This window comes from Burkholderia sp. LK4 (assembly GCF_001043615.1).
Lineage (GTDB): Bacteria > Pseudomonadota > Gammaproteobacteria > Burkholderiales > Burkholderiaceae > Burkholderia > Burkholderia cepacia.
On sequence record NZ_LDUL01000059.1, the window covers coordinates 1 to 56210 of the forward strand.

Consider the following 56210-nt stretch of genomic DNA (forward strand, 5'->3'; position numbering starts at 1 on the left):
GATCGAGCTGTTGGCCGACGACAGGCCGGTCGAGGTCGAGGTCGACAGCGAGGTGATCGAGCTGTTGGCCGAGGACAGACCGGTCGAGGTCGAGGTCGACAACGAGGTGATCGAGCTGTTCGCCGAGGACAGACCGGTCGAGGTCGAGGTCGACAACGACGTGATCGAGCTGTTCGCCGAGGACAGACCGGTCGAGGTCGAGGTCGACAGCGACGTGATCGAGCTGTTCGCCGAGGACAGACCGGTCGAGGTCGAGGTCGACAACGAATCGATCGAGCTGTTAGCCGACGACAGGCCGGTCGACGTCGAAGTCGAGAGCGACGTGATCGAGCTGTTAGCCGACGACAAACCGGTCGACGTCGAAGTCGACAGCGAGGTGACCGAGCTGTTGGTCGACGAGAGGCCGGTCGACAGCGAGCCGATCGAGCTGGTGGCCGACGACAAGCCAGTCGAGGTCGAAGTCGACAGGGACGTGATCGAGCTGTTGGCCGACGAGAGACCGGTCGAGGTCGAGGTCGACAACGAATCGATCGAGCTGTTGGCCGACGAGAGGCCGGTCGACGTCGAGGTCGACAGCGACGTGATCGAGCTGTTGGCCGACGACAGGCCCGTCGAGGTTGAAGTCGACAGCGAATCGATCGAGCTGTTCGCCGAGGACAGACCCGTCGAGGTTGAAGTCGACAGCGAAGTGATCGAGCTGTTGGCCGACGAGAGACCCGTCGAGGTCGAGGTCGACAGCGAAGTGATCGAGCTGTTGGCCGACGAGAGGCCGGTCGACGTCGAGGTCGACAGGGACGTGATCGAGCTGTTCGCCGAGGACAGGCCCGTCGAGGTCGACGTCGACAGCGAATCGATCGAGCTGTTAGCCGAGGACAGACCCGTTGAGGTTGAAGTCGACAGCGAAGTGATCGAGCTGTTAGCCGACGAGAGGCCTGTCGAGGTCGAGGTCGACAGCGAGATGATCGAGCTGTTCGCCGACGAGAGACCCGTCGACGTCGAGGTCGACAGCGAATCGATCGAGCTGTTAGCCGACGACAGACCGGTCGACGTCGACGTCGACAGCGAGGTAATCGAGCTATTCGCCGACGACAGACCCGTCGAGGTCGAAGTCGACAGCGAATCGATCGAGCTGTTAGCCGACGACAGACCCGTCGAGGTCGAGGTCGACAGCGAAGTGATCGAGCTGTTGGCCGACGAGAGGCCTGTCGAGGTCGAGGTCGACAGCGAGGTGATCGAGCTGTTCGCCGAGGACAGACCGGTCGAGGTCGAAGTCGAGAGCGAAGTGATCGAGCTGTTGGCCGACGAGAGACCCGTCGAGGTCGAAGTCGACAGCGAGTCGATCGAGCTGTTCGCCGAGGACAGGCCCGTCGAGGTCGAAGTCGAGAGCGAAGTGATCGAGCTGTTAGCCGACGAGAGGCCCGTCGAGGTCGACGTCGACAGCGAATCGATCGAGCTGTTCGCCGAGGACAGGCCCGTCGAGGTCGAGGTCGACAGCGAAGTGATCGAGCTGTTGGCCGACGAGAGACCCGTCGAGGTCGAAGTCGACAACGAGTCGATCGAGCTATTCGCGGACGACAAGCCCGTCGAGGTCGAGGTCGACAGGGACGTGATCGAGCTGTTGGCCGAGGACAGACCCGTCGAGGTCGAAGTCGACAGGGACGTGATCGAGCTATTCGCCGAGGACAGGCCCGTCGAGGTCGACGTCGACAGCGAATCGATCGAGCTGTTAGCCGACGACAGACCCGTCGAGGTCGAGGTCGACAGCGAAGTGATCGAGCTATTGGCCGACGAGAGGCCGGTCGACGTGGAGGTCGACAGCGAGGTGATCGAGCTGTTCGCCGACGACAGACCGGTCGACGTCGAGGTCGACAACGAATCGATCGAGCTGTTGGCCGACGAGAGGCCGGTCGAGGTCGAGGTCGACAGCGAGGTGATCGAGCTGTTCGCCGAGGACAGGCCCGTCGAGGTCGACGTCGACAGCGAATCGATCGAGCTGTTAGCCGACGACAGACCCGTCGAGGTCGAGGTCGACAGGGAGGTGATCGAGCTATTGGCCGACGAGAGGCCGGTCGACGTGGAAGTCGACAGCGACGTGATCGAGCTATTGGCCGACGACAGGCCCGTCGAGGTGGAAGTCGACAGGGAATCGATCGAGCTGTTAGCCGAGGACAGACCCGTCGAGGTCGAGGTCGACAGCGAGGTGATCGAACTGTTGGCCGACGACAGGCCGGTCGAGGTCGAAGTCGACAACGACGTGATCGAGCTGTTAGCCGACGACAGCCCCGTCGAGGTCGAAGTCGACAGCGACGAAATGGCACTGGTCGCGGTACCGACCTGTTGGGCGACCGAATAAAGCTGGCTACCGTTGATCGCGTCGGTACTGGTCGACGTTACCTGGCCGGCGGCGACATTGGTGATTTGCCGCTCGTTGTTGGCGCTGCCGACGCTAACGGTGCCAACCGGCGTGGTGCCTGCGAATCCGCCGAACGTTACGCCGCCGACGGTTGCGCTGCTCGTGCCGACGGGCGCGGCGTCGGCCTTCGAGCCGGCGCCCAGCGCGACGGAATTGTTCGTGCTGGCGATGGCGCCGCTGCCGATGGCGACGGCGTCGGTGCCCGTCGCGGTGCTGTCGGCGCCGGTCGAGTTCGCGTGGAAGTACTTGATGCCCTGGCTGTTGATGCTGTCGATTGCCGAGCCGACGCTGTTGGCGGTCGACGTCGTGCCGTTCGAGTTGTACGTGGTGTACGACGGGGCCGAGACCTTGCCGGTTGTCGGGTCATACGTCGAGCCACCGCCAAGTGCCGAGGCCGTGCTGCTACCGAGGTTGTCTGTCTTCGTCGAGACCGTGCTCAAGCCGGTGGACAGCGAACCGATCGAGCTGGTGGCAGACGACAGGCCGGTCGACGTGGAGGTCGACAGCGAGATGACCGAGCTATTGGTCGACGAGAGGCCGGTCGAGAGCGAGCCGATCGAGCTGTTGGCCGACGAGAGGCCGGTCGACGTGGAGGACGACAGCGAAGTGACCGAGCTGTTCGTCGACGAGAGGCCGGTCGACAGCGAGCCGATCGAGCTGGTGGCTGACGACAGGCCAGTCGACGTGGAGGACGACAGCGAAGTGACCGAGCTGTTGGTCGACGAGAGGCCGGTCGAGAGCGAACCGATCGAGCTGGTGGCCGACGACAAGCCAGTCGAGGTCGAAGTCGACAGCGAGGTGATCGAGCTATTAGCCGACGACAGGCCAGTCGACGTGGAGGACGACAGCGACGTGACCGAGCTGTTCGTCGACGAGAGGCCGGTCGAGAGCGAACCGATCGAACTGGTGGCCGACGAGAGGCCAGTCGAGGTCGACGTCGACAGGGACGTGATCGAGCTATTAGCCGACGACAGGCCAGTCGACGTGGAGGACGACAACGACGTGACCGAGCTGTTGGTCGACGAGAGGCCGGTCGAGAGCGAGCCGATCGAGCTGGTGGCCGACGACAGGCCGGTCGACGTGGAGGACGACAGCGAAGTGACCGAGCTATTCGTCGACGAGAGGCCGGTCGAGAGCGAGCCGATCGAGCTGGTGGCCGACGACAAGCCGGTCGAGGTCGAAGTCGACAGCGAGGTGATCGAGCTATTGGCCGACGACAGGCCAGTCGACGTGGAGGACGACAGCGACGTGACCGAGCTGTTCGTCGACGAGAGACCGGTCGAGAGCGAACCGATCGAGCTGGTGACCGACGACAGACCGGTCGACGTAGAGGACGACAGCGAGGTGACCGAGCTATTGGTCGACGAGAGGCCGGTCGAGAGCGAACCGATCGAGCTGGTGGCCGACGACAGACCGGTCGAGGTCGAAGTCGACAGGGACGTGATCGAGCTATTCGCCGACGACAGGCCGGTCGACGTGGAGGACGACAGCGAAGTGACCGAGCTGTTCGTCGACGACAGACCCGTCGACGTGGAAGACGACAGCGAAGTGACCGAGCTGTTGGCCGACGAGAGGCCGGTCGACAGCGAGCCGATCGAGCTGGTGGCCGACGACAGACCCGTCGACGTGGAGGACGACAGCGAAGTGATCGAACTTTTCGTCGACGAGAGACCGGTCGACAGCGAGCCGATCGAGCTGGTGGCCGACGACAGACCCGTCGACGTGGAGGTCGACAGCGACGTGATCGAGCTATTCGCCGACGACAAGCCGGTCGAAGCCGACGTCGACAGGCTCGTGATGCTCGACGTCGTCGTGCTCGCGACCGAGTAGAGCTGGCTGCCGTTGATGGCGTCGGTGCTGGTTGCGCTGACGAGGCCAGCGGCAACGTTCTGGACGCGGCGTTCAAAGCCGGCCTGCCCGACGCTGACGACACCGCCAGCCGCTCCGGAGCCCGCGAAGTTGCCGAACGTTTGACCGCCGATCGTGGCACTGCTGACGGTCGTGGTGCCGCCGGACGTCGACGTCGACAGGCTGCTCGTCACGGCGTTGTAGCCGAGGGCGACCGAGTTCGCGACGCTTGCGGTCGAATTCGAACCGAGCGCCGTCCCGTAGGTACCCGACGCCACGGCTGCCGCACCGACAGCGACCGCACCGGCGGTGCCGCTGGCCGTCGAGCCGTTGCCGAGCGCCAGCGCATCGGTGCCGCTGGCAAGCGACTTTGCGGCGAAACTGCCGACGTTGCCGAGCGAGATCGCGCCGGTGCCCGTCGCGGTCGAGGAATTGCCGATGGCGATCGAGCCGTTCGTGCCCGTGGCGCTGGCCGAGCTGCCAAGCGCAACCGAGCTGTTGGTTGCGGTGGCTGTGTTGCCGATGGCGACCGAACCCGTGCCCGATGCGGAGTTGCCGTTGCCGATCCCGACGGCGCCGTCGCCGCTCACGCTCTGAGCGCGGCCGATTGCCACCGCGCCGCCGTTCGCGCTACCACTGTTGGCCGTCGTACCCGACGAACCGATTGCGACGTTCTGGCCGGTTGCGCCGGAAATGGTGCCATCGCCCTGTGCAATGCCGTATGCGCCGTTGGTCGTCGCACCGCGGCCGATCGCGATGCCGGACGTTGCGCTGGAGGTGACCGACGATTGGCCGCCGATCGAAATCGAATCCTGTGCGGCCGCCTGTGCGCCTGCGGTGGCGTTGCTGCCGATTGCGGTCGAGCCGACGCCGGATGCCTGCGTCTGGATGCCGTTGACCGCGCTGGTGCTGCCCAGGGCGGTTGCGTAGTTGGCGGTTGCTTTCGTGCCGCTGCCGACGGCGGTCGCGAAATTACCGGTTGCCGACGTACCTTGACCGAACGCAGATGCCGCAGTCGCGGTGGCCGAGGAGCCGGTACCGAATGCCGTTGCATTCGATGCGGTGGCGACCGTATTGGTCGGCGAGTTCGCGCCAATGGCGACCGCGCCGGCGGCGGAGGCGGTCGGGCTCTGGCCGGGAACGGTGAATCCGCTGGAGCCGGCGCCGATGGCAATCGAGGTTGCATTGGTCGCGTTCCCGCCCCCGGCGCTGTACTGCGCATGCGCAACGTTGCCGACGCCTGCCCCCGCGACGAGCACGGCGGCTGCGACGGCCTTCACGACAGCCGACTTGTTCGGCTTGCCCCGTGCCGAATCGTGTTCAGACGCAGCGACCCAGGCGCCGAGGGCTTCGTTCCAGATCGAGCGGTATGTGCGGTTCATGTCCTGCTACCTCCAAATGTGCACGCCACACACCGGTCTCTTTTGTTAGAGGAATGCTCCGTGCGCTCGCGCGAATCTCAAAATTGATGGGCGGAGTTTATTGGAGGAGGATTTTTTAGATTGCTAAAAAGTGATAAATGTCGTGTTTGAAAAGTTAAAGGATGGTTAATGGGCGGTGTTTTGATGCATCAATGAAGAATGAATTTGTAAGATGTAAGAATGAAAAATGTAGGATCGTAGCCTCTCGATGGGCATTACATATTTTCCATATAAATCAATGAGTTATTTGTGTTTTGTACGGTGGATTACAGATGTGATTGGGGCGAAAGAAAGGAAATTGAAATAGCAAACGTTTGCGAGCGAAGCCTTCCTTTCTTGTTTGTAATGTGAAGGGGCACGTTGCGGGATAATGAGATATCCATCTCGTTAATTTGTTAATTCGTGATTTGCTTGCCGATTTCTGATTGATTTATTGGATTGTCTGTAAATCAATTTAATTCAAAATGAAGAATGCCTGGCTGTGCTGATATGCGCATTTCGTTCGCTGCGATGGCCCGTGTGACGGGCGTTCCGGGCGGGATGGCTCGTCGAATTTGTAAAAAAGTGCTACAGGGCGATGGACCGGCCGGTCGTCATTCGTATTTCGAATTTGTCCTATTGACTATTTCGTTGATGTTGACATTCGTGTGGGGTTTGGCGACGAGGCGAACCCGTCCGGGAGGCATTACCCGCTCCCGTTTTGCGCGTGCTGGCGGCCGGGTGTTAAAGCCGCTGGCGGACGCCCGCTGAATTGTTAAATCCTGGGTGTGACAATTTGTCCGCACGCCCCGAAGCGCCGAAGAAAAAAGGGCGTGAGTGAATGTGTCGGGTGCGCCACATCTGGCAGGTGGATGCAGGCCGGTGAGGTTTCACACCGCATGCGATGTGGCGATGTGGCGACGTCGAGCGGGCGGTGGGCCGGGTAGCCCGACCGATGCCGCTCGCCATGCAAAGCGTGACGAACGCGCATCGAGGTATTAACGGGACGCGGGGCGTGGAGTACAGAGCAGAACGGATGCGTCGACCACGACGTATCGTTGCGCATTGCGCTGCTGCGCGCCCGGATGCGGACGATGCGATTGCCACCTGTCGGCTCCGGCCGGCATTCAGCCGGCCCGGACGTGATGATGGCCGAGGCCCGGTTGCCAGGATGCTCGACCGGGCAACCGGGCAACCGGGCAACCGGGCCCTTGCCCGGAGCGGTTGCCTTACTTCTTGAGAAACCGCAGCGCGAGCCGTGCCATACGCGGCACGAACAACGGACGCAGCAGGCGCTTGTCGTAACCGGCCATCCGCCGATCGTTCTCGGTGAGACACAGTTCGATCAGCTCGCGTGGCTTGAGCGCTTCGCCGATGTCGGCGGTGTTCGTCGCCGGGAAGTTCGCGTCGCGCGCGACGCCGTCGGCGTCGATCCCGCGCGCGATGCCGATGCGCTCGCGGATCAAATGCACCCACACGGCCGCGACCCGCGCGAAGAACCAGGGCCGGCGCCACCACGTCAAGCTGCGCCAGTACCACGCGTACCAGTTCACGAAGAACAGGATGTGGCGGCCTTCTTCCTGGATCACGGGCTCGAACGTGTCGACGAGTTCGGGCGGGAAATAACCGGAGCGCTGCGCGGAACGGAACAGGCCGAACGCGAAGAAGCTGTCGATGCATTCGCTGAAGCCCGTGACCATCCACGACCACTCGGGATCCTTCGGCGCCGGGTAGGGGGGCTCGGGGGCGAGCCGGATGCCGTATGCCTCGACGAGCTTCGACAGCACGACCTTGTGGCGCGCTTCCTCGCCGCCGTCCATCTCGAGCGCGCGGCGCAGCAGCGGATTGCCGACCGTCGCCGCATAGGTTGCGACGCGGATCGATGCACGACCTTCGGTTTGCACCGCGATGTCCCAGATCGGCAGCGACGTGAGCCGCTTGAGCTCGGCGGGCTTGAGCGCCGGCCAGTCGATGACCGCCGGCTTGTACGGGTTGTGTGTGTCGAGCAGCATGCGGCAGAACATCTGCATGTGCGCATCGGAACCGATCCGGACCGGACCTTGCCTCTCGAAGGTCCAGTTGCGCATTGCGTGATCTGCGGCTGCGTGCTGTTCCTGCAGCGTGTCACTCATGGCTATTGTTGTGCGATTACGGATCGAAAGATTCTTGCATAGCTTCCGTAATCGCGTATTTTCGAGCGGCCATGCGCACGCCGGCCAGGCGTGCGTCACGCGTGCGTGTCGACCCAGAGGCGGCCCCAGCGGGACGCGTAGGCAAGCGCGTGTTCTTCCTCGAAGAAGAAATCGATCGCGTCGAACGACACGGAGCGCGGCGACGGGCCGCTGCTTGCCTTCGCGATCGTCAGGTTGGCGGCGAACAGCCCGTTCGGCAACCGGGCGGCAGCGGGGGCGACTTCGTAGCCCTTGTAGCGGATCGTACGGTTCATGGCGTGCGCGGAGAGAGTTCGGATGTTCAGCGTACGAAAACCCGCCGGCCGCGTGAACCAATCTTTCGGCCAATGCAAATCACGCGGCGGGCCGAATCGTTATCGGCGCGGGGTACGGGGAAAGGGCGACCGGGGAGCAGCGTCGGCGTGCACGGCGCGTGGCCGTTCGTCCGAATGTGCACCGTCCGCGCCGACGAACGGGGTCGTCCGGGCGCGGGCGGTGGAAGGCGGGGAAATTACTGGTTGGCGATCTTCAGCACAGGCGCGAGCGCATCGACCGATGCCGCATGCGAGGCCGCGCGATGCGACGCGAACGCAAGCGCGAACTCGGCCGCTTGCGTGCCGACCGTCTCGAGCTGGGCGACGACCTTTGGATCCGAGCAGCTGTCGGCGCTGTCGAAGCGCGTTTCGAGCGTGTTCACGGTCGCGCCGAACGGCGTCGGCCAGCCGCGCAGTGCATGCACGATCGAACGCAGCGACGTCAGCACGGTGCCTGCCGCCTGCCAGCCGTACGCGGTGACGATCAGGCCGACCGCGCGTCCGTCGAGATAGGGCCGATCGTCCGCACGCAGTTCCTCGAGCGTATCGAGCGCGTTCTTCACGAGGCCGGAGACGCCGCCGTGATAGCCGGGCGTCGCGATGATGATCGCGTCGGCCTGGCGCACGGCGTCGATCAGTTCGCGCTGCGCGTCGGTCAGCGTTTTGTGTTCGGGGGCGTAGTGCGGCAGCGTATGCAGGAACGGGCCGTCGAACAGGCGCGTGCGTGCGCCGGCTGCCTGCGCGCCGCGCAACGCGAACGACAGCGCGCGTTCGGTCGACGACGCTGCGCGGGTGGTACCGCCAATGCCGACGACGAACGGGCGGCGGTGTTGATCGAATGCAGTCAAGGGGCGCTCCTTGGGGATGGCTTGCCCGGCTAAGCACAGGCTTAAAAACCAGATGGTAACGACCCCGCCGCCACTCTGAAAACGACTTTTCGTTCTATCGATATGCCGGGAGGCACGGGCAATCGTGTGCGCGGCCGCACGGATCGATAGCAGAAATGCTTGGTTGGGCTGGCCGGCCGCGGTCGATAAGATGGGCCCGTCTCCTCCATGATGTCTCTACTGACATGGGTTGGCCCCGCCGCGCGGATGCAGGCGGGGCTTTTTTTCGTCCCGGTCAGGAAAAGGGGCGCGATGCGCCGGGCCGTGGCCCGTTATTCGAACACCGGCCGGAAGAAGCTGCGCTCGTAGCTGACGATGCAGCGCGTTTCCTCGGCATAGCGGAACGCGGCCTGGCAGGCCGGATCGTCCATCGAGCGTTCGCGGTAGCGCTCGTATTCGGCGAGGCTCGGGAACGAGAACATCGCGAGCGCAATGTTGTTTGCCCCTTCGGACGGCAGGAAGTAACCGTGATGCGTGCCGCCGAACTGCTCGACGAGCGGAATCCACATCTTGCCGTAGGTTTCGAACTGGTCGAGCTTGTACGGATCGATGACGTAGCGAAGGAAGCAGGTGATCATGGGCGCGCCGGGAGCGAAGAGAATCCGGCGAGTGTGGATGGCGCTGCAGCATGTGTCAACGGCGCGCGCCGGCGATCGACGCTGTCGCGCTCGATGCATTGCTTGCGTGCGCAACGATCGGTGTGCCGTCATGCGTTCGCAATGACGCACGCGACGCCGCGGCGTGCACCGTCGCAACCGTTTCTTCCGCACGCACGTCCCCAAACTTTTACGACATTTTTTCTTGCGGGGGCCATCGGCGCGCTCATAGACTTCGGGCATCCCAACCACGGAGCATGGCAATGTCGATACCCTGGAACGCGATCGCCGAACACACGCCTGCCGCGCCGCCTTCCGCGTGCGCCGACCGGGTGATCGTGCGGCGTTTCGATCCGGCCTTCGACAGCTATGCCCACCTCACGCCGATGCTGCATCGCGCGTTCGCGCGGCTCGGCGCGATGGGGCTCAACTGTACCTGTGTCGACCAGGACGAGGCCGTCACGCGCCGTCGCGCGGAAGCGGGCGAGTGCTACGTCGCCGTGTGCGGCGGGCGCGTGATCGGCACGGCCACGCTGTATGCGACCGATCCGTCGTCGGCCTGCCCGCTGTACCGGCGCGAAGGCGTCGCGAGCGTACGGCAGGTGGCGGTGGACCCCGATTGCCAGAGCCGCGGGATCGGCGCGTTGCTGCTGTCGTTCGCCGAGCGGTGGGCCGCGTTGCGCGGCTACACGCTGCTCGCGCTCGATACGCCGCATCCCGCTTCGCACCTGCTCGCGTTCTACGGCTCGCAGGGTTTCGACGTCGTCGACGTGATGCGCTTCGACGGCAAGCGTTACAACAGCGCGATCCTCTGCAAGCGGCCCGTCGCGCATGTCGCGCGCCGGGTGTTGTCGGCGTCGCCGGCGTCGCGCATGGCCGCGCGCATGGCGGCCGTGCGGCGTGTTGCTCATGCGTTGCCGTCGCGCGTGGCCGCGCTGGTTCGGCGCGATCGGTACGTGCGGCGTGGCGCTGGCTGCGCGGCGCGACGTGCGGCCGGTGCCGCGAGTTGCCGCTCGTCGCCGTGGCGCCCGCGTCAGCACGGGCGCTACACCTTCGGCTGAACGCCGGGCTCCAGTTCCTGCTCCTGTTTTGCCGCGTAAACGCCGAATGAGCGGAGTGTGGCGCTCCCGCTCGTGTACGGCCCTCGAGACACCCCCGCCGCGCCGCGGCGAAACGGACGTTTACGCGCTTTTTATGCCCTGGCGCGGCCTTTCATAAGATGGCCGCGGCGATCCGCACGTTGGTGGCCGGATCGGACAGGTTCTTCACCTGCGCGACGAGATCGCGTTCGGCGGCGGGCCGCACCTGCATCAACCCGCGTGCGCCGGCCACACTGATTGCGTGGCGATCGAAGCCCGACGCGGCCGCACCGCATCACTCGTCGCGGCCGCTCGATTCGCCGCCGCCTTTCGCGAGGCGCCACGCGATCGTGCCGAGCACGCCGACCGCGACGACCAGCGCGCCCCACAGCACGTAGCGGCGCGGGGCATCCGTGTCGGCGGCCGGCGCCGGCGTGACCGCCGATACCGGCAACGCCGCGCCGACGCGCGCGGGCCGCACTTCGGGCGCCATGCCGACCAGCAGCGCGTCGCGGCCGACGGCCGACGACACGAGCGACGCATCGCCGACGCCGAGCGTAAACGGCGGTGCGCCGCGCGCCACGAAAGTCAGCGCGGCCGGATGCCAGCCGATCACGACGGCCGGCTGGCCGCTGCCGAATCCGCCGTTGCGCATGTCGACGACGATTCGCCACGTGCGATCCGTATTCGCCGCGAACTCGAGCGGCGGATTGCGCTGCTCGCCGGCCTTGCCCTGCAGCCGGAACAGCACGGCGCCCGCGACGTCGCGCCACGGCGCCTGCGCGTCGGCGCGGCTCTGCAGCGTCGCACGCGCGACGGTATTCGGTTGCGGCAGGTCGATGCGCACGCGGTCGACCGGATACGCGCCGTCGGTGTCGAACAGGTACTCGCCAGGCGTGCCGCCGGCCCGCACGCGCACGGCGTTGCGCCATTGGCGCGGCAAGGACGCGGTGTCGGTTCCGCGCGCATCGCGCGGGTGCGTCTCGACGTCGATCGACGCGATCGCGGGCGCGCCGTCGAGCCAGTCGAGCCGCAGGTAGCGCGGTGCCGCGCCTTCGAGTGCGATGCGTTCCTGCACGAGCATGTCGTCGCCGCGGCCGACTTTCAGCAACTGCGTGCTGCCGAGCGAGCGCCAGCTGCGCAGGTCGTCGCTGGCTTCGACGGCGACACGCCCCTGGTAGCTGTCGTCGCCCACGTGTACGAGCAGCGCGTCGATGTCGCCGTCCGCATGCGACAGGTCGACGAGATCCGCGCCGTGCTTTGCGCGCGCCGGTGCGGCGACGCCCGCGCGCAGCGCGCCGTCCGGGCCGACCGTCACGCCGAGCGGCGCGCTGCCGTTGTCGGCGCGGGCGGGCGGCAGCGGGAACCAGTGCACCGGCGTGCGCGTCGGCGGTACGGCGGGCGCGGCAGCCGCGGGCGCGTCGAGCGAATACGGCACCGGCTCGCCCGCGCCGTTGAAGATGCGCACGTCGCCGAGATCGTCGCGCCGGCTCGCCGCATAAACAGGCTGCGGCACGGTGAGCTGGTAATACGCGGCAGTGCCGTCGAGGTCGAGCGAGAAGCGCTGCGCGGGCGGGCCGTCGGCCGCCGCGAACGACGCGAGCAGGCTCAGGCCGAGCAGCGCGGCGAGTCGTTTCATTGCAGGCCGTCCTGTTGCGCGGCGGCCTTCGGCGGCAGCGGCGAGAAATAGCCGATCAACAGCAGCAGCACGCCGATGCCGATGAACGACACGATCCGCTCGATGCCGGTCACGTGCGACAGGTCGAACAGGAACAGCTTGACGACCGTGAGCGCGAGCAATGCGGCGCCGACGAACCACAGCGGTCGCAGCCCGCGGCGCGTGGCCCAGATCGTGATCGCGAGCGCACAGAGCGTCCAGTACACGGACACCGACGCCTGCACGAGCGTCGATTCCGCCATCGCGCCGAGTTCGTACGGCACGCCGGCCCAGTGATGCAGCGTGCGCAGCAGGATCGCGTTCAGCCACAGGAACGCGGTCGCCCCGGCCGCGCTCAGCAGCTCGACGCGATGGTTGCCGAACGACCAGCCGAGCTTGCGTGCGCGCACGAACCACGACGCGGCGAGCGCATAGACGACCGCAAGCACGAGGTCGAGCGGGTTGAAGAGCGGCACGCGCGCCCAGCTGCCGCCGTCCTGCGTGAAGTTCGCGTAGAAGGTCCACACCCACATCACGACGATGAGCGGCAGCGACGCGAGCGCGCACACGCGGGCGATGCCGTCGCGGCGCGTCAGCCACATCCCGGCGAACGCGAACAGGCTCCAGCCGACCATGAACACCTGCTGGATGCCGAACGACGACAGCACCGTGTCGATGTCGTAGGTCATGTGGAAGCGGTGATGCAACGTGCGCAGCATCAGCGCGTTGAACCACAGGAACACGGTGGCGATCGCGGCGTAGTCGACGATGCGCGGATGCCATGCGATGCCGAGCGCGCGCAGGCGGCGCAGCCACACGGTGAACGCGACGAACACCAGGCACTGCGCGATGTCGAGCGGGTTGAGCAGCGGGAGCCAGAAGAGCGGCGCCGCGTTGCCGTCGCTGATCACGCTGGCGATGCTCCACAGCCACAGCAGCGCGGCGAGCGGTGCCGCGCCCCACACCTGGTAAGCACGCGGGAACGCCGCGACGGGCCAGCGCAGACGCGAGCCGGGGCCCGACACCAGCAGGAGCAGCACACCGAAACCGTAGGCCCATGCGCTCCAGCTCCATGCGCCTTCGGGCACGAACGTGCGCAGGCGCCAGAACCCTTCGAGCGACAGCAGTCCGCACAGGGTCCAGAACGTCAGCGTGTGCAGCGGCGCGATGATGCCTGCGGCGACGGCTTGCACGAGGCCGGGCGCGGTGCCGGGCGTCGTGCCATTTGCGGGATCTGCGCTTGCCGTGCCGCGCGCCTGGCGCCACAGCAGTGCGAGGCCGGCGCCGACGGCGACAGGCCACGCGAACGTACCCATCCCCGACAGCGGTGCTTCATGCGCATCGAACGCACGCAGCGCGAGCAGTGCCAGCACGGGCGTCAACGCGAGCGCGGGCCATTCGGCGAGCGGCCACGCCAGCCGGCGGCGCGCGACATGCGCAAGCCACGCGGTGCCGGCCGCGAACAGCGCGGTCGAATCGACGACGAAGCGGTCGGCATGCAGGTCGACGTGACGGCTCGCGTAGACGAGGATCTCGTGCAGCCCGCCGCTGACCCACCACAGCAGTCCCCACGCGGCTGCCGCGGCGCCGATCTCGGGCATCCATGCATGCCACGCGCGCGCTTCCGCGCGCCCGTGCAGCCACCAGCCGGTGAACAGGCCGGCGAGCGCGATCAGCAGCATCGCGATGTATGGGCTGTTGAGCACGGGCAGCGCGGTGGCGTCGGCCGGCCCGAGCAGGCTCGTGAAGAACGCGCCGGCCGCGGCGAGCTGCATCAGCAGCCCGAAGCCGAACCGCAGCATGCGCTTTTCGCGCACGCCGAGCCAGACGACGGCCGCGCCTTCGATCGCCCACGCGGCGCTGGTCGTCGGGCCGGAGAACGCGAGCGGCACGGCCAGCGTCGCGAAGATCACCGCGAGCGCGAGCGTGGATTCGAACAGCAGCGCGAGGCGGTCGCGGCGCCGCGCGAGCCATGCGGTGACGACGACGTAGAACGCCGACAGCGCGACGGCGCTCCATGCGAGTCCGAACGGCATGTCCTTCACGAGCGACGCCTGCAGCGCGGTCGCGACGATCGGCGTGCCGAACACGAGCGTGCCGTCGACGTAGTGCCGCAGCGCGAGCTCGCGCTTCACCGCATACAGCAATGCGATGCCGACATACATCAGGAAGAACAGGATCAGGAACGGCTCGGTGCTCGCGAACAGCGCGGGGCGATAGGCCGTCACGCCCCACGCGGAGCCGATCGTGAACGTGAACGCGAAGCCGAGCAGGTTCAGCGGGCGCCAGGCCTTGAACCACGCGATCGCGAAGATGCCCGCGTTCAGCAGTGCGTAGTAGCTGAACAGCGCGACGTGGTTGCCGTGCCCGGTCGACAGCAGCACCGGCGCGAGAAAGCCGCCCGCGGTGCCCATGAACGCGAGCGGCAGCGCGTTCTGCCGCACCGCGAGGAACGCGCTCAGCGCGCATACCGCGACCATCAGCGGAAACGCGGCGCCGACGGGCAGCAGCGCGTAAAGCTTGGTCGCGGCGAAGATCGTCAGGTACAGGATGCCGACGCCGCCGCCCTGCAGCACGAGCCCGTACGCCGCGCGGCGCGCACGCACGCGCCAGCCGGTCGCGAGCAGCGCGGCCGCGGCGAGCGCGGTGCCCGCGAGGCGGAATTCGATCGGCAGCATGTTGTTGTCGGCCGCGTACTTGAGCAGGAACGCGACCCCGAAGAACAGCACGACGATCCCGACGCGCACGACCGTGTTGCCGCCGAGCAGCCAGTCGCGCGCGGCGCGGAATGCACGCTCGACGATGTCGGGCTCGCGCGGTTTGGGCGGCGTGGGGGGAACCGACGGTGCGGGGGCCGCAGCGGCAGGTGTTTCAGTCGCGTGGAGCGCGGCCGGTACCGGCGCGGCGGTGCGAACCGGCGCCGGGGCTGGCGCAGGAGCCGGTGCCGATAGCGACGCCGGTGCGTCCGCGCGCGCGGCGGCCGGCTGGGCTGGCGGGCGCGGCGGCAGCGTGGCCGAAGGCGGGACGGGGGCGGATGAGATCGCGGACGGGGCAGCGGACACCGATGCGGTGCCTGCGGCCGTGTGCGACGTCGCCGCGGTCGAGATCGAGCCGGCCTTCGCGCCGGCCAGCTGGCCGCGCAGCGACGCGACTTCACGTGTCAGCGTCTCGACGGTGGCTTCGAGCCGCGCGACGCGATCGGCGAGCGGAACCGGCGGCTGGGCGGGCGGCGTCTGCATCGCGGACGTGTCGGGTGCCGCGCCTTTGCCCTTGCGCTTGCGCTGTTGCAGCGTGTGATCGAGACAGAACCCGATCGCGGCGCCGAGCACGGCGCCGTTGACGGCGGAGAAATCCCCGATCAATGCGGCAATCCCGCCCACGACGAAGCCGATTGCGGTAAAAGCCCAGTTCATCTCGCCTTGCTCCCTCTCTCGTATCGTTATCGGCCTGCGATCGGACGTATGCCGGTCGAGGCGGTGTCGGCATGGCCGGCAGGCGAACCGGCATGCACGGCTGAAGGCGGCCGCCGCATGGCGGCCTGCGGTGCAATCAGCCTGTTGGCGGGGAATGTATCACAGCGGCTGTCGGGGATTTTCCGGGTTGGCGCGGTATCGCGGCGTGCACCTGCAGGTGTCGTCGTGCGGCTTTTTGCACGGTCATGCTTTTTATCGGTGAATGCCGCGTGCGCATTTGTCAGGCCATATGGCCGCGGGATCGGACGTGGAATTGTCGTAAAGCGACGCGCGCCCGATGCGAATTCGCGCAAAAAGCGACGCGATATGCGCGACGCTGCTGCGCACAAGTCCGGCGCGCGATGCCCGCCGTTGCTGGCCGTGCGCGTATTGCACCGCCGCAATCGCGTGCCGCCGCGCGCCGCGGCCCGCCCGGCGGGGCTGGAGGCCGTGTCGTATTTGCGCAAGCGTTTGTCGTAATTCGTCGGCAGGTCGGGGTTTTTTCTGGCAACTATGTAGGCACGCTATGACATACGTGAGTCCCCGCTACACGAGGAGAAGGTTTCGATGGATGCCCCCAAGGTCGTGGTCGAAGGTCTGTGCAAGGTGTTTGGAAGTAACCCGCAGCAGGCGCTCGACATGCTTGCCGCCGGCGCGACGAAGGACGACGTGCTCAAGCGCACCGGCCAGGTCGTCGGCGTGCACAACGTCTCCTTCGATGTGCAGGAAGGCGAAATTTTCGTGCTGATGGGCCTGTCCGGCTCCGGCAAGTCCACGCTGATCCGCCTCGTGAACCGGCTGGTCGATCCGAGCGCCGGCAAGGTGATGATCGACGGGCTCGACGTCGCGTCGGCGCGCCGCTCGGCGCTGACCGCGCTGCGCCGCAAGGACATGAGCATGGTGTTCCAGTCGTTCGCGCTGATGCCGCATCGCTCCGTGGTGTCGAACGCCGCGTTCGGCCTGGAAGTCGCGGGCGTCGGCAAGAAGGAACGCGAGCGCCGCGCGATGGAAGTGCTCGAGCAGGTCGGCCTTGCGCCGTTCTCGCACAAGCTGCCGTCCGAGCTGTCGGGCGGCATGCAGCAGCGCGTGGGCCTCGCCCGTGCGCTGGCCGTGAACCCGTCGCTGATGATCATGGACGAGGCGTTCTCCGCGCTCGATCCGCTCAAGCGCCGCGAAATGCAGGATGTGCTGCTGCAACTGCAGAAGGAACAGCGCCGCACGATCATGTTCGTGTCGCACGATCTGGAAGAGGCGCTGCGCATCGGCAACCGCATCGCGATCATGGAAGGCGGCCGGCTCGTGCAGGTCGGCACGCCGCAGGACATCATCGCGAACCCGGCCGACGATTACGTGCGCGCATTCTTCGACGGCATCGACACCAGCCGCTACCTCACGGCCGGCGACCTGATGCAGACGGGCGCCGTGCCGATCGTGTCGAAGTGCGATGCCGCGAACGTCGCGGCCACGCTGAACGGCAGTGCCGACTATGCGTTCGTGCTTGACGCGCAACGCAAGATCCGCGGCTTCGTCACGCGCGATGCGATCGGTCAGGACACGCCGTCCGTGAGCCCGATCGAAAGCATCCGGCGCGATGCGTCGCTCGAACATGTCGTCGCGCGCGTGGTCGCGAGCCCGAATGCACTGCCTGTCGTCGACGACGACGGCTGCTACTGCGGCTCGGTCGATCGTGCGCTCATCCTGAAGGCCATCACGCGTTCGCGAGGCTCCCATGTCTGAAATGATTCCGCTCGGTACCTGGGTCGACCAGTCCGTTCACTACCTGCTCGACCATGACGCGAAGACGTTCGACGCGATCGGTCAAGCGATCGAGGGGCTCGCGGCCTTCGTCGAGCATGGCCTGCAGGCGATCCCGATGTGGCTGATGATGGCGATCTTCATCGGCGTCGGGCTGTGGCGGGTGGGCTGGCGCTTCGCGCTGTTCACCACCGCGTCGCTGTTGCTGATCTTCGCGACCGGCTTCTGGGACCAGACCGTCATCACGCTCGGCCTCACGCTGTCGTCGACGATCATCAGCCTCGTGCTCGGCATCCCGCTCGGCATCTGGGCCGCGAAGAGCAAGTGGGTCGCCGCGATCGTGCGCCCGATCCTCGACCTGATGCAGACGATGCCCGCGTTCGTCTACCTGATTCCGGCCGCGATGCTGTTCGGTCTCGGCCGCGTGCCGGGGATCCTGTCGACGGTGATCTTCGCGATGCCGCCGGCGGTGCGCCTGACGAGCCTCGGCATCCGCCACGTGAACCGCGAGATCGTCGAAGCCGGCCAGGCCTTCGGCTGCACGCCGTGGCAGCTGCTGTACAAGGTGCAGTTCCCGAATGCGCTGCCGTCGATCATGCAGGGCGTGAACCAGACGATCATGATGGCGCTGTCGATGGTGATCATCGCGTCGATGGTCGGCGCGGGCGGCCTCGGCAACGACGTGCTCGCCAGTATCCAGCGCCTCGACATCGGCCTCGGTTTCGAAAGCGGTCTGTCGGTCGTGCTGCTCGCGATCATTCTCGACCGCATCACCGAAAGCTTCGGCCGCGCGCCGGGCACCGTGAAGGCGCCGCTGTTCTCGGGCCTCAAGCAGCTGTTTCGTGTGAAGGCTTCACCCGCACAGGCCTGACCTCCGGCGGCCGGAAGCCCCGGCCGCTTACCTTGACGATAGAAAACGACTTCCGCGGCTTCGGCCGCGGGGGTGGCCCCCTGCAACCTTGTCGCCAGGAGACCGATGTGACGTCCGCCGTCGCTGTCGCGCCCGCCGCCTGCGTTTCACCGGTTTCGTCCCTCGCCCATTTCGGCTTCCTGACGCTGCCGAACTTCTCGATGATCGCGTTCTCGAGCGCTGTCGAAGTGCTTCGGATGGCGAACTACGTCGGGCGGGCCGATCACTACCAGTGGTCGATCTACTCGCTCGACGGCAGCCCGGTGCATGCCAGCAACGGCATCGCGGTACGGCCGACGCAGGCGCTCGACTACACGAAGCTGCCCGACGTGATGATCGTGTGCGGCGGCATCCGCATCCGCGACGTGGTCGACGAAGGAGCGCGCGATACGCTCGCGGCGCTTGCCGAACGCGGGCTGCCGCTCGGCGGCATCTGCACGGGCGCGTATGCGCTGATGTCGAGCGGGCTGCTCGACGGTTATCGCTGCACCGTGCACTGGGAGAACCTGTCGTCGCTGCATGCCGAGTTTCCGCAGGTCGGGTTCGCCGACGAACTGTTCGTCGTCGACCGCGACCGGCTGACCTGCACCGGCGGCACCGCGCCGCTCGACCTGATGCTGAACCTCGTCGGCATGCGGTTCGGCCAGCAGCTGGCCGCGCAGGTATCCGAGCAGTTCATCCTGGAGCGCATCCGCAGCTCGACCGATACGCAGCCGATTCCGGTCGATGCGCGCGTCGGCTTCTCGCGCGCGGAGCTGATCGAGGTCGTGCGGCTGATGGAGGCGAACATCGAGGAGCCGCTGTCGCTCGAGGAACTCGCGCGGCTCGTGCGGCTGTCGCAGCGGCACCTGCAGCGGATGTTCAAGGTGTATTTGAACGTGTCGCCGACCCACTATTACCTGACGCTGCGCCTGAAACGCGCGCGCGACCTGCTGCGCACGACCGATGCGTCGATCGCGCGCGTGACGACGGTCTGCGGGTTTCATTCGCCGTGCCATTTCAGCAAGGCCTATCGCGCGCAGTTCGGCCACGCGCCAAGTTACGAGCGCAGGCTGCCGGGGCGCTGACTGTCGAGAATCATCCAGTCCGCGACGTCGCCGGGATCGCGGCGCGCGGCTTCAATAAACGATCCCGCATTCAAGCAAACGACATCACTTTGAGGAGAAGCAAGATGAAGCGCCTATTGATCGCAGCGGTGTGCGGGATCGGGATAACCGCGCCGATGTCGGCCGTTTATGCGGCCGATCCGCCCGTGTGCAAGAACGTGCGCTTCGCGGATGTCGGCTGGTCCGACATCGCGGCAACCACGGGCCTCGCCACGACGATGCTGCAGGGGCTCGGCTACAACCCGACGAAGACGATCGCGTCGGTGCCGATCACGTTCGCGGGGATCAAGAGCAAGCAGATCGACGTGTTCCTCGGCTACTGGTCGCCGACGATGGACCCGATCATCCAGCCGTTCACGAAGGCCGGCACGATCAAGGTGCTCTCCACGCCCAACCTGACCGGCGCGAAATACACGCTCGCGGTGCCCGACTACGTCTATCAGGGCGGCCTGAAGTCGTTCGCGGACATCCAGAAATATGCGGACAAGCTGAACGGCAAGATCTACGGGATCGAGCCGGGCAACGACGGCAACCTGCTGATCAAGAAGATGATCGACGGCAACCAGTTCGGCCTCGGCAAGTTCAAGATGGTCGAGTCGAGCGAGGCCGGGATGCTGGTCGAGGTGAATCGCGCGATCCGCGACAAGCAGTGGATCGTGTTCCTCGGCTGGGAGCCGCATCCGATGAACGTGCAGATGAAGATCGACTACCTGAGCGGCGGCGACGACGTGTTCGGCCCGAACTACGGCGAAGCAAAGGTGCTGACGGCGACGCCGCCTGACTACGCGCAGCGCTGCCCGAACGTCGCGAAGTTCGTGTCGAACCTGCAGTTCACGACGACGATCGAGAACCACGTGATGGTGCCGATCATGAACAAGGTAGAGCCGAACAAGGCGGCCGCCGAGTGGCTGAAGGCGAACCCGCAGGCGCTCGACAAGTGGCTCGCGGGCGTGACGACGCTCGACGGCAAGCCGGGCCTGCCGGCGGTGAAGGCGTATCTCGGCGTGCATTGAGCGACGCGGCCGGGCGTTCGCCCGGCCCGCAAGCGGCTTGACGGATCGGCGCCCCCCGTCCCGGAAAGATTCCGGGAGCCGGGGGGCGCCGGCATGCCTGTCCGGCGTGAGCAGGCATCAGGCCACGACATGCATGAGCCACGCGTTGATGCGTCGAATCACGTCGCTCCAGTCGCCTTCGCGGGTTTGCCGCACGGCGGTCGCCTGCGCGATCCAGGGGCTCGCGGTACCCTCGACACCCCAGCGCCAGTCGCCGCAGACGTGGGTCGGTACGCAAGTCCGCATACCCATCATGGCCGCCAGGTTGGCGACGCCCGAATCGACCGCGACCACGGCGTCCAGTTGGGCCATGCATGCGGCCGTGTCGCCGAAGTCCCGAATCCCGGGCCGGTAGTGACCAACATTGCCGGCCGGCGTGCCCGCCAGCGCCGCGGCAGCGGGGTGATGCAGATTCACGAAATGCATGCTTTCCGCAATGGCCGGGTGTGCCACGATCGCGTCGATCGCATCGAGCGGCAGGCTGCGGCGGCTGGCCCAGCACCTGACGATGGCGCCTTTTTCTGGCCAATGTCGTTGGACGCAATCCCAGAACAGCCCGATCAGCTTCCTGCCCGGATGTTGCTCGCGCACTTGCGCGGCCCATTCGGCAGCGAGCCGCTGCTTGTGCGGCGGCGTCTTGATGTACGGCGCGAACCATCGTTCCGGCCGGCGTGTCCGCCGGGCTTTCAGCATCGGCAAATGAAGCAGCGTGGCATGCAGGTCCGGCGCGAACCTGTCGACGCGTGCTTGCAGTTCATCGGGCAACGGCGCATGAAACTGCCCCGGACTGGGGGCGGCGACGACCTCGCAACGCGGCAGCGACGCCTGCATGAGCGCGTGGCTCTGCGGATGGCAGGTGAGCATGACGCGCGCGCCTTCGTCCAGCCAGTCGGCCACGCAGGCCGAGAGGAGAAAGTTGTCGCCGAAGCCGTGTTCATGCGTGATCAGGACACGCTTGCCGCGCACATCCGATTCGCCGTCCCATGTCGGGAGGTCGACCGGGCGGTAATTGGCGGACAGGCGCGGAACGTCGTCACGCATTCGCCAATAGGCGAAGCCGCGCGGATCGCCCGCCTTGAGCATCGCTTCTCCCATCGCGAATCCGATCGATGCGCTCATCTCGGCAGGACCGGATGCCGCCATCCGGAAGGCTTCGTCGAGCAACGCGATGGCCTGCGCGAGATCGCCGGCCATCATCAGGCTCATGCCCAGTCGCAAGCGGTGGAGTTCGGGCCGGCTGTGCCGCGACGGATCGCGTTTCCAGGCTTCGGCGGCTTCGACGTAGCGGCCCAGCAGGTAGAGCGCATCGGCACGCCGTGTCATGGAGACGGCGTCGTGCGGGTCGAGCGCCAGCGCCAGGTCGGCCCAGGGGAGCATTTCCTCCTCTCGCCGGAGGGCAGTCAGCAGTTCGCAGATCCGGTGCAGGATCGCGAGATCACGTGAATCGCCCGCGTATTGCGTCTGCGCGGCACGCAGTTGCTGTTCGAGGTCGACCATGAATGCAGTTCCGGCGGGCGCGCTCACCGTGCGGGGCGGGCGCAACGGGATCCGGCGCGAGCAGGGGGCCGGCGGTGGACGTCACGATGCCGGCATCTCGCCGGCGCGTCGATGCCGGCCGTGTCGTCGCAGGGGCTACACACGGAATGAGCCGTCGAAGATGACGGTGTCGTCGAACAGGATCGTTCCGGACGAAAACACCAGATCCAGGTGATGGCTGCCGCGTTCACCGCCGCCGAGGCCAAGGTGCAACCCGGGATGGCGTTCTTCGAAACTTGCATTGCGTCCATGCAGCCTGACGTTCAGGTTCGTCCCGATCCCGAACTCCTCGACGATCCTGTTCCCCGCGCATTTGTCGAGATACAACCTGAAATCGTCCTCGAGCTGTCGATTTGCCGATTCGACGCTGACCACCTGGCTCCGCTCGATTCCGATCTTCAATATCGGGTCGATGACACCGTACTTGATGGCAAAGGGCACCGTGCTCAGGAAGGTGCCGCCGAACAACACGCTTCCGCTCAGGTCGAGTACGCGGGTCGCCACTTCGCCGGGCATCAGGTCGTAGTGGTTGCGGCCATCTAGGCTTTTCCATGTCTGATCCAGCGTTCCGTGCAGCGAACCGCCGAAGCCGTCGTGAAATTGCACACCTCGAGCGCGTTGTGCCGCCGCAATGATGCGTTCGTTGCGGGCGGCAATGTCGTCGATGCTCTCGGAAAAGGCCTCCTTGAAGAATTCGCCGTATTCCCGCAGCAATACCGACTTCTTCCAGTGCTCGGCCATTTTCGGCTTGAGGGGCGGGATGAATGACGGCCCATGCGGGTTGATGTCGGAACGGATGGACGAGTCGTACATGAAGATGAACATGTCACACCGGTCGATTTCCGTTATGACCCGTTCGTGATTTTCCGTATCAAGCTCGACGTAGGTGAACGAATATTCGAGTTTTTTCGGGCAATGCCGGATAATCGATTGCGCGGTATTTCTCTGGCTTTGATCCGAGCCGACCAGGATGTTGGCGCCGGCTGAATGTTTCTGCACCATGGCTGGATGTCCGCGGACACACGAAAAGAAATTTTCGACACTTTTTTCCATGATTATCTCCGGGGTAGCCAGCTTCTGGATCAAAAAATGGCGGGTCGTTGCGATCCGCCATCATTCGGGCTGCCTGCTTATGCCCACAGAGCCGTTGCGAATGGAATGACTGCGCTGTCCTTCATCATCTCGACCCAGTCTTCATGCTGATCTTCCTGCATCCATTCGATCAGCGGGAGATCCTGCTTTTCCTGATTTTCGTTCATGATGATTTCCTTGTTTAGGAATTGAACTGCGAACATCGCAAATCGCCCCCGAAAATTCGAGGGCGGATTTAGCGATTGAGTGAGCGCATGGAATTGCGCCGATTATATGGGGTGGGTATGAATGATCGATTTCTGTTAATGGTCAGACAACATTAGCATTCGAATTTGCGGAGGGACAATGTAACGTAAACCCTAGGGTCGTTTTGATTTTGTGAATGCTGGTGGTGGTATTGTTTGAATGTCGAAAAAATGAAACAGGGTGCGTTTTTAAATGGGAATAAACGCACCGATTGATGCCGATTTCGACTGCTTGATTGCCGGGCGCTCGTTTCATTCCCCCTTCGTCGCCGCGGGCACGTCGAACACGCGATCGAACGCCCACTGGAAGACGAACGCGTAACAGAAGAAGAACGCAAACAGCCCGATGTCGACGACGAACGCGTCGAACCACGAGATGTCGAGCCACCACGACACGACGGGCACCAGGATGAAGATGAGCCCGCCTTCGAATCCGGTGGCGTGCAGGATCCGCCGCCCGAGCGTGCGTGCCGGCTGCCGGCGCGATGCTTCCCAGCGCTCGAACAGCGCGTTGAAGATCATGTTCCACAGCATCGCGATCGCCGACATCGTCGCCGACAGTGCGCCCGAATAGACGAGGCCCTGCTTGAAGAGCGCCGCGATCACGGGCGAGATGCAGGAAATCGCGATCGCTTCGTAGAGCACCGCCTGCGTGATCTTGCGCGATAGGCCTTGCACGTTGTTTCTCCGGTTCGACGCTATTCGCCGCGGCACCCTGCCGTGACGTCCCGCAAGGCTATTCGCGTTGCACGCCTGCTTCAATTCACCTAATCTCACCCCGATTCAATCGAATTCAACCCGGCCCGATCCGGCCCGCGAGGCCCCGTGTTCTCGAAACTTCCCCTGACCGCATTGCGTGTATTCGAAGCGTCGGCGCGGCTCGGCGCGTTCAAGGCTGCCGCGGACGAACTGTCCGTGACGCCCGCCGCCGTGTCGCACCAGATCAAGTCGCTCGAAAGCCGGCTCGGCGTGCTGCTGTTCGAGCGCGGCGCGAGCGGCGTGCGGCTCACGGAGGAGGGCGAGCGACTGTTTCGCGCGAGTCACGATGCGTTGCTCGCGCTCAGTCGCGGGCTGGATGCGGTGCGGCCGGAAGTGACCGGCGAGCGTACGCTCGTGCTGACCACCACGCCCGCATTCGCCGCGATGTGGCTGATCCCGCGTCTCGGGCGGTTTCGTCGCATCGATCCGCAACTGCACATCAAGGTCGAAACCGGTAACGCACTCGTCGATCTCGAACGCGATGCGCGGATCGATCTTGCGATTCGCGCAACGTCGCGCACGTTTCCGGCGCTGCACGAGATTGCGCTGATCGACGAGTATTTCGGCGCCTATGCGGCCGCCGGGTTCGACGCGCACCGAACGGACGAGCCGCTCGACCTGATCGAGACCGTGTGGGATACGCCGTTGCCGGTGTCGGTCGACTGGGCGTCGTGGTGTCGTGCGGCCGGCCGCGAAGCGTGGCTCGAACGCGCGGTGTTTCGCCATTACGACGACGAGCATTACGCGTTGCAGGCCGTGCTGCACGGGCAGGGCATCGCGTTGTTGAGTTCGGTGCTGGCCGCCGAGCACGTCGAGCGCGATGCGCTGATGCCGATCGAGCCTTCGGTGCGAATCGAGGGCGCGCGTTTCGTCGCGCTGTGCCGGCCCGGGCGTGAGCGTGAGCCGCAAGTCAGGCGGTTTCTCGACTGGCTCGAAGCGGAAATCGCGCAGACGCGGGCGGCGGTGGCGGGGATGGCTGGACTGTGAAAGCTGGGCTCAATGCGTGGGTGGAGCGAAGCGCAGCGTTACATCCTGCGTGTTGATTTTTGTGAGCGGCATGTTATGAGCAAACGTCTGCTTGCCTACCGGCAACTCCAGGCATTCCCATGTACCGGGCCACGGGCAGAGTTCGCCGGAACGCTGTTTCCAGCCGGGCTCGTCCAGCCTGGACTGGAGATCGGCCTTGGATTGCAACGGCTGGAACCGACGTTCTTCCTCATCTTCGGGGATATGGCTGCTGCGTGAGCGAGAAGTGCGAAGGATTTCACCTGTCGCTCCGTTACGATGAATAAAGACGTAGAAGCGTTTTCCTTCCAGCAGGGTGTAGAAGGTGTAGTAGTCGACGGGTACCTTGGGCTTGTCGTCCCCAAAGTCCATGAATCCACTGGTGAGATAGACGATCTGTGGTCTGGGATCGAAACCGGAATCCAAGCCGAGTTCGTCGACCGAGGACGGAACCTTAGGAGGAAAGTCTGCCGGAAATATTTCACCTTTGAGGGCGCGGACTATCCTCATTTGCAGGATTTCAACTTGCTCGTCGGAAAATGGAGGTGGAGATGTCCGTCGCATCAAGGTGTCGTTATTTTTCGTCCCCACCGGATAGTAGACCTTGTCTTCATCTCTCAGAGGAATTTGCTGATACATTCCATTAGAGAACCACTGCGTGGCGTCAAACGGTGGATCATCCTCTAATATGCGCATCATGATTTTGTCATTCATGAAATTCCCTCTGTCCGCCGCCCAGCTCATAACAACGGTAGCCAGTACGATCGCCGCAATTAACACTGAGGTTCTTTTGTTCATGAACGTACTTTTGGCCTGAAAGTAAGAAGTCCCATGGGCAGCTCATCCGACGTGCTACCCGACCTGACTGGATTTGCTGCACTCAACGGGTCCAAGGGAGAAACTAATGTCTGCGTCACTTTCATATTGACGTCGCACAAGCAAATGCATTGTCGAGTCGAGTTCCCGGGCGGCGTCAGGGCCGACGTGCTGGTGGAACAAAGCGCCACGTTACAGCCTGCGCGTTGACCTTTGGGAACGGCATGTTATGAGCAAACGTCTGCTTGCCTACCGGAAACTCCAGGCATTCCCACGTACCGGGCCAAGGACAGAGTTCGCCGGAGCGCTGTTTCCAGCCGGGCTCGTCCAGCCTGGACTGGAGATCGGCTTTGGATTGCAACAACTGGAACCGACGCTCTTCGTCATCGTTGGGGATATGGCTGCTGCGTACGCGAGATGTACGAAAAATCTCTCCCGTCTCACCATTTCGCTGGATGTAAACGAAAAAGCGCTTACCCTCTAGCAAGGTGTAGAAGATGTAGTTATCGATCGGAACTTTAGACTCGTCGCCCATATAGTCGTTGAATCTACTGCTGATATATACGATTTGTGGCCTGGGATCGAAGCCGGAACCCAAACCGATGTCCTCGACCGATTGAGGGACTTTCGGAGGAAAGTCAGCGGGGAAAATTTCTCCTTTTAGGGCCATGACGATATTGATTTGGAGGCTCTCCACTTGCTCATCGGTGAATGGAGGTGGGGATATCCGTCGCATTAAGATGTCGTTATAATGTGCCCCCGCCGGATAGTAGGCCTTGTCTTCTTCCTTGAGAGGGATGCGTTGATACATTCCATTGGAAAACCACTGCGTGGCGTCAAATAGCGGATCATCCTCGGATACTCGCATCATGATATTTTCGTTCATTGCACTTCCTGTGCTTGCAGTCCAGTTTAAGGAAAAAGCAGCCAGCAATACCGCAGAAATCAACACTGCCGTTCTTTTGTTCATGTACGGGATTTTGGTCTGAAAGTACGAAGTCCCATGGGTAACCCTTCTGGCGTGCTACCCGACCTGACCGGATTTACGGCACCCAACGGGTCTAGGGGCAAGTCAATGTCCGAATCTTCTTCATATATTCGGCGCGCCCCCATATGCTTTGCCAACTGAAATTCCCGATCGGTGTAGGGTTTAACAGGTGCCTTGGGTGGCGGCTCCCCCGGAATTTCATTCATCGGTCCCTTTCCCAGTGCCAATGTCCGTTTCCGGTAGGCGGCCATCTGATGGTGGTAGGCCTCGACCTCGCGCCTATATTCGTCAATCTTCGGCTGCGTCTTCTTTGCCGCGATGAGTTCCTCCCGGGTCCCATAAGTTTCGTCATAGTTGGACCTTCGAGGGAAAGCCTGTACTTCGACATCACCCGCATCAGCCATGACCTGTGCGAGGCTCTCTTCATACCTAGGGTCCTCCCCGGGATCGAGTTTTGAACCGATGTCGTGTCCAAGCCCCGTACGGCACGCGTACGAGAATATGGTTGCATCATCATCGAACGCCAACGGCGCCAGCATGCGCGCCTGATTCAGGCCGTAGCGGATTTGCCATGACTCGCCGACGTCGTATCCGAATTCGATGCTGTGCACGAGGCCATGCGAGAAGATATCCAGTTGCTTGATCAGCCGTTTCTTGCTTCGACGTGCTGCAATGAATGTGACGAGATCGGCGACATCAGTCAGTTCTTGATAGCTGGCGCAATAGCCAACCTCTACAATTTTCTTAAGCTCGTCCAGAAGCTTGCGAGGATAATCCTTCGCGAAAATCAGAAAAACACGCTGAATCGCATAGTCCGGCGTCCCCTCCGGGTATTGGCGCAACTGCCGTATCCCTTGATTGATGAACATCATCCTGTTGCCCTTCCTGGCGCGCACATAGAAAGCCGGGTTAGAGCAACCAACTACTGTTACATAATCAAGATCGGCAATCGCCTCCACTTCGGTCGTCGGGTTATTCGGGCCGGTCCGACTTTGTTTTTGTTGTTCCATGACGGACCTCAGTAGCTGATGTTCAGTTTGCGCAAGTGCATCGCCGCTTCTCTTCCCCATCGCAACGCCGCGGCGTCAGGCCGGCCGGTATAGATGCGCGCCGTAAGCCCTTGCGAATCGGTACGCCCGACGAAGCGCTGACCTTCTGCCGTTTCCACGCAATACAGGACATCGGCCAACACCTCTCCAGTACGCGCGTGCTTGACGAGAAACTGCTCGCTGAACTTGGTTTCGGGGTTGTTGACAGTCCGTGACAACAGGTCGAGCAGGTTGCCTTTGCCGCCGGTCTGCTGCTGTATCGGCCCCTTGAAGCGAATGGCAACGGCGTCGAGCGTGATACCCGAACTGTCGATGACGATGCTGCCTCCCGGGCCTTGCAGAACCACACGCTCTGCCGCCTGCAACTGGTAGTGAAGGGTTCTCCGTTCGATGCGTTGCCCGGCTTCCAGGCGGTGGCTGCCGTGAACGAGGTGCTCCGCATGGCCACCGACATCGACGCGGTGGTTGACCACAATGGAGTCGTGGCGATTGTTGCCTACGGTCTCCGTGTGATTCATGCCGGTATGAATCACACGATGCCGTACGATGGTGAGTTCTTCGTCCTGTCCCACTCGTTCACGGCGGTCCCGACCTATCGCAAGTCGCTGGTCGTTCCCGATAGCTACGGTTTCGTCGTGTTCGACCTGCTCGCTGCGGTCATGCCCGACGAACGTGGTTTCGTCGTGGTTGACGTGAATGTTCTGATCGCGCTGCGCGTGGACGTAGACTTCCTCTTGACCGGCTTCATCCTCGAAGCGCAGTTCGTTGAAGCCATCGCCTTTGTGCGTTTGGCTTTTGATCGTCATCCGCGTCTTGTGCCTGGGTAATTCGTACGGCGGCAGTTGCAGGCGGTTGTAGGCCCGTGACAGGACGAGCGGCTGGTCAGCATCCCCGTCGAGGTAGCCGACGATCACCTCCTGCCCGATGCGCGGGATCGCCATATGCCCCCACAGCGCGCCTGCCCAATTCTGCGCAACCTGAATCCAGCAGGAGCTGTGCTCGTTGTTTTTGCCCTCGCGATCCCACGGAAACTGCACTTTCACCCGGCCGTACTCGTCGGTATAGATCTCTTCCCCTTCCGGGCCCACTACTGTCGCGGGCTGCAGGCCGTCGATGCGCGGGCGCGGCAGCGGCTCGGCACGCCATTCCGCGTCGTCGGGCACCAGCATGGCTTCATAACGGTAATGCGTGCCCTGTTGCGCATCGGCACTCTCTTCCGCCTGACTGGTGGTCTGCTTACCGTGATGCACGATGCTCACCGGACGCCAGCCGCGGTTCATGTCTTCGCGTGGGTGGCCGGCCAGGTCGAAGGCGATACCCGGCTGCAAGCGCGCATCGTCGCCGCTAACCTGCGCGATACGCGCATCGCGACGGTGGCCACGCAGGCGGTCCTGCGTGAAGGCCTTGCCGCTGGCTTCGTGCTTGTAGCGGCCCGGGTAGTCGTAGCGCGCGTAGCCGCGGCCCTGGTGATCGAGGTCGGTGCCCTCGCGCGGATACTCGTGCGGGTAGCGTGGACTCTTGAACGTGTAGTCACGCTGCACCTGGCGCGCAGTGCGCACGTTCTCGGTATAGGCGAACGTGCGCAGGCACGGCTGCGGCTGGTCGCCGCCGGGCGTCGGGTTGTACAGCACCGGCTCGCCCTGCTGGCGGCCAAAGATAAACAGGCGATCACAGTGGATCAGCCGGTGGCCGTCGACGCGGTGCTGGAAGGCGTAGAAGAAGCCTTCCTCGCGCAGGATGCGCTCGATGAAGTCGTAGTCGGTGTCGCCAGCCTGCACGCAGTACTCGCGCGACAGATGCTCGTTGGTGACACGCTGCTCGTAGTCCAGCGTCTGGCGGTGCGCCTTGAGCACGGCCTGCGCAATCTCCGGCACGTTGAGCATCTGGAAGATGCGCCAGTCGGAAGACAGCTTCAGGCGCGCAATACGCGGCTCGACCACCGCTGAATAGCGGGTGCGGCGAAATCCCGTCTCTCCCTGAACGAACGACGAAACGGCGCCGTGAACGTAGCGCACCGGTTGATCACCTTGCCAGATGGTAAGCAAGCCGCTGTGATCGAGGACCTTGCCGAAGTCCACCGACGGATTGGCGCTTGCCAGATCCAGCTCCAGCCGGAAAGTTTCGGATAACTGCTCTTCCAGTCGGAACGCGACGACTTCGAAATCCATTGTGTCTGGAATCGAGAAGGTAAAGCTCAATTGGCATGCTTGTGACATCGTGACGATTCTCCGGGCGACAAACATGCTCCGAGGCGTGTCCTGTTACGCCCCGTGCCATGAACTACGACATATGAGGTGGCGCCGTACTGTGAATGCCGATAGCGTGCCGTTGGCACGCCGAGGATTTTTCAGATCGGTAGAATCGCTAGTGCGGCGCCTCGTGTCTATGAGACAAATTCGAAATCTTTCGCAAAATTTTCCGAGGCACGGTCCCGCAACACGTGCGCTAGTAGCCGCGCATTTTCATCAGGCGATGCGCTAGACGGAGAAGGGAGCATGACCGCCATCGCGTGCTTGCGGGGCGGATTGATCATCCGTCGATGGGCGTTGACTTGTCCGCTTCTGTACGGATTGACTGGCATGTCGAGCGCGATGCACGCTGTGCCGGCCGACGCGGGAACGTGAGCCGCAAGTCAGGCGGTTTCTCGACTGGCTCGAAGCGGAAATCGCGCAGACGCGGGAGGCGGTGGCGCGAATGACGCCGGGCGACCGACGAGCGGACGAGCACATCGAGGTGAGAAGCGCCGAGTGAGCGGGAACCCGAACGTATCGGGTTCCGGTTGTCCACCGCCGCGCCGTCACCCGAAACTGACGCAATAGACCGGTGGCAAATGCGCGGACACCATCTGCCAGTTGTCACCGCCGTCGCCGGACGTCCACAACCCGCCGGTCGTCGATGCCATCGCGAGGCGGGTGCCGGAATCGTCCACCGCGAGCCCGTGCCGATACACGAGGTCGTACGCGGGCGCGGACGGCAACCCGTTCGACAAACTCTCGAAGCTGCGCCCGCCGTCGCGTGTGCGCGTGACGACGAACCGGCCGTTCACCGGAATCCGGCACGCATCCTTCACGGCCGGCACGAACCACGCGGTGTCCGGTTCGTGCGGATGCACGACAACCGCGAAGCCGAAGCTCGAAGGCTGCGCCTCGATCCGCCGCCAGTGCTCGGCGCCGTCGGTCGAGCGGAAGATCGCGCAGTGATGCTGCGTCCACAGCACGTCCGGATCGGCCGCGCACTGCACGACGCGGTGCGGGTCCTGCGCGTTGGGTTCGCCGCGTCGCTCGGGCGGCATGTAGTCGGCTTCCATGCCTTCCGCGGTCACACGCCAGGTCGTGCCGCCGTCGGCGGTTTGCCAGACGCCGCCGCACGAGATGCCGACCGTCACGTGCCGGCTGTCGCGCGGATCGACCATCACCGAATGGATGCCCGGCGCGTCGTACCCGCCGCCGCCCCATTCAGCGCGTTCGGGGCGATCCCACAGCGCGCGGTTGAGCACCCACGAATCGCCGTGGTCGTCGGAGCGAAACAGCCCGCCGGGGATCGTGCCGGCCCACAGCACGCCCGGCTCGTCGGCGCCGCCGGCTTCGAGCGACCAGATTTGCTGAAGCGTCCACGGCGGCTGCGGCGTGCCGGGCGGCTCGTCGTCCGCATCGCCGGTGCCGGCATGCGCACGGGCGCCGGCGGGCGCCGCGTCGGCCGGTTGCGGCGGGTAGACGGGGACCGCGCATTCTTCCCAGCCGGTGGCGCCGGCTCGCTGGCGATGCAGTTTCACGCCGAAATGGCCGAGGTTGAGCGCCGCATACAGCGTGCCGTCGCGCGGGTCGGCGAGCACCATGCTGACGGGCTCGCCGATGAAATGCGGTTCGCCGGGCGTCCAGCCGCCGTGGCAGTCGGGCTGCAGGATGAACAGGCCCTTGCGGGTGCCGACGAGCAGTCGATCGTTCATATGCGATGTCTCCTGAGGGGCCGTCCGGGCGTTCTCGCACCGGGTCCGGCCCGATATATCCGTCCCTTTATCCGCCCGTCAGCGCCTGTACGACATAGACCCGGCTCGCGTCGCCGAGCACGTCGGACAGGCGCTGACGGTCGCGTATCGGCTGGCCGTCGATGAATACCGACAGGTGTTTGCGCAGCGCGCCCTGGTCGTCGAGGATGTAGCCGCGCAGTCGCGGCTGCTCGCCGAAAACGGTGTCGAATGCTTCGCCGACCGTGCGGGCGTCGATTTCGCGCTCGGGCGTTTCGATGTGCCGCTGGATCGAGGCGGCGAAGAAGAGGTGCGCCATGGCGGTGGCCGGCAGGAGCCGCGCGGAAGGGACGGTCTTTAGTTTAGGCGATCCGTCGGGGGCGCAAAGACGACGTCTCGTAGTCGCCTTGCGCCGGCGTGTCGATCCGTCGCGGTCGACGCGATCACGCGGATCGGCAACAATCCCGCCCGGGCTGCCATCGCAGGCCGGATTCGGCCGCCATGCCGCGCGACGGTCGCACGCTCTCCACTTGCCGATGAAGGACATTCCCGCCATACCGCGATCCGCGCTGTCGATCGTCAAACCGGCCGTCGACGATATCGTCGCGGGCCGCAAGCGCGTGGAGATCCGCTCGTGGGCGCCGCCGGCCATGCCGTTGCGCGATCTCGTGCTGGTGCAGAACACGATCTTCCTGCGACAGGACGGGCAGGAGGATCCCGACGGTATCGCGCTCGCGATGGTTGATGTCATGGGGGTGGACGACTGGACGCCCGATGAAGCCCGCTCGCAAGGCAAGCAATGGTGTGCCGGATACGTGTGCCGGGAACTGGTGAACGTTCGGCAGATCGCGCCGCCTGTTCCGTGCGTCGCGAAGCGCGGCATCCATGCGTTGCCGGATGATTTCGGAAAGGTGTCCTGATGATTTCGCCTGCATCCGGGGCGGGCCGGACGCCCTTTCGACATCAGAGAGGGCAGTCGAAACGAAGCGCCCGGAGAGTGCCCGCCGCCCGCGCTAAACCGGAATCGATCGCCCGCGTATCCTGATCCCGAGCCGCACGATGCCGATCACCGCATTCGACAGCCACGTGAGCAGGCGCGGCATCCCGCGTCGGCGGATATCGAGCAGCAGCACGATCCGCACCGCGTCGCTGTCGTTCCACACCTCGTGCATGAACGTATCGTCCCACAGCAGGAAGCGGCCTTCGTCGAGCCGGTATTCGTGGCCGTCCACCTTCAGCACGGCGGCCGGCGCGCCGTCCGCGCGCTTCGGCATCGACAGCACGAGATAGCCGCGCAGGATGCCGCGAAACGGCCCGCGATGCGGTGGAATGTGCTTGCCGGGCGCGAGGAACGACAGCGATGCGGACAGCACGTCCGGCGACGTCGCGACGATCGACGCGACGGTCGGGCAGCGCGACAGGTTGCGCGGGAACGGCTGGCCGTACGCCTGCATGATGAACATCCGCCAGTCGCGTGCATCGTTGGCCGAGATGTCGTACTGCTCGCGCATGATCTCGTGGAAGCGCGGGATGCGCGCCATGTCGCGCGCGACGGCGAATGCCTCTGCCTGGATGGCGGGCCACGCACGGACGAAACGCCCGGCATCGGGAAACGCGGCCGTATCGAGCACCGCGCCGCCGTCGATATGGCGATCGTACAGCGTGCGCAGCAGGCCGGCTGCATAGTCGTAAGCGACGGACATGGTCGATCGAGGCGCGATCCGAAAAGGGTGACGTCAGTCTGCCCGAAGCGGGGCGGGCGCTGCGTTACGTCAGGTTACGCCGGCTGACGAAAGAATGACAGATTCATGAAGGTTCGTTCCACGCGCCCCCGGAGCCGCGGAAGCCGCGTGATCCGGGCCGCGACATGCGGGAATAAATGCACACGCTCCGTCGTCATACGGGTGTAGCACGTCGTCTCGTTGACTTCTCGAGGAGTGGAACATGAACAAGCATTGGCTGGTGGCCGCCGCCGTGGCGGCGATTTCTTTCGCGGGTGTCGCGGCGCCCGCATCGGCGCAGGCACTGACGCGCGCGCAGGTCAGGCAGCAACTGATCGACGCCGAGAACCAGGGGCTGCGCTTCGTGACCGATACGTCGTATCCGGACGTGAGCCCGCTGTTCCGGCAGCAGGTCGAACGGATGCCGCAGCGCCAGGCCGGCACGGCAGTCGGCAGCGAGCCGGTCGCGTCGTCCGATTCGGGCAAGCCGGCGACGATGGCGACGCGCCAGCATTCTGCCGCATGCGTCGGCCCGGCGAGTTTCTGCACGATCTATTTCGGCAGCTGACGCAGCCGCCTGCGTTCGCAGGGCAGGCATTCACCCAGGTTGATCGATATGGAACATGAAAGGAGTTCATGATGAAAGCATATATCGCAGTACTGACGATGATCGCGGCGATCGTCGGTCAGTCGGCCTTCGCGCAATCGGCCGCGCCGCTGACGCGCGCGCAGGTTCGCGACGAATTGATGCGCCTGGAAGCAGCCGGGTACGACCCGGCGAAAGGGGACGACGGCGAGTATCCGGCGGACATCCAGGCGGCGCAAGCGAGGCTTGCAGAACAGGACCGGGCCCGGATGGCGGCTGCCGCCGCGCACGCACCGGCGGCCGGTATGCCGGCGCAGAACAGCAACTAGGTGTCGATATGGTCTTGTGCGACTTCAGGCCGTCGTGTTCGCGGCACGGCCGTCCGGCAGCTGTTCGTGCCGCCCGACGCGGTGGAAGGGCGCCGGCCGCCGTGCCCGTGATCGCGCGCCGCTTCGCTCGGCGTCGCGATCATCTGGCCGGCGGCGCGCGATGGTCAGGCCGGCCGGTCGCGCGATGAGCCGAGGCGACGACGCGTGCGGCCCTGGCGGCAGGCCGGTTCATGCGCGCCCAGCCATGCCGCGCTGCCGATCGCGCGATCACCAGGGCATCATGCGCTGCAGGACCTGGTCGCGCAGCACGAAGCGGTGCGCCAGCGCCGCTGCCACGTGCAGGCAAATGCCGGCGAACAGCACCCAGGCGAGGATGCCGTGCACGTCGCCCATCGCGTGGCCGAATCCGGAACCGGCCGCCGACAGCGCGGGCAGCGGCAAGATCCCGAGCAGCGTCACGCCCCACGCGCGCGACGATGCGTTGATCCAGCCGAGCAGCGGCACGGCGATCAGCAGCGCGTAGAGCGCGAAATGCGTGACGCCCGACAGCGCACGCATTGCAGGAGACAGGTCGTTCGCCGGCGGGCGATGCGTCGCGCGCCACAGCACGCGGCAGGCCATCGCGGCGAGCAGTGCGGTGCCCACGATCAGGTGCGCGGCGATCAGGCCGACGGGCTGCGTATCGCGATGCACGTCGGGCATCGTCCAGCCGATCGCATATTGCGCGGCGATCAGCGCGACGATCAGCCAGTGAAGAAAACGCGCAACGCTGTCATATCGGGCGGGTGTGGACATGGAGACTCCTGCGTACGGCGGGGACAGTATCGGACGGAGGGATTCTACGACCGCATGCTTAACGAAACGTTAAGCATGCGGCATCTCACGCGGCGATCGGTCGTCGGGTGAGCCTGCCGGCGTCGCTTCGCCCGCGCCGGCCGACGGCAGTGCAACCGCGACACCGAGGCCCTGGCCGCCGATGCCGGGCCCGAACTGCACGGTGCCGCCCAGGTATTGCGCGATGCGCGTGACGATCGACAACCCGAGCCCGCTGCCGGGCGACTGCGCGCCGCTGCCGCGATAGAAGCGGTCGCCGAGCCGCTCGTGCTCGCCGGGGGCGACACCGGGCCCGTCGTCGCGAACGACGATGCATTGCAGTGCGCCGTCGTCGCGCACGCCGAGCTCGATGCGGCCGCCCGGGCGGCCGTACTTCACGGCGTTGTCGACGAGGTTGTCGAGCAGGATGCCGATCAGGATCGGATCGGCGTCGATCGCGCGCTCGGAGACGGGGCCGGCCACGAGGTCGATGGCTTTGTCCGACGCCTTCGCGAGATGGCGGTCGAGGGCGGCTTCGACGAGTTCGCGAACGGCGACCGCGCGTGTCGGAATGCGTTCGTATTCGTCGAGCCGCGCGAGCAGCAGCAACTGCTCGGCGAGACGCGCACTGCGATCGACGCCTTGAACGACCCGCTGCATCGCGAGCCGTTGGAGTGCCGGATCGTCGGTCGCGATGGCTACCTGGGCCTGGACCTTGATCGCGGCGAGCGGTGTCTTGAGCTCGTGCGCGGCGTCGGACGTGAACGCGCGCTCGCGCACGATCGATTGCCGCAGCCGGGCCAGCAGGCGGTCGATCGCGTCGACCAGCGGGCGCACTTCGTCCGGCACGGCGGCGATGCCGAGCGGTTCGAGCGATCGCGCGTCGCGCGCGCCGATCAGCGTCGACAGCGTCTTCAGCGGCGCGAGACCGCGTCCGATCAGGTACCAGAGGAGCAGCGCCAGCACCGGGAGCGCGACGATCAACGGCAGGACGATGCCGCGCGCGGTGCCGGTCGCCAGGTCGCTGCGCGTGTTCGCGATTTCCATCACGCGGATCCGGCGTCCCGACGCGTCGTCGCGCAGCGTGTGCGTACGCCATGACGCGCCGCGGATGACGATCGTTTCAGGAACACCGCGCGGGTCGTGCGCGTCGGGCAGGCCGGCAGCGCCGGCCGGGAGGCTCGACGCGACGACCTGGCCCCGTGCGTCGCGCACCTCGAACAGCACGTCGCGCGGAAGGCGATCGCCGTCGGTTTCGGGGCCGGGTTTCGAGCCGCGGCGATCCAGTTCGACACGCGCGTCCGGCGGCACACGGGCGAGGCGGTCGAGGTCGGCAGGCGAGAGATTGACCAGCAGCGACGCATATTCGACGAGGCGGGCGTCTTCCCATTCGCCGATCTCGCGCGTCGCATACCGGAAGCTGCCGAACACGGCGACGAGCCACACGACCGTCACGCAGCCGAGCGCCATCGACGAAACGCGGCGCCGTATCGAGCGGGACGTCATGCGAGATCGACGACGTAGCCGACGCCTCGAACGGTGCGGATCAGTTCCGCGCCGAGCTTCTTGCGCAGGTTCGACACATGCACCTCGATCGCATTGCTTTCGATACCTTCCTGCCAGCCGTACAGGGTGTCCTCGAGGCGCGAGCGCGACTGCGGCGCGCCCGGGTGGCTGACGAGCTGGACCAGGATGGCCCACTCGCGCGACGTGAGCGCGATGCGCGACGCATCGCGTGTCACCGTGTGGGCGGTCAGGTCGATCGTGATGTCGCGCCACACGATCTCGTCGCCGGCGCGGCCTTGCGAGCGGCGCACGAGCGCGCGGCAGCGGGCGAGCACTTCGGTCAGTTCGAACGGTTTCGCGAGATAGTCGTCGGCACCGTCGTCGAGGCCGCGGACGCGGTCGGCCACGGTGCCGCGCGCGGTCAGGACCAGCACGGGGACGGTATCGCCCGCATCGCGCAACGCGCGCAGCAGCTCGGTGCCCGATTTCCCGGGCAGGCCGAGATCGAGCACGACGAGCGCGAAGCGCGTGGTCGCGAGCGCGGCTGCCGCTGCGTGACCGTCGCGCAACCAGTCCACGTGATAGCCGGCCTGGGTCAGGCTGATCTCGAGACCGCTGCCGATCAGGTCGTCGTCTTCAACAAGGAGGAGTCGCATGGTCGATTCGGGGGCGGGATGCCTGCGATTGTACGAGCGCGCCGCGCCTGCCGTGCAACGGATTGTAATTGTGCTGGATCAAACTTCTTCCGATTCTGAAGAACGCTTAAGGTTCGGCGGCGGCAATCCCGCTACCATCGGCCACACCGCTTCCAGGGGGGATTTTCCGCTGCCCCTGATCCCGAACCGGGTCACGCCTGTCAGGCTTGCCCGTCAATCCGCGACCTTGCCGATCGATGTCCGGTCGACGCGAGTCGCCCGTACGGGAGATTCACTCCTCATGGCCCCCTCAACGATCGAGCGATGGCGCGCCTACCTGCTGATCGCCGCGCTGGCCGGCATGTTCGTTCAGTGCTTCGTGCTGGTTTCATGGCTGGCGCTGCGTGTACCCGAGGCATTTTTCACGACGATGACGTTTCGCGTGTGGACCGTCGTCGCGATCGTCACCGCGATCCTTTCGGTCCGCAAGCTTGCCCGCGCGGCGTTCAGGGCGGCGCTGGATTGCGGATTCGTACACGTGACCGGAATCGATCGTCACACGGTAGCAGTGTCATCCGATTGCGCGTACCGTCGGCTGGTCATCCTTCATATCCGGCTCAACGGAAATCGGTTCCGCTACGCACACGGGTGAGCCCGCCTTCGCGCGTGCCCGCCCCGATGCACCACGGTCCCGCCGGGCCACCACTGGGGAATCGCATGGTGTTGCTGCATGTGCTGCACGCGCTGGCCGGCGCGATGTCGATCGTCTGCGGGCTGGGCGTATTGCTGGGTATTGCGTATACGGTCGTGGCCAGCGTGCTGGTCGGGCGGTTCTTTTCGAGGCCGGCGGCGCAGCCGCGCGAGTATCCGGGTGTCACCGTCGCGAAGCCGCTGCACGGCGACGAGTGGCAGCTCGTACAGCATCTCGAAAGCTTCTTCGTGCAGGATTACCCGGGCCCGGTCCAGCACCTGTTCGGCGTGCACGATGCAGGCGACGCGGCACTCGCGGCCGTCGAGACGCTGCGCGCACGCTACCCTGACGCGAACATCAAGGTCGTCGCCGATGCGCGGCTGTACGGGCCGAACCGCAAGATCGGCAATCTCGTGAACATGCTCGAACACGCGGAGTATTCGGTGCTGTGCCTCGCCGACAGCGACGTGCTGGTCGAGCGCGATTATCTGCGCGCGGTCGTCGGCGCGCTGCAGCAGCCGGATGTCGGCATCGTGACGAGCGTGTACCGCGGTGTCGCATCGCCGGGTTTCTGGCCCGGGATCGCCGTCGCGATGACGAACTACCATTTCCTGCCGGGCGTGATCACCGGGCTCTTCATCGGGCGTGCGCGGCCGTGCTTTGGCCAGACGATTGCGATCACGCGCGCGACGCTCGAACGTATCGGCGGCCTCGCGCGATTCGCGCATCACCTGGCCGAGGATCACGCGCTGGGCGAAGCGGTGCGGCAGGCGGGCGCGCAGGTCGTCATTCCGCCGTTCGTCGTCGGGCATGCGTGCGTCGAGGAGACGCTCTCGAGGCTGTACGCCCACGAGTTGCGCTGGAGCTGCACGATTCGCGCGGCGGACCGGCTCGGTCATGCGGGCTCGGTGCTGATGCACCCGGTGCCGCTCGCGCTGCTGGCGCTGCTGTTCTCGGGCGGCACGGCCGCCGCGTGCGCGCTGGCGGTCGCGGCGCTCGCCGCGCGGGTGCTGCTGATGCTGAGAACGAGCCGTGCGACCGGCGCGGGGCTGCGCGGCGCAATCTGGCTGCCGTTCGTCGATCTCCTGCAGTTCTTCGTGTTCGTGTCGAGCTTCTTCTCGTCGCATGTCGTGTGGCGCGGCACGCGCTTTCGCGTGAACCGGGAAGGGCTGTTGTCGGCGGCGAGCGAATCATGACGACGCAGACGAACCCCGGCGGCGACACCGCCCGGAACGTCGCGCGCAGCGACGCGCGGCTTCGGCGCGCGGGGCAGGCCGCGGCGCTGGGCGGGCTGGCGCTCGCCGTATGGCTGATCTGGCGCGAGCATCCGCTGGACATCCTGCATCGCCTGCAGATTGCCGGCGCCGGATTGCTGCTCGCGGCGCTGGCCCACCTCCTGCCGATGCTCGCGAATGCGTGGGACTGGCGGATGCTGATCCGCGGCCCGCGCCGGCCGTCGTTCGCGACGATGCTGAAACTCGTGTGGATTCGCGAGTCGATCAACGGGCTGCTGCCGGTCGCGCGGATCGGCGGCGAGATCGTGTCGTTCGGCATGCTGCGACAGGCGGGCGTGCGGCCGGCGACGGCCGTGGCCAGCCTCGTCGCCGACATGCAGCTGACGCTGATCAGCCAGCTGGTGTTCGCGCTGGTCGCGATCGGCTACGTGCTCGGGCACGTCTCGTCCGATGCCGCCCGGGTGGCCGGGAACCTCGCGATCGGCATGGCCGCGCTGGTGCCGGTGCTGCTGCTGTTCGCGCTGGTGCAGCATGCGCGGCCGTTCGAGCGCGCGATGCGCGTGCTGAACCGCGTCACGAGCGGGAAGGTGGTGGCGCTCGTCGGCGAATCGGCGCGTACCGATCAGTCGATCCGGATGATCTGGAGAAAGACCGGCATCGTCGTGCGCTACCTCGCGATCTGGCAAACCCTGCAGTTCGTGGGTTACGCGCTGGAAATCTGGCTCGCGCTGGTCTTTCTCGGCGCGGAGCCGACCTTCGCGCAGGCGCTCGCGATCGAGGCGCTGATCCAGCTCGTGAGCAGTATCGCGTTCCTGATGCCGGGCGGCCTCGGCGTGCAGGAGGGCGGCTTCGTGCTGATCGGCGGGCTCCTCGGGTTCGATCCGCCGACGTGTCTCGCCCTGGCCGGCGCCCGCCGCGTGCGCGACCTGCTGTTCTATCTGCCGGGCCTGCTCGCGTGGCAGTGGGCGGCCGGTTCGGCGAACCGGCCGGGCGGAACGAAACGCGCGTCGTTGCCCATTGGCGAATCCGCGCGGCCGCATTGATGCGGCCGCGCAGCCCGTGCCCGCGCGGCCGGCGGCGCGGGAATCAGCGCCGTTCGTCGGCGAGATGGCTGCGGATCACGTCCGCGAACGACGTGTCGCCCTTCAATCCGAGGGCTTCCGCGCGCGACGTATCCCAGCGGCCCGGCCAGCTGCCGACGATCTTCTCGACGCGCTCGTCGGGCACATGGCGGATCAGCTTCACGACTTCGTCGCCCGCGACTTCGCGCAGCGCCGCGATCATTTCGTCGACCGATACCGACAGGCCGGGCAAATTGATCACGCGTTTGTTGCCGAGCTTCGCGCTGTCGATTTCGCAGCCCGCGACGAGCGCATCGATCGCGCCGCGCGGCGACAGCAGCCACAGCCGCGTCGAACCCGGCACCGGGCACACGCTTTCCTCGCCGTTCAGCGGCTCGCGGATGATGCCGCTCGCGAACGACGATGCGGCCGCGTTCGGGCGGCCCGGCCGCACGCTGATCGTCGGCAGCCGCAGCACGCGGCCGTCGACGAAACCGCGCCGCGCGTAGTCGCACAGCAGCAGCTCGGCGATCGCCTTCTCCGCGCCGTAGGACGATTGCGGGTTCAGTGCCGTGTCGTCCTGCACGACGTCGGGGAGCGTGCCGCCATACACCGCGACCGAGCTCGTGAACACGACGCGCGGCCGGTGGCCACGGGCGCGGCACACTTCGAGCAGCGCGCGCGACGCGTCGAGGTTGATCCGCATGCCGAGATCGAAATCGGCCTCGGCCTGCCCGCTGACGATTGCCGCGAGGTGGAAGATCGCGCCGGTTTGCGTGTCGATCGCGCGTTCGAGCACCGCGCGATCGGCGATGTCGCCGACGATCGACGTCACGCGCGCATCGCCGAAATCGCTGCCTTCGACGACGTCGAGCAGCACCAGCTCGTCGATCTTCTCGCTGCGGCCGTCGGGGCCGCTCAGTTCGCCGCGCTCGAGCAGCTTGCGCGCCAGACGCTGGCCGAGAAAGCCGGCGCCGCCGGTGATCAGTACTTTCATGTTCGTTACCTTCCGAGGAATGCGTGAATTAGCGGGAACAGGCCCTGAGCCAGCCGAGCCCTTCCGACGTGCCGGCCTTCGGGCGGTACTCGCAACCGATCCAGCCGTCGTAGCCGAGCGTGTCGATCAGCTCGAACAGATACGGGTAGTTGAGTTCGCCGAGATCCGGCTCGTGGCGGTCGGGTACGCCCGCGATCTGGATATGGCCGATGCCCGCGAAATCGCGCCGGAGCTTCGTCGCGAGATCGCCTTCGACGATCTGGCAGTGGTAGCAGTCGAACTGCACCTTCAGGTTCGGCGCGCCGACTTCCGCGCGGATCGCCTGCGCGTCGTCCTGGCGGCTCAGGAAATAGCCGGGCATGTCGCGCTGGTTGATCGGCTCGATCAGGATCGTGATGCCGTGCGCGGCAGCGGCCTGCGCGGCATGGCGCAGGTTCGACAGGTAGGTGTCGCGATGGCGCGCACGGTCGGCGCCCGGCGGCACCATCCCGGCCATCACGTGCAGCTTCCGGTTGCCGAGCACGCGTGCATAGTCGAGCGCCTGGTCGATGCCGCGCCGGAACTCGTCCTCGCGGCCCGGCAGCGATGCGGTGCCGCGTTCGCCCGCGGCCCAGTCGCCGGGCGGCGCGTTGAACAGCGCCTGTTCGAGGTGGTGCGCGTCGAGGCGCGCGCGGATGTCCTCGGCGGCGAAGTCGTACGGGAACAGGTACTCGACGGCCTTGAAACCGTCGTAGGCGGCAGCGGCGAAGCGTTCGAGGAACGCGTGCTCGGTGTACATCATCGAGAGGTTGGCGGCGAAGCGTGGCATGGCAGCGGGTCCTGTGAATGAATGGGGCGGGGCATGTGCCGCCCCGCATCGAATGGCAACTCGGCGGTTCAGCGGTTCACGAGTTTCGCGGGCGTGAGCCACACGGCGATCGCGCCGATCACGAGCATCGCGGCCAGCACATACATGCCGGACGCCGTGCTGTGCGTGACGTCCTTCAGGTAGCCGATCACGTACGGGCTCGCGAACCCGGCGAGGTTGCCGACCGAGTTGATGATCGCGATGCCGGCGGCGGCCGCGGAGCCCGCGAGGAACGCGGTCGGCAGCGACCAGAACAGCGGTGCGCAGGTCAGTACGCCGCCCGCCGCGAGCGACAGGAACACGATCGACACCGCCGTATTGTGCGAGTACGACGCGGCGACCGCAAACCCGACCGCGCCCATCAGCGCGGGCACGATCAGGTGCCAGCGGCGTTCGCGGCGCTTGTCCGCGCTGTGGCCGAACAGGTTCATCACGACGATCGCGACGAGGAACGGGATCGCGGACAGCAGGCCGATCTGCAGCGTATCGGTGATGCCGGTCGACTTCACGAGCGTCGGCATCCAGAACGTGAGGCCGTACTGGCCCGTGACGAACGCGAAGTAGATCAGCGACATCCACCACATGCGCGGGTCGGCGAACACGGCCTTCAGCGAGTGGCCGTGCTGCTGCTGTTCCTGCGGCTGCGCGGCGATCTCGTCCTCCAGCAGCTGTTTCTCGCGTTCGTCGAGCCACTTCGCGCCGCGGATGCTGTTGTCGAGATACAAGATGGTCGCGATGCCGACGAGCACGGCCGGCACGGCTTCGATCATGAACATCCATTGCCAGCCGTGGAAACCCGAGCCGCCGTGGAAGCGCTCCATGATCCAGCCCGACAGCGGGTTGCCGAAGATGCCCGACACGGGAATCGCGGACATGAACACCGCGATGATCTTCGCGCGGCGATGCGACGGGAACCAGTACGTGAGATACAGGATCACGCCGGGATAGAAGCCGGCTTCCGCGAGGCCGAGCAGGAAGCGCAGCACGTAGAACTGCGTCGGCGTCTGCACGAATGCGAACAGCCCGGAAAGCAGGCCCCACGTGATCATGATCCGCGCGATCCAGATGCGTGCGCCGATGCGGTGCATCAGCATGTTGCTTGGCAGTTCGAACAGAAAATAGCCAAGGAAGAAGATGCCGGCGCCGAGACCGAACACGGTTTCGCTGAACGCGAGATCCTGCGACATCTGCAGCTTCGCGAAGCCGACGTTCACGCGGTCGAGATACGCGACCACGTAGCAGAGCATCAGGAACGGCACGATGCGCCAGAACACTTTCTTGTAGGTGCGGTCGAGTTCCGCGGCATGGGCGGGCGCGGCGGGCGAGCGGCCAGCGGCCGCGTCGAGAGCAGTCATCGTCGTCTCCAGGATGTTGTGTGCCGGCGGCGTGTACGCCGCCGGATCATTGTGTGTGCTGACGGAAGGGCCCGCGCACACGGCGGGCATGGGAATCGTTGCGGGGTACGTCGCTACCAGCGCGCGCCGAAGCTGGCGCGCAATTCGTCGAGCGCGGCCTCGTCGAGCGGTTCGGGTTTCGGGTTCGTCATCAGCCACAGCCGCGCCGTTTCCTCGAGTTCTTCAAGTGCATACGACGCGTGCGACACCGATGGCCCCCACATCACCGGGCCGAGGCGGTCGAGCAGCACGCCGCGCACCTGGTCGGCGAGCGCCGCGACTTCCGCGGCGACGCCCGGATCGCCGGGGCGGCGGTAGCGGATCAGCGGAATGTGGCCGACCTTCATCACGTAGTACGGCGTGATCGGGGGCAGCACGTCGGTGTCGCGCCATACGCCCGCGAGCGTCAGCGCGACGAGGTGCGTCGAATGGGTGTGGACGACGCCGTTCGCTTCGGCATTGCGCGCGTAGATGCCGCGATGCAGCGCGAGCGTCTTCGACGGCTTGCCGCCCGATACGGGCTGGCCGTCGAGGCCGACCTTCGCGATGTCGTTCGGGTCGAGCCGGCCGAGGCACGCGTCGGTCGGCGTGATCAGCCAGCCGTCGGGCAGCCGCGCGCTGATGTTGCCGGCGCTCCCGATCGCGTGGCCGCGCGCGTACAGGCTGGCGCCGACGACGCAGATCTCCTCGCGCAGTTTCGCTTCGTCGCTCATCGTGCGGCTCCGTCCAGCGCGCGCAGCGCCTTGTCGAAAAAGTCCGTGGTGCCGAAGTTGCCGGACTTCAGCGCGAGGCCGAGCGGCGCCGCGTCGATGGTGGCCGTCGCCGGTACGCCCGGATCGATCTGCGCGCCGATCTGCAGCGACTTCACGTCGAGCGCCTGCACGACCGCGCCGGACGTCTCGCCGCCGGCGACGACGAACTTGCGCACGCCGAGATCGCGCAGCCCGCGCGCGATCGCCGCGAGCGTGGCTTCGACGAGATGGCCGGCCGCGTCGACGCCGAGTGCTTGTTGTACGGCCTTCACTTCGTCAGGCGTCGCGGTCGCGTAGATCAGCACGGGCTGCGGCAGGTGCGTGCGCGCGAACGCGAGTGCCTGGTCGACGACGGGTTCGCCGCGCGATGCCGCGAGCGGATCGATGCGGAAGCTCGGCCGCGTGGCGCGCCATGCGGCGACCTGCGCGTTGGTGGCCTTCGATGCACTGCCGGCGAGCACCGCCGACAGGCCGTCGATACGCGGCAGCGACGCCGCGTTGTCGCGCTCGGGCAGCTGCTCCGCGCGGCAGAAATTCGCGGGCAGGCCGAGCGCGATGCCCGAGCCGCCGGTGACGAGCGGCAGGCCCGCGCAGGCTTCGCCGAGCACGTAGAGGTCGCGGTCCGACAGCGCGTCGGCGATCGCGAATCGTGCGCCTTCCGCACGCAACTGGTCGATCCGCGTGCGCACGGCGGCCGCGCCCAGCGCGATCGTGTCGTAGCGGATCAGGCCGACGGGCGACTTCGTTTGCCGCTGCAGCACGCGCACGAGGTTCGCGTCCTTCATCGGCGTGAGCGGATGGTTTTCCATGCCCGATTCGTTCAGCAGCACGTCGCCGACGAACAGGTGGCCGCGATAGATCGTGCGGCCGTTCTCGGGGAACGCCGGGCATGCGATCGTGAAGCCGCCGCCGGCCGCATCGAGCAGCGCATCGGCGACGGGCCCGATGTTGCCCGCGTCGGTCGAATCGAACGTCGAGCAGTACTTGAAGAAGAATTGCCGGCAGCCTTGCTCGCGCAGCCATGCGTAGGCGGCGAGCGATTGCGCGACGGCGTCGGCCGCGGGGATCGTGCGCGACTTCAGTGCGACGACGATCGCGTCCGCATCGATCAGCGTGTCGACTGCGGTGCCGTCGGCGGGCACGCCGATCGTCTGCACGGTGCGCATGCCGCTTTTGACGAGCATGTTCGCGAGATCGGTCGCGCCGGTGAAATCGTCGGCGATGCAGCCGAGCAGGGGACGGGAAACGGGAGCGGTCATGGCGGGTACGTCGTTCGAATCAGCGGGCGGGCGGCAGCGTGATGCCGGGGAAAGTCTTGATCACGGCGGAATCGTCCTCGCCGCCGTGGCCGGCGCTCGACGCGCTCATGAACATCTGGTGCGCGGTGGCCGACAGCGGCAGCGGGAACTTGCTGCGGCGCGCGGTATCGAGCACGAGGCCGAGATCCTTCACGAAGATGTCGACGGCCGACAGCGGCGTGTAGTCGCCGTTCAGGATGTGCGGCACGCGGTTCTCGAACATCCACGAATTGCCGGCGCTGTGCGTGATCACGTCGTACAGCGCGTCGGCATCGACGCCTTCGCGCAGGCCCAGCGCCATCGCCTCGGCCGCCGCGGCGATATGCACGCCGGCCAGCAACTGGTTGATGATCTTCACCTTCGAGCCGATGCCGTGCGCATCGCCGAGGCGATAGACCTTGCCGGCGATCGCGGCGAGCACGTCCTCGCAGCCCGCGTATGCGGCGGCCGGGCCCGACGTCATCATCGTCATCTCGCCGGAGGCCGCGCGCGCGGCGCCGCCGGACACGGGCGCATCGAGCATCTGCAGGCCGGCGGCCTCGATGCGTGCGCCGAGCGCCACCGCGAATTCCGGCGCGACGGTCGCGCTGGCGATCACGACGCTGCCCGGCTTCATCGCCGCGACCGCGCCGTGCTCGCCGAACAGCACCGTTTCGGTTTGAGCAGCATTCACGACGAGCGTGACGACGACGTCGCACAACGCGCCGAGTTCGGCCGGCGTCGCGCAGGCGACGCCGCCTTCGGCCGCGAATGCCTGCAGCACGGTGTCGCGTACGTCGCATGCGTGCACGCGCAGGCCGGCGCGCAGCAGCGAGCGGGCGACGCCGAGGCCCATCGCGCCGAGGCCGATGACTCCAACATTTCGTGACATGGTCAACCTTGATCGATTCGGGAGAGGTTCGTGACAGCGGCGGCGCCGGTAACGGCCGCGGCCGCCGGCTTCAGCAGATGCCGGCTTCCGCGAGACGGCGGGCGGCGTTGTACATGTGCGTGCGTGCCGCGTTGCGCGCGGCCATCGGGTCGCGCGCGCGGATCGCGTCGGCGATCGCCGCGTGTTCGTCGCGCACCTGGCGCGAGAAGTCCTCGCGCGTTGCTTCGTTGCGCCGCGTGACCTTCACGCCGGCTTCGAGGTACTGGTTCAGAAACTGCAGCGTCTTCAGGAAATACGGGTTGCCGGTGACGGCCGCGATCGTGCGGTGGAACGCGACGTCTTCCGCGACGCCGTCGCGCCCTTCGGCCACGGCCTCGTCGATCTTGCGCAGCGCATCGTCGATGTCGGCCATGTCCTCGTCGGTGTGGTGCAGGGCCGCTTCGGCCGCGACCTCGGCTTCGATCGCACGGCGCACCGCGAGCAGGTGCGGCAGCGAGGTGGCCTCGACCGCTTCCGCATAGTCGATCCGCAGCGGCCGGATCGCGCCGTGCTGGTTCACGTACACGCCGCTGCCCTGGCGCGGCTCGACCACGCCTTCGTTCTTCAGCCGCGAGATCGCCTCGCGGATCACGGTACGGCTCACGCCGAATTCCTGCGCGAGCACGGCCTCCGTCGGCAGCTTGCCGGTGGCCGAGAAGCTGCCGACTTCGATTTGCTTGAGCAGTTGCTGCGCGACATGGTCGCTCATCGCGCGGGCGGGAATTTTCTCGAACATGGCGCTCTGGTTTGTAAGGTTATGTGGTCATCATACAAATTTGAGCGCGACGAAGCATCCGGGATAACCCTCGATTAACGGAGGGCAACGTCGGTCAAATCAATTGAAACCGGTTCCATTTGAAGGGAAATCGGTGCGATCGACTATCGCTTTGCGGTGGGGCAGCCGGGCGGGAAAGAGCCGTGCGGGTGCGTCGGCCGTCAGTCGGCGATGTCCTCGACGGAGTCGTCCGTCGCATCTGCCGTCGCGCCGGCTTCCGCCACTTCGCCGCCGCGCTCCCGATAAGTCGCCGGCGGCACGCCGAACTGCTTGCGGAACTCGCGTCCGAGGTGCGACGCATCGGCGAACCCGCAGCTCGACGCGATATCGGCCACCGTGCGGTCGGAACTGGTCAGCAGCCACGCGGCCGTGCGCAGCCGCACCTGTTTCGCGAATGCCTGCGGGCTCTTGCCCGTTTCGGCCTTGAACAGCCGCTCGAGCTGCCGCGTCGACAGGTCGAGCTTGTTCGCGAGCTCGTCGAGCGACAGCGCCCGCCCGACATGCTGTTCCATCAGGAGAATCGCGCGCTTGACCTTCGGGTGCGTCGCCGGCTCGAGGCCCGGCGGATGCGGCTGCGGGGCGTTTCCTTTCTGCATCTCGCCGACCAGCAGGATGCGCAGCGCCTTCTGCACGGTCGCGTGATCGAAATGGCGCAGCAGGATCGCGGCGGCGACGTCGATCGACGCGCGGCCGCCCGAACAGGTGATGCGGCGCCGGTCGATCACGAACAGCCGGTCGGCGATCAGCAGGTCGGGATCGGCGGCCGGAAAGCGCTCGATGAAATCCCAGTAATGGAACCAGCTCACGCAGGTGCGATAGCCGTCGAGCACGCCTGCGCGCATCAGCGTGAACACGCCGGTGCAGATCCCGACGACCGTTGCGCCGCCGGCCGCCGCGCGGCGGATGAAGTCGAGCGTCTCGGGGCCCGCCTGCGGCCCCGAATGCAGCAGCCCGCCGACCACCACCACGTAGTCGAACGGCTCGGCCGCGTCGAAGGTTTCCCATGGCGTGATCTGGATCCCGCAGCTCGCGCGCACCGGCGCGAGCGTCTCGCCGATCACGCTCCACGCGCAGCGCACGGGCTTGCTGTAGTCGCCGTCGTCCGCCGACAGCCGGAGCATGTCGACGAAGCCCGAGAAAGCCGTCAGCGTGAAGTTCGGCAGCAGCACGATGCCGAAGCGGATGCGTCGCGGTGCGGGTTCTGCGAGGGGGGAAGCGGGTACGTCAGGTGTCATCGCGGCCAATCTCTTCACGCCGGGCAGGCGGTCTCACTCAGTCTGTCGATACGGGTAACGCGGGTACGGCAGTCGGGCACGGCCGGGCGACGCGGATGCAGCCAGCGTCGCCGATCGGCTCCGTCCCGACTTGTGGTTTTCCGTCGCGAACCATCGCCAAAACGCACTTTCCGGCCTGCCGGCGCGGCGCTTGGCGGCGGTATCCCACGCCGATGCCGTTTTTGTTCTATCGGCCGATTTTACGCTTTGATGTACTGGTGCCCAACGTCACTTGATGTATGTCCCCATCCAGAGGAAGCCAGATGAACGTCAGCGCGTTCGACCTGTTCAAGATCGGCATCGGCCCGTCCAGTTCGCATACGGTCGGCCCGATGATCGCCGCGTGCCGCTTCGCGTCGCACGTCGAGGACGCGAACCTGCTCGGTTTCGTGCGCCGCGTGCGGGTCGAACTATACGGCTCGCTCGGCGCGACCGGCAAGGGCCACGGCACCGACAAGGCCGTGCTGCTCGGCCTCGAGGGCCACCTGCCCGACACGATCGATCCCGACCTGATCGAGCCGCGGCTGGCCGCGATCCGCGCGGAGAAATCGCTGTCGCTGCTCGGCAAGCAGACGGTGCACTTCGACGAAAAGGAACACATCGGCTTCTATCGCAAGCTGATGAGCGGCACGAGCATCGTGCACCCGAACGGGATGCGCTTCCAGGCGTTCGACGAGCACGGCCAGCTGCTAGTCGAGAAAGAGTATTACTCGGTCGGCGGCGGCTTCGTCGTGAACCGCGACGGCGATCGCGTGAACGGCGTGCGCGCGGCGGTCGAGGTGCCGTACCCGTTCCGCACCGGCGACGACCTGATGCGCCAGTGCCGCGAGCACGGGCTGTCGATCGCCGAGCTGATGATGCGCAACGAATGCGCGCTGCGTCCCGCCGACGAAGTGCGCGCCGGGCTGCTCGCGATCTGGCGCACGATGGCCGCCTGCGTCGAGCGCGGCTGCAAGGTCGAGGGCGACCTGCCGGGCCCGATGCGCGTGAAGCGCCGCGCGGCCGAGCTGAATGCCCGCCTGCGCGCGCGTTCGGAAGAGTCGCTGCGCGACCCGCTGTCGATGCTCGACTGGGTCAACCTGTATGCGATGGCCGTCAACGAGGAGAACGCGGCGGGCGGCCGTGTCGTCACCGCGCCGACCAACGGCGCGGCCGGCGTGATTCCCGCGGTGCTGCACTACTACGTGAAGTTCGTGCCGGGCTCGAACGAAGCCGGCATCGTCGAATTCCTGATGACGGCCGCGGCGATCGGGATCATCTACAAGGAAACCGCATCGATCTCAGGCGCGGAAGTCGGCTGCCAGGGCGAAGTGGGCGTCGCGTGCTCGATGGCGGCCGCCGCGCTGGCCGCGGTGATGGGCGGCACGCCCGACCAGGTCGAGAACGCGGCCGAGATCGGCATGGAGCACAACCTCGGGATGACCTGCGACCCCGTCGGCGGGCTCGTGCAGATCCCGTGCATCGAGCGCAACGCGATGGGCGCGATCAAGGCGCTGAACGCGTCGCGCATGGCGCTCAAGGGCAACGGCCAGCACTACGTGTCGCTCGACTCGGTCATCAAGACGATGCGCGAGACGGGCGCCGACATGAAGACGAAATACAAGGAAACGTCGCGCGGCGGTCTGGCCGTGAACGTCATCGAATGCTAACGAAGGACCACAACATGAGCCGCTACTCGATATTCAGCCTGTTCCGCAACGGTCTCTCGTATCACGAGAACTGGGAAAAGCAGTGGAAGAGCCCGGAACCGAAGAAGGAATACGACGTCGTGATCGTCGGCGGCGGCGGCCACGGCCTCGCGACCGCGTACTACCTCGCGAAGGAACACGGCATCACGAACGTCGCGATCCTCGAGAAGGGCTGGATCGGCGGCGGCAACACCGCGCGCAACACGACGATCGTGCGCTCGAACTATCTGTGGGACGAATCGGCCGCGCTGTACGAGAAGGCGATGAAGCTGTGGGAAGGGCTGTCGCAGGACCTGAACTACAACGTGATGTTCAGCCAGCGCGGCGTGATGAACCTGGCCCACACGCTGCAGGACGTGCGCGACACCGAGCGCCGCGTGAACGCGAACCGCCTGAACGGTGTCGACGCCGAGTTCCTGACGCCTGCGCAGATCAAGGAAATCGAGCCGACCATCAACCTGAACAGCCGCTATCCGGTGCTCGGCGCGTCGATCCAGCGCCGCGCCGGTGTCGCGCGTCACGACGCGGTGGCCTGGGGCTTCGCGCGCGGCGCGGACCGCGCGGGTGTCGACATCATCCAGAATTGCCAGGTGACGGGCATTCGCCGCGAAGGCGGCGCGGTGGTCGGCGTCGATACGGTGAAGGGCTTCATCAAGGCGAAGAAGGTGGCGGTGGTCGCGGCCGGCAACACGACGACGCTCGCCGACATGGCCGGCGTGCGCCTGCCGATCGAAAGCCACCCGCTGCAGGCGCTGGTGTCCGAGCCGATCAAGCCGGTGGTGAACTCGGTGATCATGTCGAACGCGGTGCACGCGTACATCAGCCAGTCCGACAAGGGCGACCTCGTGATCGGCGCGGGTATCGACCAGTACACGGGCTTCGGCCAGCGCGGCAGCTTCCACATCATCGAAAGCACGCTGCAGGCGATCGTCGAGATGTTCCCGGTGTTCTCGCGCGTGCGGATGAACCGCCAGTGGGGCGGCATCGTCGACGTGTCGCCGGACGCGTGCCCGATCATCACCAAGACCGACGTGAAGGGCCTCTACTTCAACTGCGGCTGGGGCACCGGCGGCTTCAAGGCGACGCCCGGCTCGGGCTGGGTGTTCGCGCACACGATCGCGCGCGACGAACCGCATCCGCTGAACGCGCCGTTCGCGCTCGACCGCTTCTACACGGGCCACCTGATCGACGAGCACGGCGCAGCCGCCGTCGCGCACTGAACGAGGAGAAGAAAACATGTTGCTGATCGAATGTCCGTGGTGCGGGCCGCGCGCCGAATCCGAGTTCTCGTGCGGCGGTGAAGCCGACATCGTGCGCCCCGTCAACAACGAGAACATGACCGACCGCGAATGGGGCGAATACGTGTTCATGCGCGAGAACAAGCGCGGGCTGCACAAGGAGCAATGGCTGCACGCGCAGGGCTGCCGCCGCTGGTTCAAGGCCACGCGCGACACGGTGACCTACGATATCAAGGGCTACGAAAAGTTCGGCGGCGACGCTGCCGGCAACGCACACGAAGAGGGCACGAGCAAATGAGCCAGAAAGACCGCCTCGGCACCGGTGGCCGCATCAATCGCGCGATTCCGTTGACGTTCACGTTCAACGGCCGCACGTATCAGGGCTTCCAGGGCGACACGCTCGCGTCCGCGCTGCTCGCGAACGGCGTGCACTTCGTCGCGCGCAGCTTCAAGTACCACCGCCCGCGCGGGATCGTGACGGCTGACGTCGCGGAACCGAACGCGGTCGTGCAGCTCGAATCGGGCCCGTACACGGTGCCGAATGCGCGTGCGACCGAGATCGAGTTGTACCAGGGGCTCGTCGCGTCGAGCGTGAACGCCGAGCCGACGCTCGAGAACGACAAGTACGCGATCAACCAGAAGCTGTCGCGCTTTCTGCCGGCCGGCTTCTACTACAAGACCTTCATGTGGCCGCGCAAGATGTGGCCGAAGTACGAAGAGAAGATCCGCGAAGCCGCCGGCCTCGGCAAGGCACCGGAAGCGCTCGACGCCGATCGCTACGACAAGTGTTATGCGCACTGCGACGTGCTCGTCGTGGGCGGCGGCCCGTCGGGGCTCGCGGCCGCGCATGCGGCGGCCACGGCCGGCGCGCGCGTGATTCTCGTCGACGACCAGCGCGAGCTCGGCGGCAGCCTGCTGTCGTGCCGCGCGGAAATCGACGCGAAGCCCGCGCTGCAGTGGGTCGAGAAGATCGAGGCCGAGCTGCGCAGGCTGCCCGACGTGACGATCCTGTCGCGCAGCACCGCGTTCGGCTACCAGGACCACAACCTCGTGACGGTCACGCAGCGCCTGACCGATCACCTGCCCGTGTCGATGCGCAAGGGCACGCGCGAGCTGCTGTGGAAAGTTCGCGCGAAGCGCGTGATCCTCGCGACCGGCGCGCACGAGCGTCCGATCGTGTTCGGCAACAACGACCTGCCCGGCGTGATGCTCGCCGGCGCGGTGTCCACCTACGTGCATCGCTTCGGCGTGCTGCCGGGCCGCAACGCGGTCGTGTTCACGAACAACGATCGTGCGTACCAGACCGCGCTCGACCTGAAGGCATGCGGCGCGAAGGTGACGGTCGTCGATTCGCGCGCATCGTCGAACGGCGCGCTGCCGGCCGCGGCGAAGCGGCAGGGCGTGACGGTGTTGAGCGGCGCCGTCGTGACGGCCGCATCGGGCAAGTGGCGCGTATCGTCGGTCGACGTCGCGTCCAGCACGAACGGCCAGGTGGGCGGCAAGCTGCAGACGCTGCCGTGCGACCTCGTCGCGATGTCGGGCGGCTTCAGCCCCGTGCTGCACCTGTTCGCGCAGTCGGGCGGCAAGGCATGCTGGAGTGACGAGAAGGCGTGCTTCCTGCCGGGCAAGCCCGTGCAGGCGGAAGCGAGCATCGGCGCGGCGGCCGGGGAATTCGGCCTGGCGCGCGCGCTGCGGCTCGCGGTCGATGCGGGCGTGGAAGCGGCGAAGGCCGCGGGCTTCACGGCCGAGCAGCGCCCGGTCGCGCCGCAGGTCGCGGAAACCGTCGAAGGCGCACTGCAGCCGCTGTGGCTCGTCGGCAGCCGCGAGGCCGCGGCGCGCGGGCCGAAGCAGTTCGTCGATTTCCAGAACGACGTGTCGGCCGCCGACATCCTGCTTGCCGCGCGCGAAGGCTTCGAGTCGGTCGAGCACGTGAAGCGTTATACGGCGATGGGCTTCGGCACCGATCAGGGCAAGCTCGGCAACATCAACGGGATGGCGATCCTCGCGGGGGCGCTCGGCAAGTCGATTCCGGAAACGGGCACGACCACGTTCCGCCCGAACTACACGCCCGTTTCGTTCGGTACGTTCGCGGGCCGCGAGCTCGGCGATTTCCTCGACCCGATCCGCAAGACCTGCGTGCACGAGTGGCACGTCGAGCACGGCGCGCTGTTCGAGGACGTCGGCAACTGGAAGCGGCCGTGGTACTTCCCGAAGAAAGGCGAGGACCTCCATGCGGCCGTGAAGCGCGAATGCCTGGCGGTGCGCAACAGCGTCGGCATCCTCGACGCATCGACGCTCGGCAAGATCGACATTCAGGGCCCGGATGCCGTGAAGCTGCTGAACTGGATGTACACGAACCCGTGGAACAAGCTCGAGGTCGGCAAGTGCCGCTACGGGCTGATGCTCGACGAAAACGGGATGGTGTTCGACGACGGCGTGACCGTGCGCCTCGCCGACCAGCATTTCATGATGACGACCACGACGGGCGGCGCGGCGCGCGTGCTCACGTGGCTCGAACGCTGGCTGCAGACCGAATGGCCCGACATGAAGGTGCGGCTGTCGTCGGTCACCGATCACTGGGCGACGTTCGCGGTGGTCGGCCCGAAGAGCCGCAAGGTCGTGCAGAAGGTGTGCCAGGACATCGACTTCGGCAACGAGGCGTTCCCGTTCATGAGCTACCGGAACGGCACCGTTGCCGGCGCGAAGGCGCGCGTGATGCGGATCAGCTTCTCGGGCGAGCTCGCCTATGAAGTGAACGTGCCGGCGAATGCGGGCCGCGCGGTGTGGGAAGCGCTGATGGCCGCCGGTGCCGAGTTCGACATCACGCCGTACGGCACCGAAACGATGCACGTGCTGCGTGCGGAGAAGGGTTACATCATCGTCGGCCAGGACACCGACGGCTCGGTCACGCCGTACGACCTCGGGATGGGCGGGCTGGTCGCGAAGTCGAAGGACTTCCTCGGCAAGCGTTCGCTCGCGCGCTCGGACACCGCGAAGGAGGGCCGCAAGCAGTTCGTCGGCCTGCTGACCGAGGACGAACAGTTCGTGCTGCCGGAAGGCGCGCAGATCGTCGCGAAGGACACGCAGGTGTCGGCGGTCGATCCGACGCCGATGATCGGCCACGTGACGTCGAGCTACTACAGCCCGATCCTGAAGCGCTCGATCGCGCTCGCGGTGGTGAAGGGCGGCCTGAACAAGATGGGCGAGAGCGTCGTGATTCCGCTGGCCAACGGCAAGCGCATCACCGCGAAGATCTCGAGCCCGGTTTTCTACGATACCGAAGGGGTGCGCCAGCATGTGGAATGAAACCAGAAACCAGACGCAGGTGGCGGGCGCGGGCGGCGTGACGCTTGAATCGCCGTTCGTCGGCGCGGCCGACGTGCTGAAGCCGCACCAGGCGCGCGCATCGAAGAAGTTCACGCTGCGCGAGCGGCCGTTCCTCGATCTCGTGAACGTGCGCGGCGAGTTGAGCGATCCGGCGTTCGTCGCCGCGTTCGAGCGCGTGGTCGGCTGCCGGCCGCCCGCGGCGCCGAACACGGTTGCCCGCGGCGCCGAGTACGACGTGCTGTGGCTCGGCCCCGACGAGTGGCTCGTGCGCTCGCACGGGCCCGTGCAGGCAGGCGTGCTGGAGGCGCGACTCGCGGAGGCCGTGCAGGGTACGTATGCGGCGGCCGTCGACGTCGGCAGCGGTTATACCGTCGTCGAGATCAGCGGCGAACGTGTGCGCGACGTGCTCGCACGTGGCTGCCCGCTCGATCTGCACCCGCGCGTGTTCAAGCCGGGCCAGTGCGCGCAGTCGCACTACTTCAAGACGTCGATCGTGCTGGTCCCGACCGGCGACGATGCGTTCGAGATCGTCCTGCGCCGCAGCTTCGCCGATTATTTCGTGCGCATCATGCTCGACGCGGCCGCGCCGCTCGCATCATGAAGCCGTTCGACGAACCGTTCGTGGCGATCGACGCGCCGCGCCTGCGCGGGCGTGGCTGGAGCGTGTTCGTCGACGAACTGAAGGTGCCCGCGCGGATCGGCATTCATGCGCACGAGCATGAAGCGCCGCAGCCGATCGTGATCGATGCGCGGCTCGGCTATCGCTGCGAGCCGAGCGAGCAGGGCGAGTGGATCGATTACGACGGTTATTGCGCGCGACTTGCCGCGTTCCTGTCGCACAAGCCGCATACGCGCCTGCTGGAGACGCTCGTCGCCGACATCGCGGTGCTGTCGTTCCGCGAATGGCCGGCGCTGGAGTCGCTGACGCTGTCGGTGTACAAGCCGAAGATCCGGCCGGGTACGAAGCGCGTCGGCGTGTCGCTCGACTGGACGCGCGGGGATTATTTGCGGTGGACGGGGGCGGCGGGGCAGTTTTGAA

The 56210-nt window shown here is 66.0% G+C and carries 45 protein-coding genes and 3 pseudogenes; 18 read left to right on the forward strand and 30 right to left on the reverse strand.

The window, feature by feature from the left end; translation table 11 throughout:
• The 5 genes from VK92_RS42070 to VK92_RS27325 all read right to left on the reverse strand — a co-directional run.
• Positions 1–5643 (reverse strand): ESPR-type extended signal peptide-containing protein (locus VK92_RS42070; RefSeq protein ID WP_269434868.1); only part of this gene is annotated, 5643 nt, incomplete at its 3' end.
• Between the two features lie 1247 nt (positions 5644–6890).
• Positions 6891–7793 carry a hypothetical protein gene (locus tag VK92_RS27310; protein WP_048025471.1) on the reverse strand — a complete coding sequence of 301 codons (903 nt, stop codon included), beginning with the start codon at positions 7791–7793 and terminating at the stop codon, positions 6891–6893.
• A 95-nt stretch (positions 7794–7888) separates the two neighbouring features.
• The gene (locus tag VK92_RS27315; protein WP_021157097.1) at positions 7889–8107 is read right to left on the reverse strand and encodes a hypothetical protein; all 219 of its coding nucleotides are present in this window, start codon (positions 8105–8107) and stop codon (positions 7889–7891) included.
• 236 nt (positions 8108–8343) lie between these two features.
• Positions 8344–8994 (reverse strand): NADPH-dependent FMN reductase, encoded by a 651-nt coding sequence (locus tag VK92_RS27320; RefSeq protein WP_027790596.1) that lies wholly within the window; start codon positions 8992–8994, stop codon positions 8344–8346.
• A 311-nt stretch (positions 8995–9305) separates the two neighbouring features.
• On the reverse strand, positions 9306–9611 hold the full coding sequence (locus VK92_RS27325) for an NIPSNAP family protein (protein ID WP_021157098.1): 306 nt from the start codon (positions 9609–9611) through the stop codon (positions 9306–9308).
• A gap of 281 nt (positions 9612–9892) precedes the next feature.
• Here VK92_RS27325 and VK92_RS27330 point away from each other — a divergent pair, with 281 nt between their 5' ends.
• Positions 9893–10690: a GNAT family N-acetyltransferase gene (locus VK92_RS27330; protein WP_048025472.1), complete on the forward strand. Its 798-nt coding sequence runs from the start codon at positions 9893–9895 to the stop codon at positions 10688–10690.
• 151 nt (positions 10691–10841) lie between these two features.
• On the opposite strand, the pseudogene VK92_RS40730 reads toward VK92_RS27330, so the two are convergent.
• From VK92_RS40730 to VK92_RS27340, 3 genes and pseudogenes are all read right to left on the reverse strand, one after another.
• A pseudogene (locus VK92_RS40730) lies at positions 10842–10976 on the reverse strand (transglycosylase SLT domain-containing protein); the annotation flags it as partial.
• A gap of 27 nt (positions 10977–11003) precedes the next feature.
• Positions 11004–12347, reverse strand: a complete 1344-nt coding sequence (locus VK92_RS27335) for a DUF3999 domain-containing protein (RefSeq protein WP_048025473.1) — start codon at positions 12345–12347, stop codon at positions 11004–11006.
• Positions 12344–15778: a DUF2339 domain-containing protein gene (locus tag VK92_RS27340; RefSeq protein WP_048025474.1), complete on the reverse strand. Its 3435-nt coding sequence runs from the start codon at positions 15776–15778 to the stop codon at positions 12344–12346. The genes VK92_RS27335 and VK92_RS27340 overlap by 4 nt, the downstream gene beginning before the upstream one ends.
• Positions 15779–16069: 291 nt before the next feature.
• On the opposite strand from VK92_RS27340, the pseudogene VK92_RS27350 reads away from it, so the two are divergent.
• From VK92_RS27350 to VK92_RS27365, 4 genes and pseudogenes are all read left to right on the forward strand, one after another.
• Positions 16070–17554 (forward strand): annotated as a pseudogene (locus tag VK92_RS27350) (quaternary amine ABC transporter ATP-binding protein); the annotation flags it as partial.
• Entirely contained in the window at positions 17547–18443 is an 897-nt protein-coding gene (gene choW / locus VK92_RS27355; RefSeq protein ID WP_021163994.1) for a choline ABC transporter permease subunit, read from the forward strand. The pseudogene VK92_RS27350 and the gene choW, both read left to right, overlap by 8 nt.
• Before the next feature lie 107 nt (positions 18444–18550).
• Positions 18551–19549, forward strand: a complete 999-nt coding sequence (locus VK92_RS27360; RefSeq protein ID WP_042978246.1) for a GlxA family transcriptional regulator — start codon at positions 18551–18553, stop codon at positions 19547–19549.
• Positions 19550–19653: 104 nt separating this feature from the next.
• Positions 19654–20601: a choline ABC transporter substrate-binding protein gene (locus VK92_RS27365; RefSeq protein ID WP_021163993.1), complete on the forward strand. Its 948-nt coding sequence runs from the start codon at positions 19654–19656 to the stop codon at positions 20599–20601.
• A 117-nt stretch (positions 20602–20718) separates the two neighbouring features.
• Here VK92_RS27365 and VK92_RS27370 read toward each other — a convergent pair whose 3' ends face one another.
• From VK92_RS27370 to VK92_RS27385, 4 genes are all read right to left on the reverse strand, one after another.
• Complete coding sequence (locus VK92_RS27370; RefSeq protein WP_048025476.1) at positions 20719–22137, reverse strand: tetratricopeptide repeat protein; 1419 nt, start codon at positions 22135–22137, stop codon at positions 20719–20721.
• A 135-nt stretch (positions 22138–22272) separates the two neighbouring features.
• Positions 22273–23229, reverse strand: coding sequence for a hypothetical protein (locus VK92_RS27375; RefSeq protein ID WP_048025498.1), 957 nt, complete (start codon positions 23227–23229; stop codon positions 22273–22275).
• Positions 23230–23306: 77 nt separating this feature from the next.
• Complete coding sequence (locus tag VK92_RS43325; RefSeq protein WP_021163990.1) at positions 23307–23435, reverse strand: hypothetical protein; 129 nt, start codon at positions 23433–23435, stop codon at positions 23307–23309.
• Positions 23436–23765: 330 nt separating this feature from the next.
• Positions 23766–24191, reverse strand: coding sequence for a PACE efflux transporter (locus VK92_RS27385; RefSeq protein WP_048025477.1), 426 nt, complete (start codon positions 24189–24191; stop codon positions 23766–23768).
• Positions 24192–24338: 147 nt separating this feature from the next.
• Between VK92_RS27385 and VK92_RS27390 the strand changes: the two genes are divergently transcribed.
• Positions 24339–25259: a LysR substrate-binding domain-containing protein gene (locus VK92_RS27390; protein ID WP_048025478.1), complete on the forward strand. Its 921-nt coding sequence runs from the start codon at positions 24339–24341 to the stop codon at positions 25257–25259.
• 9 nt (positions 25260–25268) lie between these two features.
• Here VK92_RS27390 and VK92_RS27395 read toward each other — a convergent pair whose 3' ends face one another.
• The 6 genes from VK92_RS27395 to VK92_RS27420 all read right to left on the reverse strand — a co-directional run bounded on the left by VK92_RS27395 (position 25269) and on the right by VK92_RS27420 (position 32413).
• The gene (locus VK92_RS27395; RefSeq protein WP_048029101.1) at positions 25269–26075 is read right to left on the reverse strand and encodes a hypothetical protein; all 807 of its coding nucleotides are present in this window, start codon (positions 26073–26075) and stop codon (positions 25269–25271) included.
• Between the two features lie 175 nt (positions 26076–26250).
• Positions 26251–27063: a hypothetical protein gene (locus VK92_RS27400; RefSeq protein WP_131723357.1), complete on the reverse strand. Its 813-nt coding sequence runs from the start codon at positions 27061–27063 to the stop codon at positions 26251–26253.
• Complete coding sequence (locus tag VK92_RS27405) at positions 27060–28091, reverse strand: hypothetical protein (protein WP_131723358.1); 1032 nt, start codon at positions 28089–28091, stop codon at positions 27060–27062. Before VK92_RS27405 ends, VK92_RS27400 begins: the two co-directional genes overlap by 4 nt.
• An 8-nt stretch (positions 28092–28099) precedes the next feature.
• Complete coding sequence (locus VK92_RS27410; protein ID WP_331457542.1) at positions 28100–30373, reverse strand: type VI secretion system Vgr family protein; 2274 nt, start codon at positions 30371–30373, stop codon at positions 28100–28102.
• Between the two features lie 554 nt (positions 30374–30927).
• Complete coding sequence (locus VK92_RS27415) at positions 30928–32076, reverse strand: WD40/YVTN/BNR-like repeat-containing protein (protein ID WP_048025482.1); 1149 nt, start codon at positions 32074–32076, stop codon at positions 30928–30930.
• A gap of 67 nt (positions 32077–32143) precedes the next feature.
• On the reverse strand, positions 32144–32413 hold the full coding sequence (locus VK92_RS27420; protein WP_021156351.1) for a MoaD/ThiS family protein: 270 nt from the start codon (positions 32411–32413) through the stop codon (positions 32144–32146).
• Between the two features lie 217 nt (positions 32414–32630).
• Between VK92_RS27420 and VK92_RS27425 the strand changes: the two genes are divergently transcribed.
• Positions 32631–33014: an ASCH domain-containing protein gene (locus VK92_RS27425; protein WP_048025500.1), complete on the forward strand. Its 384-nt coding sequence runs from the start codon at positions 32631–32633 to the stop codon at positions 33012–33014.
• Positions 33015–33107: 93 nt separating this feature from the next.
• Here the strand turns inward: VK92_RS27425 and VK92_RS27430 are convergent, their stop codons facing one another.
• On the reverse strand, positions 33108–33797 hold the full coding sequence (locus VK92_RS27430; protein ID WP_048025483.1) for an aspartyl/asparaginyl beta-hydroxylase domain-containing protein: 690 nt from the start codon (positions 33795–33797) through the stop codon (positions 33108–33110).
• Positions 33798–34038: 241 nt separating this feature from the next.
• Between VK92_RS27430 and VK92_RS27435 the strand changes: the two genes are divergently transcribed.
• Positions 34039–34383, forward strand: a complete 345-nt coding sequence (locus VK92_RS27435) for a DUF4148 domain-containing protein (protein WP_048025484.1) — start codon at positions 34039–34041, stop codon at positions 34381–34383.
• 71 nt (positions 34384–34454) lie between these two features.
• Complete coding sequence (locus tag VK92_RS27440) at positions 34455–34730, forward strand: DUF4148 domain-containing protein (protein ID WP_048025501.1); 276 nt, start codon at positions 34455–34457, stop codon at positions 34728–34730.
• Positions 34731–34997: 267 nt separating this feature from the next.
• Here VK92_RS27440 and VK92_RS27445 read toward each other — a convergent pair whose 3' ends face one another.
• The 3 genes from VK92_RS27445 to VK92_RS27455 form a co-directional block, all read right to left on the reverse strand.
• On the reverse strand, positions 34998–35525 hold the full coding sequence (locus VK92_RS27445; RefSeq protein WP_048025485.1) for a cytochrome b: 528 nt from the start codon (positions 35523–35525) through the stop codon (positions 34998–35000).
• Between the two features lie 69 nt (positions 35526–35594).
• Positions 35595–37049 carry an ATP-binding protein gene (locus tag VK92_RS27450; protein WP_048025486.1) on the reverse strand — a complete coding sequence of 485 codons (1455 nt, stop codon included), beginning with the start codon at positions 37047–37049 and terminating at the stop codon, positions 35595–35597.
• Positions 37046–37705, reverse strand: coding sequence for a response regulator (locus tag VK92_RS27455; protein WP_021156343.1), 660 nt, complete (start codon positions 37703–37705; stop codon positions 37046–37048). Before VK92_RS27455 ends, VK92_RS27450 begins: the two co-directional genes overlap by 4 nt.
• Between VK92_RS27455 and VK92_RS40740 the strand changes: the two genes are divergently transcribed.
• The 3 genes from VK92_RS40740 to VK92_RS27470 all read left to right on the forward strand — a co-directional run bounded on the left by VK92_RS40740 (position 37704) and on the right by VK92_RS27470 (position 40653).
• Positions 37704–38336, forward strand: coding sequence for a hypothetical protein (locus VK92_RS40740; protein WP_053076302.1), 633 nt, complete (start codon positions 37704–37706; stop codon positions 38334–38336). The genes VK92_RS27455 and VK92_RS40740 overlap by 2 nt on opposite strands.
• A gap of 65 nt (positions 38337–38401) precedes the next feature.
• On the forward strand, positions 38402–39571 hold the full coding sequence (gene hpnI, locus VK92_RS27465; protein WP_082160898.1) for a bacteriohopanetetrol glucosamine biosynthesis glycosyltransferase HpnI: 1170 nt from the start codon (positions 38402–38404) through the stop codon (positions 39569–39571).
• A complete protein-coding gene (locus tag VK92_RS27470) occupies positions 39568–40653 on the forward strand; it encodes a lysylphosphatidylglycerol synthase domain-containing protein (protein ID WP_048025487.1) in 1086 nt (361 codons plus the stop codon). Before hpnI ends, VK92_RS27470 begins: the two co-directional genes overlap by 4 nt.
• Before the next feature lie 43 nt (positions 40654–40696).
• Here VK92_RS27470 and denD read toward each other — a convergent pair whose 3' ends face one another.
• The 8 genes and pseudogenes from denD to VK92_RS27510 form a co-directional block, all read right to left on the reverse strand.
• On the reverse strand, positions 40697–41668 hold the full coding sequence (gene denD, locus VK92_RS27475; protein ID WP_048025488.1) for a D-erythronate dehydrogenase: 972 nt from the start codon (positions 41666–41668) through the stop codon (positions 40697–40699).
• Positions 41669–41696: 28 nt separating this feature from the next.
• Positions 41697–42476, reverse strand: coding sequence for a 2-oxo-tetronate isomerase (gene otnI / locus VK92_RS27480; RefSeq protein ID WP_021156338.1), 780 nt, complete (start codon positions 42474–42476; stop codon positions 41697–41699).
• Positions 42477–42544: 68 nt separating this feature from the next.
• Positions 42545–43870 carry an MFS transporter gene (locus VK92_RS27485; protein WP_042972687.1) on the reverse strand — a complete coding sequence of 442 codons (1326 nt, stop codon included), beginning with the start codon at positions 43868–43870 and terminating at the stop codon, positions 42545–42547.
• 113 nt (positions 43871–43983) lie between these two features.
• Positions 43984–44622: a 3-oxo-tetronate 4-phosphate decarboxylase gene (otnC, locus tag VK92_RS27490; RefSeq protein WP_048025489.1), complete on the reverse strand. Its 639-nt coding sequence runs from the start codon at positions 44620–44622 to the stop codon at positions 43984–43986.
• Positions 44619–45920 (reverse strand): 3-oxo-tetronate kinase, encoded by a 1302-nt coding sequence (otnK, locus tag VK92_RS27495; protein ID WP_048025490.1) that lies wholly within the window; start codon positions 45918–45920, stop codon positions 44619–44621. The genes otnC and otnK overlap by 4 nt, the downstream gene beginning before the upstream one ends.
• Positions 45921–45939: 19 nt before the next feature.
• Positions 45940–46842, reverse strand: a pseudogene (gene ltnD / locus VK92_RS27500) (L-threonate dehydrogenase); the annotation flags it as partial.
• Positions 46843–46900: 58 nt separating this feature from the next.
• Positions 46901–47605: a FadR/GntR family transcriptional regulator gene (locus tag VK92_RS27505; RefSeq protein ID WP_048025492.1), complete on the reverse strand. Its 705-nt coding sequence runs from the start codon at positions 47603–47605 to the stop codon at positions 46901–46903.
• 200 nt (positions 47606–47805) lie between these two features.
• Positions 47806–48879: a GlxA family transcriptional regulator gene (locus VK92_RS27510; protein WP_027790627.1), complete on the reverse strand. Its 1074-nt coding sequence runs from the start codon at positions 48877–48879 to the stop codon at positions 47806–47808.
• 302 nt (positions 48880–49181) lie between these two features.
• Here VK92_RS27510 and VK92_RS27515 point away from each other — a divergent pair, with 302 nt between their 5' ends.
• From VK92_RS27515 to VK92_RS27540, 6 genes are read left to right on the forward strand one after another with little or no spacing between them, the layout of a single operon-like run.
• A complete protein-coding gene (locus VK92_RS27515; RefSeq protein ID WP_048025493.1) occupies positions 49182–50567 on the forward strand; it encodes an L-serine ammonia-lyase in 1386 nt (461 codons plus the stop codon).
• Between the two features lie 14 nt (positions 50568–50581).
• Positions 50582–51826: a sarcosine oxidase subunit beta family protein gene (locus tag VK92_RS27520; RefSeq protein WP_006480591.1), complete on the forward strand. Its 1245-nt coding sequence runs from the start codon at positions 50582–50584 to the stop codon at positions 51824–51826.
• A 16-nt stretch (positions 51827–51842) separates the two neighbouring features.
• A complete protein-coding gene (locus VK92_RS27525) occupies positions 51843–52142 on the forward strand; it encodes a sarcosine oxidase subunit delta (protein ID WP_027790629.1) in 300 nt (99 codons plus the stop codon).
• The gene (locus VK92_RS27530) at positions 52139–55150 is read left to right on the forward strand and encodes a sarcosine oxidase subunit alpha family protein (RefSeq protein WP_048025494.1); all 3012 of its coding nucleotides are present in this window, start codon (positions 52139–52141) and stop codon (positions 55148–55150) included. Before VK92_RS27525 ends, VK92_RS27530 begins: the two co-directional genes overlap by 4 nt.
• Entirely contained in the window at positions 55140–55772 is a 633-nt protein-coding gene (locus VK92_RS27535; protein WP_048025495.1) for a sarcosine oxidase subunit gamma, read from the forward strand. The genes VK92_RS27530 and VK92_RS27535 overlap by 11 nt, the downstream gene beginning before the upstream one ends.
• Positions 55769–56209, forward strand: coding sequence for a dihydroneopterin aldolase (locus VK92_RS27540; RefSeq protein ID WP_011354099.1), 441 nt, complete (start codon positions 55769–55771; stop codon positions 56207–56209). The genes VK92_RS27535 and VK92_RS27540 overlap by 4 nt, the downstream gene beginning before the upstream one ends.
• Position 56210 lies beyond the last annotated feature (1 nt).

Coding starts and splice junctions, on each gene's coding strand:
- VK92_RS27310 (WP_048025471.1), bottom strand. CDS start 7,793: ATGAGTGACACGCTGCAGGAACAGCACGCAGCCGCAGATCACGCAATG.
- VK92_RS27315 (WP_021157097.1), bottom strand. CDS start 8,107: ATGAACCGTACGATCCGCTACAAGGGCTACGAAGTCGCCCCCGCTGCC.
- VK92_RS27325 (WP_021157098.1), bottom strand. CDS start 9,611: ATGATCACCTGCTTCCTTCGCTACGTCATCGATCCGTACAAGCTCGAC.
- VK92_RS27330 (WP_048025472.1), top strand. CDS start 9,893: ATGTCGATACCCTGGAACGCGATCGCCGAACACACGCCTGCCGCGCCG.
- VK92_RS27335 (WP_048025473.1), bottom strand. CDS start 12,347: ATGAAACGACTCGCCGCGCTGCTCGGCCTGAGCCTGCTCGCGTCGTTC.
- VK92_RS27340 (WP_048025474.1), bottom strand. CDS start 15,778: ATGAACTGGGCTTTTACCGCAATCGGCTTCGTCGTGGGCGGGATTGCC.
- choW (WP_021163994.1), top strand. CDS start 17,547: ATGTCTGAAATGATTCCGCTCGGTACCTGGGTCGACCAGTCCGTTCAC.
- VK92_RS27365 (WP_021163993.1), top strand. CDS start 19,654: ATGAAGCGCCTATTGATCGCAGCGGTGTGCGGGATCGGGATAACCGCG.
- VK92_RS27370 (WP_048025476.1), bottom strand. CDS start 22,137: ATGGTCGACCTCGAACAGCAACTGCGTGCCGCGCAGACGCAATACGCG.
- VK92_RS27375 (WP_048025498.1), bottom strand. CDS start 23,229: ATGGAAAAAAGTGTCGAAAATTTCTTTTCGTGTGTCCGCGGACATCCA.
- VK92_RS43325 (WP_021163990.1), bottom strand. CDS start 23,435: ATGAACGAAAATCAGGAAAAGCAGGATCTCCCGCTGATCGAATGGATG.
- VK92_RS27395 (WP_048029101.1), bottom strand. CDS start 26,075: ATGAACAAAAGAACCTCAGTGTTAATTGCGGCGATCGTACTGGCTACC.
- VK92_RS27400 (WP_131723357.1), bottom strand. CDS start 27,063: ATGAACAAAAGAACGGCAGTGTTGATTTCTGCGGTATTGCTGGCTGCT.
- VK92_RS27405 (WP_131723358.1), bottom strand. CDS start 28,091: ATGGAACAACAAAAACAAAGTCGGACCGGCCCGAATAACCCGACGACC.
- VK92_RS27410 (WP_331457542.1), bottom strand. CDS start 30,373: ATGTTTGTCGCCCGGAGAATCGTCACGATGTCACAAGCATGCCAATTG.
- VK92_RS27415 (WP_048025482.1), bottom strand. CDS start 32,076: ATGAACGATCGACTGCTCGTCGGCACCCGCAAGGGCCTGTTCATCCTG.
- VK92_RS27420 (WP_021156351.1), bottom strand. CDS start 32,413: ATGGCGCACCTCTTCTTCGCCGCCTCGATCCAGCGGCACATCGAAACG.
- VK92_RS27425 (WP_048025500.1), top strand. CDS start 32,631: ATGAAGGACATTCCCGCCATACCGCGATCCGCGCTGTCGATCGTCAAA.
- VK92_RS27430 (WP_048025483.1), bottom strand. CDS start 33,797: ATGTCCGTCGCTTACGACTATGCAGCCGGCCTGCTGCGCACGCTGTAC.
- VK92_RS27435 (WP_048025484.1), top strand. CDS start 34,039: ATGAACAAGCATTGGCTGGTGGCCGCCGCCGTGGCGGCGATTTCTTTC.
- VK92_RS27440 (WP_048025501.1), top strand. CDS start 34,455: ATGAAAGCATATATCGCAGTACTGACGATGATCGCGGCGATCGTCGGT.
- VK92_RS27445 (WP_048025485.1), bottom strand. CDS start 35,525: ATGTCCACACCCGCCCGATATGACAGCGTTGCGCGTTTTCTTCACTGG.
- VK92_RS27450 (WP_048025486.1), bottom strand. CDS start 37,049: ATGACGTCCCGCTCGATACGGCGCCGCGTTTCGTCGATGGCGCTCGGC.
- VK92_RS40740 (WP_053076302.1), top strand. CDS start 37,704: ATGGTCGATTCGGGGGCGGGATGCCTGCGATTGTACGAGCGCGCCGCG.
- VK92_RS27455 (WP_021156343.1), bottom strand. CDS start 37,705: ATGCGACTCCTCCTTGTTGAAGACGACGACCTGATCGGCAGCGGTCTC.
- hpnI (WP_082160898.1), top strand. CDS start 38,402: ATGGTGTTGCTGCATGTGCTGCACGCGCTGGCCGGCGCGATGTCGATC.
- VK92_RS27470 (WP_048025487.1), top strand. CDS start 39,568: ATGACGACGCAGACGAACCCCGGCGGCGACACCGCCCGGAACGTCGCG.
- denD (WP_048025488.1), bottom strand. CDS start 41,668: ATGAAAGTACTGATCACCGGCGGCGCCGGCTTTCTCGGCCAGCGTCTG.
- otnI (WP_021156338.1), bottom strand. CDS start 42,476: ATGCCACGCTTCGCCGCCAACCTCTCGATGATGTACACCGAGCACGCG.
- VK92_RS27485 (WP_042972687.1), bottom strand. CDS start 43,870: ATGACTGCTCTCGACGCGGCCGCTGGCCGCTCGCCCGCCGCGCCCGCC.
- otnC (WP_048025489.1), bottom strand. CDS start 44,622: ATGAGCGACGAAGCGAAACTGCGCGAGGAGATCTGCGTCGTCGGCGCC.
- otnK (WP_048025490.1), bottom strand. CDS start 45,920: ATGACCGCTCCCGTTTCCCGTCCCCTGCTCGGCTGCATCGCCGACGAT.
- VK92_RS27505 (WP_048025492.1), bottom strand. CDS start 47,605: ATGTTCGAGAAAATTCCCGCCCGCGCGATGAGCGACCATGTCGCGCAG.
- VK92_RS27510 (WP_027790627.1), bottom strand. CDS start 48,879: ATGACACCTGACGTACCCGCTTCCCCCCTCGCAGAACCCGCACCGCGA.
- VK92_RS27515 (WP_048025493.1), top strand. CDS start 49,182: ATGAACGTCAGCGCGTTCGACCTGTTCAAGATCGGCATCGGCCCGTCC.
- VK92_RS27520 (WP_006480591.1), top strand. CDS start 50,582: ATGAGCCGCTACTCGATATTCAGCCTGTTCCGCAACGGTCTCTCGTAT.
- VK92_RS27525 (WP_027790629.1), top strand. CDS start 51,843: ATGTTGCTGATCGAATGTCCGTGGTGCGGGCCGCGCGCCGAATCCGAG.
- VK92_RS27530 (WP_048025494.1), top strand. CDS start 52,139: ATGAGCCAGAAAGACCGCCTCGGCACCGGTGGCCGCATCAATCGCGCG.
- VK92_RS27535 (WP_048025495.1), top strand. CDS start 55,140: ATGTGGAATGAAACCAGAAACCAGACGCAGGTGGCGGGCGCGGGCGGC.
- VK92_RS27540 (WP_011354099.1), top strand. CDS start 55,769: ATGAAGCCGTTCGACGAACCGTTCGTGGCGATCGACGCGCCGCGCCTG.